This window comes from Gordonia paraffinivorans NBRC 108238 (genome assembly GCF_000344155.1).
GTDB classification, from domain to species: Bacteria; Actinomycetota; Actinomycetes; order Mycobacteriales; family Mycobacteriaceae; genus Gordonia; species Gordonia paraffinivorans.
The window spans coordinates 1-57,671 of the sequence record NZ_BAOQ01000006.1 but is presented as its reverse complement, the minus strand read 5'-3'; the positions used below and the strand labels follow the sequence as shown (position 1 = coordinate 57,671).

The window sequence follows — 57,671 nt, the reverse complement described above, 5'->3', positions numbered from 1 at the left end:
TCGCGACGTCGTCGCGTCCGAGGGCCCGGAGTGCGAAAGCCGCTGCGGTGGCGGCGATCCCGCCGCCGCAGTAGGTGACCGGGCGGACCGAGGCGTCGAGCGCGCCGGCCGCGGCGAACAGTTCCCGGAGCTCGTCGAGGGACCGCAGCTGCCCGTTCTCGTCGACGAGTTCGGGAAAAGGGACGTTGACGCTGCTCGGGATGTGGCCCGCCGCGTAGGACTCGCGGTCGAGCGCGTTGATCAACAGCACCGAGTCGTCGCGGGTCGCCGCGACGACCTCGTCGGTCGACACGACGCGCTCCGGACGCCGGTGGGGTGTGAAGGTCGTTGCGGGATAGGTGGACTCACCGGTCTCCGTGGGCAGCCCGGCGCGGGTCCAGGCCGCGTACCCGCCGTCGAGCACGAGGACGTCGTCGAAGCCCTCGAGGCCGAACTGCCACCACAGGCGCGTCGCCCAGATCCCGTTGACGGTGTCGTACACGACGACCGTCGAATCATTGCCGATGCCGGCCGCGCCGACGGTCTCGGCGAACTTCTCCGATGTGGCGGCGGCGAACGGCGCCTCGCCCTCCGGATCGGTGAGCCCGGTGATCTGGTCGATGAACACCGCACCCGGGATGTGGCCCTGGCGGTAGGTCTCGAGGCCGGACTCGACGTGGGCGCCGTCGGCGTCGAAGCTCAGGTGGACCGTGGCATCGACGATCCTGAGGTTCGGCTCGTCGAGACGACCGGCGAGGTCGGAGGCGGAGATCAGCGGGATGGAGGTCATGCCTTCACGGTAGTCAGCGGCTCGGTGTGGAAGTCGGACAGGTCCAGGCGGCGGGTCCGGGACCAGTAGTCGACGATCCGCCAAGGGAGCACCGCGACCACTCGGCCGTCGGCGTTTCGATACCAGTTGGTCATCGCCGGATGCGTCCAGACCATCCGCGCGTGCTGGGCGTCGACGGCCTCGTTGTACGCGTCGGTGACGTCCCGGCGCACCTCCAGCGCGCCGAGACGGTGGTCGATCATCTGCCGGATCGCGTCGCAGACATAGCGGACCTGGTATTCGAGGATGCTGATGAAGCTGCCGCCGTGGCCGAGTGCGGTGTTGGGGCCGGTGAGGATGAACAGGTTGGGGAAGTCCGGGGCGGTGATCCCGAGGTAGGCGTAGGCGTCGTGGTCGCCCCAGGCCTCGACCGTCGTCTTCCCGCTGCGTCCCACGACGTCCATCGGGTAGAGGTAGCGGTCGCTGTGGAACCCCGTGGCGAAGACGATGATGTCGAATTCGTGTGCGGTGCCGTCGGAGTCGATGAGGCCGGTGGGCGTGACCTCCCGGACCCCGCGCGGGACCAGCGAGACGTTCGGGCGGCGCAACATGCGAAACCACCCGTTGTCCAACAGCATCCGCTTCCCGAAGGGCGGGTAGTCGGGGGTCGACAGTTCGATGAGGTCTTCGCGGTCGCCGAGCTCCGAGCGCATGTAGCGCAGGTAGAACTCCCGGTGGCCGTGGTTGACGGCGTTGATCGACGCGGTGGGCTCGGGCCAGTCGGGATCGATCTGCAGGGTCGGGTGCACCTTGTCGTTGAAGATCCACGACAGCCGCGCGCGGTACCACTCGCGGTAGCCGGGCACGTTGTTCATCAGCCAGTGCACCCGGTCGCCGACGGGGGCGAAGTAGTCGTCGTTGGGGGCGATCCAGTGGGGCGAGCGCTGGAAGACCGTCAGCGAGCCGACCTCGTCGGCGATGGCCGGCCCGATCTGCATGGCGCTGGCCCCCGACCCGACGATGGCCACGCGCTTGCCGGTGAGCGCCCCGGGTTCGTCGAGGTGCTCCGGCCACGCGGCCGAGTGGAAGAGCGGACCGGTGAACGTGTCCATGCCGCGCAGGTCGGGGAGCTTGGGGCGGTTGAGGATTCCGACGGCGCTGATGAGGATGCGGGAGGTCAGGGTGTGCTCACGGCCGTCGCGGTCGCGGACGTGCACATTCCAGTGCTGGGTCGCGGGATCGTAGGCGGCCGAGACCACCTCGGTCCCGAAGCGGATGCGGTCGCGCACCCGGTGGTGGTCGGCGAAGGCCTGTAGGTAGCCCTGGACCTCGTCGCGCTTGCCGAAGTGCGTCGACCAGTCATGGTCGAAGGACGAGACCGAGTAGAGATAGCTGGGGGTGTCGACTCCGGCGCCGGGGTAGTGGTTCTCATACCAGGAGCCCCCGACCTCGTCGTTCTTCTCCAGCACGGTGTGCTCGATCCCCGCCTCGGCGAGCTGGGTGGAGATGAGCATGCCGGCGACGCCTGCGCCGATGACCAGCGCGGTGATGGCGGTCGAGAGCTCGTCCGGAACGCGCTGCAGGTGCTTCTCGCGCAGGTCGCCGCGGACGATCTCGGCCATCATCGGACCGAACTCGGCGGGAACGTCCTCACCGGCGGTGAAGTTCATCAGCGTCGCGACGAGCTCGTCGTCGACGGGCCGACGCGGGGGAGCGCCCCGGTCGTACCAGTCCTCGAGCGCGTCGACGACCGCGCGCCGGATCTCGTCCTGGACGTCGGCCGGCAGTCCGCCGGTGGCGTTGTCGTCCATCCCGCGGCTCCGGGTGGGTCGGTAGCGGTCGATCAGCCAGCGTCGGTCGCCGGTCATCTCCACCAGCACGGCCAGCAGCGTCGGGATATTGCCGGCGGCCACCGCGGTCGCGATCTCGTCGGTGCTGGGTCGGTTGGCCGTGTCCAGGGGAACGGAAGTCATGGTTGGAACTAACCACTGTTAGTCCGCTGGCGTCAAGGCCTGGATTACCTCGCGAAGATCGGTTGACTCCCGAGTGCCCGTATGTAAGTGTGGCCTGAGTCATACTAACAGCGGTTAGTGATCTTGGAGGAGAGATGGAACTCAGCGAGGCAATGCGCACGACGGGCACGTGCCGCTACTTCAGCGACAAGCCGGTCGAGGACGAGGTCTTCTACCGAGCTTTCGACGATGCGCGCTTCGGCCCGCAGGGCGGCAACCGCCAGCCCGTCCGATGGGTCGTGGTGCGCGACGACACGAAAAAGAAGCAACTCGCCGACCTCTACCTGCCGTACTGGGAGGCCTACTACGGCGCCGTCGTCGAGGGGTCGAAGAAGGTTGGGGCGATCCCGAAGACGGTCGAGAGCGCGAACTACTTCGCCCACCACCTCGCCGAGGTGCCGGCACTCGTCGTCGTCTGTGCCGAGATGGAGGGACTCCATCCCACCGACCACGAGCTCGGCCGGCTCAGCGTCGTGGGCGGGGCGTCGATCTACCCGAGCGTGCAGAACCTGACCCTCGCTCTCCGCCAGCAGGGCGTGGCCACCGCGCTCACGACGCTGCTGTGCGCCTCGGAGAACGAGGTCAGACAGTTGCTGGGGATCCCGGACGAGTACATCACTGCGGCCCACATCGCGGTCGGGTACCCGCGGGACGGCTTCCCGCGCAAGCTCAGCCGCAGCCCGGTGGAGGAGATCGCCTTCCTCGACAGTTTCGACAACCGGATGTTCGCATGAGCGCCTCCGCCGTGACCGGGGGCCGGGCCCTCACCGGCATCCAGACCTCACCGCTGGGACGCGCGACCATCGGTGACCAGCTGCGCCGCCTGTCCCGCTCGCAGGGCTCCAAGCCCGCGATCATCGCCTACGACGCCGATGGCGGTCGGGTGCCGACGACGTACGCGGAGCTCGATTCGATGGCGAACCGCGTCGCCCACGTCCTGCTCGACCTCGGGGTCGGGCGCGGGGACCGCGTGGCGGTGATGAGCCGCAACCGGGTCGAGACCGTCGCGACCTACTACGGCGCGCTCAAGGTCGGCGCCGCCTACTCCGGCGTGAGTCCGATGTTCCGGGAGCGCGAGATCGCCCAGCAGCTCGGCCATCTCGAGCCCGCCGTGCTCGTCGTCGAGCGCGATCTCGCGCCGCTCGCGGTTCCTGTCGCCGACGCGTTGGGGATCTCGGTGCTGGTGGTCGGGGAGCCGGGGACCGGTGCGTGGAACTCGTTCGACACTCTCGTCGGGCGCGCCGACGACGCCGAACCCGACTGCGAGGTCGACGAACACGACTTGGCGATGGTCGTCTACACCAGCGGGACCGAGGCCACGCCCAAAGGTGTGCAGATCGCTCATCGCAACTACCTGATCTCCACCGCCCCCGCCTACACGTGGGGCCTGCGCTGCCAGAACGACGACGTGTGGCTCTATGTGATGCCGTTTCACACGATCGCCGGCATCGGGTCGCTGACCTCGCTGACGCTCCTCGGCGCGACGCTGGTGCTGCCCGCCGCCGTCGACCCGGCGACGTCGCTGCGCATGATCCGCGACGAGAAGATCACGGTCCTCGCCCAGACCCCCACCTTCTTCATCGCGCTGGCCAACCATCCTGATTTCGGCCCGGACACCGTCGGCACGGTCCGCCGCTGCCTCACCTACGGCGGCCAGGTGTCGCCGCATGCGGTCGACGCCTGGGCGGCCGCCACCCCGGAATCGGTGTGGGGCACCTACTGGGGCCAGTCCGAGCTCACCCAGCTCGGCTCGGCCGGTTGGTTCAAACGACTCGAGGACGTCCCCGACCAGGACCCCACCTGGATCGGAAAGCCGGTCGGCCACCTCGAGGTGAAGGTCGTCGATGCCAACGGCGACGAGGCCGAGGAAGGTGAACTGCTCTGCCGCACACCGTCGGTGATGCTCGGCTACTTCAAGGACCCGGAGCGCACGGCGCAGGTCCTCGAGGGCGGCTGGGTGCACACCGGCGACATCGTGCGCATCGACGCCGACGGCAACATGTTCTTCCGCGACCGTCGCAAGGACATGATCAAGACCGGCGGGTTCAACGTGGCGTCGCAGGAGGTCGAGCGTGTGCTGCAGGCCCACCCCGACGTCGAGCGCGCCGCGGTCGTGGGCCTGCCGGACCCGTACTGGTCGGAGGTCGTCACGGGTTTCGTCGTGCTGCGCGACGGCGCGACGGCGACCGCCGAGGGACTCCGCGATCATTGCCGTGATGAACTTGCCTCGTACAAGGTGCCCAAGTCGGTCCACATCGTCGACGAACTGCCGACCGACGCCCAGGGCAAACTGCTCAAACGCGAGCTGAGGAGAGCCTATGGAACCGGTCAGGGCTGACGAGGTGACCGAGCCCGGGGTCGGGAAACCGACTGCGACGCATGAGCGTCCACGGACGCGTCGGGACGAGATCGTCGAGGCCGCCGCGCGATATTTCGCCGAGCATGGCTACGCCAACGCCGGCATGCGCGACATCGCCGAGGCTGTCGGCATGCGGGGCGCGAGTCTCTACAACCACTTCCACTCGAAGGAGGAGATCCTCTACGCAATCGCCCTGCGTATGACGCAGGACCCGCAGGAGGATCTGCTGCTGCTCGACGGGGACGGCGGTCCGGCGCAGCGCCTCACGGCCCTCGTCGAGGCGCATGTCCGACGCCTGGCCCGTCACCGGGTCGAACACCTCGTGGCCCTGCGCGAACTCAACGCGCTCACGCCCGAGCATCGCCGCGTGGTCACCGACTACCGCAAGTACTACCAGCGGCGTATCCGCGACGTCATCGAGGCGGGCACGCGTCTCGGGGTCTTCACCACCCGCGATCCGTACCGGTCCGCGGTCGCCGTGCTGGACCTGATGAACGGCATCAGTTGGTGGCTGCGCGACGACCACGACGTCGACCAGTTGGTGGCCGACTACGTCGATTTCACGATCCGGGGTGTCCTGCACCACGATCCCGGCTCATGAGCGGTCCACTGACCGGCGTGCGGGTCGTGGAGATGCCCGGGCTCGGACCCACGCCGCACGCGGCGATGCTGCTGGCAGATCTCGGCGCCGACGTTACGCGCATCCGGCGCCCCGGCGCGGAGCCGTCCGGCCCGGACGGGATCGCCGGTGCCGATGCGGCGCTGTACCGGTCGCGTCGCAGCGTCGAGGCCGACCTGAAGGACCCCGAGGACGTGTCCCGGGTCCGTGAACTCATCACCCGGGCCGACATCGTCATCGAGGGCTTCCGGCCCGGGGTCATGGAGCGCCTCGGTCTCGGACCCGAGATCTGCGACGTTGCACCGCGACTCATCTACGCGCGGATGACCGGATGGGGCCAAGAGGGGGATCGGGCGCGGACCGCCGGGCACGACATCAACTATCTGGCGGTCACCGGCGTCCTCGAGGCGATGGGGCCGATCGGCTCGCCGCCGGTGCCGCCGCTGTCCCTCGTGGGCGACTTCGGCGGGGGATCGATGCTGCTCGTGGTCGGGGTGCTCGCGGCGTTACACGACCGAGAGCGCACCGGGCGAGGTCAGGTCGTCGACGCGGCCATGGTCGACGGGGTCGGTCTGCTCGCGCAACTGCAGTGGTCGTGGAAGGCCGCCGGGCGCTGGGTGTCTCGCGAGCGAGGCAACCTGCTCGACGGCACGGCGCCCTTCTACCGCACCTATCGCTGTGCGGATGGTCGGTTCGTCGCCGTCGGGGCGCTCGAGGAGACGTTCTGGCGCAACCTGATCGGGGTGTTGGGCCTCGCCGACCTGCCCGACCGCTGGGATCGAGCGCACTGGCCGGTCATCGGCGAGGCGCTCTCGGCGCGGTTTGCCGGCCGGACGCGCGACGACTGGGTCACCGCGTTCGACGGTGTCGACGCCTGTCTCACACCGGTTCTCGACCTCGACGAGGCGGTCGCCGATCACGACGCCGTCAGACGAGGAAGCCACGTCGAGGTCGACGGAATGGTCCAGGCGGCGCCGGCTCCCCGCTTCTCCAGGACGCCGCTGCCCGTTCCGGCGCCGGCGTCCGCCGTCGACCTCACGGAGGTCCTTTCCGAGTGGTCGGCCGGGAGCGTCGACGCCGTCTCGTAGTCGATACCGGGCAGAACCTCGGCGAGACCGGCGTGTGGGGCCGACTCAGCCGAGATCGCGTCGGCTCAGCCCGACAAATCCGGCCGCGAGGGCGATGACGGCGCACAGCGTGACCACGATGATGCCGCCCGGTGTCACGGCGTCGAGGGGTGCCTGCGGCAGATGCCGGAACGGTGAGGCGAGGAGCATCCGGTCCGGGAGCCGGAAGGACTCGCCGAGGACCTCGGTGACGACACAGTACGCGACGTACGTCCACGCGAGTGCGGCGGCGAGGCGGGGGAGCAGGCCCATCCCCGCGACCGCGACCCCGACCATCAGCCAGATCCCCGGCAGGTACACCGTCGACGCGGCCACCAGCCGCGGGATCAGGCCGGGGTCGTCGGATGCGAGAGCGTGGGCGAGCCCTTCGCCGGCTGCGCCGATCAGCATCACGACGGTGGCGCCGCCGACGGCCATCGCGACGTGACCGGCGAACCAGGCGAGCCGGTCCGTCCTCGCCGCGACGACGAGTTCGACGCGGTCGGAGGTCTCCTCGCGCCGCGCCCGCAGGGCACCGTTCACCCCGTGCGCCGCCGCCAGCAGCGCGGTGATCGTGAGGGTCAGCGCGAGATAGGAGTTGACCGCGTCGGCGGCACCACCGGGCAGGAACGCGGCGATGTCGGGGTTCTCGGCGACGAACTCGACGACCGCGTCGGCGAACGATCCGTATGCGGCGGCCAACACGAGCACGCCGACGGTCCACGCCAGGATCGAACCTCGGTGCAGCCGCCAGGCCAGGCCGGTCGTGGACCGTAGGAACCGTGAGGCACCGGCCCGCCCCGGACGGTCTCCGAGCAGGCCCGCACCGAAGTCGCGGTGCTCGGAGACGAACCCGGCCGCCACGACCGTGACGGCCGTCGCGACGAGCGGGAGGACCAGCGGCCACCAACGGTCACCGGCGTAGGGGAGTGTCCGCTGCGCCCAACCGATGGGCGAGATCCACGACGCCACACCGTTTCCGACGTCCCCGACCGCCCGCAGCAGGTACGCCAGGCCGAGCGCGGCGGTGGTCGCGCCGTAGACGCTGCGCGGGTTGTCGAAGACCTGTGCGGCGAGTGCGGTGAACGCGGCGAAGACGCAACCGACGCCGGCGAGGGCGACGCCGGTCAACACCGAGCCGCCGACGGGGAGCCCGGTGGCGATCGCGGTGACCGCCACCGCCACGGCCACGGCGAGATTCGCGACGCCGGCGAGTGCCAGTGCGGTCGCGACCGGGGCGGCACGCCCGACGCGGGCAGATCGGATGAGTTCGGTTCGGCCGGTCTCCTCGTCGGTGCGGGTGAGTCGGCCCACCAGCAACATCGACATGAGCGCCACGACGACAGCGGCGTACCCGAAGACCTCGAAGACGATCTCGCCGCCGATGTTCTCGAGCAGTTCGACGGGCCCGGCGAATGCCAGTACCGCGGGGTTGGCGCCGATCGTCTCCCTCAGCGCGGCGAGTTCTTCCGGTGTGTCGTAGAAGCTCTGGCTGGCGACGGACTGGACCCCGATGAGTGCCGCGGTGCCACCGACCCAGCAGATCAGTGCCACGAGCTCACGTCTGAGGTGGAACCGGAGGAGGGTTCGGAATCCGATGACGTCGACCGACCTGATCCCGGACATCCGCGCGCCTCAGATCTCGTAGTGCCGGAGGAAGATGTCCTCGAGCGTCGGCGGCGTGCTGGTGAGGTCGCGGACGCCGAGGCGGGCGAGTTCACCGACCACCGCGTCGAGCGCGGCCGAGTCGACCGAACACCGGACGCGGTTGCTGTCGGTGACCAGATCGTGCACGCCGTCGATCGTGCCGAGAGATGAGGCGTCGCCGTCCGTTTCGGCGACGATCTCCAGCCGACCCAGATGGCGTAGCTCCGACAATGATCCGCTGTCGACGGTCCGGCCCGCTCGGATGAGGGTCACCCGGTCGCACAGTGCCTCGACCTGCGCGAGGATGTGGCTCGACAGCAGGACGGTGCGGCCGCGTCGGCGTTCCTCGTCGATGCAGCGCTGGAACTCGGCCTCCTTCAACGGATCCAGACCCGATGTCGGCTCGTCGAGGAGGAGGAGTTCGGCATCGGAGGCCAGCGCCGCGATCAGCGCGACCTTCTGCCGGTTGCCCTTCGAGTACGCCCGTGACTTCTTCCTGGGATCGAGTTCGAAGCGCTCGATCAGTTCGTCCCGGCGGCGCCGATCCGACTCGCCACGAAGACTGCACATGAGATCGATGACCTCGCCGCCGGTGACCCGGGGCCAGAGCTTCACCTCGCCCGGGACATAGGCGATCCGGCCGTGCAGGGTGATGTTGTCGCGCCAGGGATCATGCCCCAGGACGCGGACCACGCCCGAATCGGCGCGCAACAGCCCGAGCAGGACACGGATCGCGGTGGTCTTGCCCGAGCCGTTCGGCCCGAGGAATCCGTGAACCTCGCCCTCCTCGACGACCAGGTCCAGCTCGTCGAGCGCCCGGAACCGGCCGAAGGTCTTGACCAGGCCGGAGATCGAGATCGCCGTCATGGACCCAGCCTAGGACGCACGAATGCCCCGGTCGCGAGGGCGAAAGTCACTCCTCGCGACCGGGGCACCGGTCGGGGTCGGTGGTCGCTAGCCGAAGAGGCCGCCGAGCGAGCCGCCGCCGACGTCGCCGCCGCCGTTGTCGCCGCCGCCGTTGTCGCCGCCGTCTTCTTCTGCGCAGCCGGTGACGGTCATGTGGTGCCACTGGCGGTCACCGATCCACTCGGGGCCGCCGTCGCCGAGGTTCCCGGCCGGGCCGAGGACCATGCGGTAGCTGATCTTGTGGGTCGCCGCGTCCGGGTTCGGCAGCGGCGGGTTGTAGTTGTCGGTGAGGTTCTTCAGATCCTTGACGTAGGTCGCCGTCTTACCGGGCGTGCGGTCCTTCACCATCCAGATGTTCCCAGGCTCGTTCTGGCCCATCGTCGGGATGTCGTCGGGCCAGGCCGGGGAGTCGGCGATGGTGTTCCCTGCGATCCGGCCGTAGGGGAAGGGAGCTGCCGACGTCGTACGCAGCTCACTCTGGGTGTCGTCGATGATGTAGTCGACGGTGTAGCTGGTGATGTTGGTCTCGTTGTACAGCGTGAACTTGACCTTGCAGTCTCCCAGGTCCTCGGCCCAGAACTGGACCGGTCCGGTGCGCTGTCCCTCATCGGCGGCTTGAGCGACGCCGGGCGCCACCGAGAGCCCCATGCCGGCGGCGGCGAGAGCCGCGAGACCGGCCATGACTGTTTTCTTGTTCCCCATGTATCACTCCGTTGGTTTCTCCCCGACCCCGCAGGCGACGCTAGGTAACGGTCAATTGACCAATTTGTGATCCGCGCTACATGGCATCGAGTTGTCGTTACTGACACGTACTTTCCGCGTATCAAACGATCGACTTGAACAACTGTTCCACTGCGCATCGCCTCTACCTGCGGTTTTGCGGCAGAGATGCCGTTCTTCGCGTTGGGAGCAAAGGCGGCAAAACAGACACCTGCTCGCTCTTGGTTGTCGTGGAGATGATTTTTCGGCGTGGCTGGCGCGGTGTCCGGGGGGTGTCGGGTCCCAAGGCGCGCCGGCCCTGGAGACGTTGGCCCAAAGAGGCGGACCGATCGGTCGCGGACACGAAAAAGCCCCGGCCGTCGGCCGGGGCTTTTTCATTGGTGTGGTGCGCGATACAAGGATTGAACTTGTGACCTCTTCCGTGTCAGGGAAGCGCTCTCCCACTGAGCTAATCGCGCGGGTCTCCTTGGAAGTGAACGCGTCTCGCGGGTCTCACCGAGCGGATGACGGGATTCGAACCCGCGACCCTCACCTTGGCAAGGTGATGCGCTACCAGCTGCGCTACATCCGCATGTCTGCGAGCGATCTTGTGGACCGTCTGCTCGCAGTGCGAAGAGAAACATACGCGACGGGTCCCGGTTTTCACAATTCCGCTGGTGGGACGGTCGTAGCGGACTGGGTGAGCTGCCCGCCGCCGGCTTTCGCGCACGATGCTTTCGTGGCGCTCGGGGGAGTGTGGGGTGTACGGAATCGGGAGTGTCCGTTCTCGGGGCCGGCCCTGTCGGCGCGAGTGCTGGGTGAGGGGCCCGTGAAGGCGGGGCGAAGACAAGGGCGGGGCGCAGACAAGGTCGGGCGAACAGACAAGGCTGGGGTCGTAGACGCAGTAAAGCCCCGAGGACGCAGTAAAGCCCCGAGGACACAGAAAAGCCCCGAGCCGAAGACCCGGGGCTGACTGATCGAACAGTGGTGCGCGATACTGGGATTGAACCAGTGACCTCTTCCGTGTCAGGGAAGCGCTCTCCCACTGAGCTAATCGCGCGAGACCTTGTGAAATTATGGTGTGGAGGTGGCGACGGGAATCGAACCCGTGTACACGGCTTTGCAGGCCGTTGCCTCACCACTCGGCCACACCACCAGATGCGAGTCGACTCGCGCCGAGCGGATGACGGGATTCGAACCCGCGACCCTCACCTTGGCAAGGTGATGCGCTACCAGCTGCGCTACATCCGCATGCCCACGAGCGATCTTGTGGATCGTGCTGCTCGCGGTGCGAAGAGAAACTTACGCGATGCCTTCCGAACTTTACAAATCGGCAGGTCAAGCGGGGTGTCGCGAAACAAATTCCCAGGTTGTGATTCCTCCGAGGGTCCGAAACCGGCGGCTGTGACGTGGCGCACGTGGGCGATTTGGGAACTCGGGGCAAGGCGTGTAATCTTCTGGCTCGTGCACGACGCGCCCACCGCGAGTCGGCGCGACGAACACGGTCCCGTGGCTCAGTGGAAGAGCGTCCCGTTCACACCGGGGAGGTCGCTGGTTCGATCCCAGCCGGGACCACCATCACAAGCACGAAACCCCGTCGGTGACGCCGGCGGGGTTTTTGCATGTGGCGGCTTCTCACCCGGACGACCCCGTTCCCCTCGCGTAGCCTGAGCGTCAACCGATCAGATGACCGATTCCGGGGTGGGGGACATGGCGACATCTCCGACGGACACCTCACGAGCGGGCGATACGAGGTCGTCGCGCTCCCGGTGGCATCGCGTTCGTGTGCACGCGCGTCATCGCCGATACGTCGTGCGGTCGAGCCCCCGGTGGTATCCCGTCTATCGCGTCGCGGTCGCCGTCGTCGGCACGGTCGTCCTCGCCTGCGGCATCGTCGCCATCCCATATCCGGGTCCCGGGTGGCTGATCGTCTTCCTCGGACTCGGCATCCTCGCCTCCGAGTTCGCCTGGGCGCACGGGCTGCTCACCTTCGTGCGGCGACAGTACGACCGGTGGATGGACTGGATCTCCCGGCAGCACTGGTCGGTGCAGTCGATCTTCTGGATCGGGACGTGCGCGGTGGTCCTGGTGACGCTGTGGTTGCTGAACGCGATCTACACGGTTGCCGGCTGGGTCGACCTCGACCATCTCGGGTGGCTCGCGAGTCCGATCTTCTCCTGATCCGGAGGGGTTCCGTCGGTCGTCGGGCCGCGCGGATACCATCGGAGACGCAACCGTCCGATCCGGACGCGCTCTCGCGTGTCCGAACCCCACTCAAGGAGCGCCCCCGTGCCCGACGACGTCCAGGTGACCAGCCCAGCCACGATCCGTGTGCCGGCTGGGACGACCGCGGGCACCGCAATGCGAGAGCACGACCTGCCCAACAAGGGTCCCGAGGCGATCGTCGTCGTGCGCGACCCCGAGGGCAACCTGCGTGACCTGTCGTGGGCTCCCACCGAGGACACCGACGTCGAGCCGGTCGCGGCGAACACCGAGGACGGCCGCAGCGTCATCCGGCACTCGTGCGCCCACGTCCTCGCGCAGGCGGTGCAGGATCTGTTCCCCGAGGCCAAGCTCGGCATCGGCCCGCCGATCAAAGACGGCTTCTACTACGACTTCCAGGTCGCCGAACCCTTCACGCCCGAGGACCTCAAGGCCCTCGAGAAGAAGATGAAGCAGATCATCAAGTCGGGGCAGCGCTTCTCACGCCGTGTCTACGAGTCCAAGGACGAGGCGCGCGCCGAACTGGCGGGCGAGCCGTTCAAGCTCGAGCTGATCGACGACAAGGGCGCCGCCGACGACGCGGAGGTCATGGAGGTCGGCGGCGCGGAGCTGTCGGTCTACGACAACCTCAACCCGCGTACCGGCGAGCGCATCTGGTGCGACCTGTGCCGCGGCCCGCACGTGCCGACGACCAAGTACATCGCGGCGTTCAAGCTGACCCGGTCGTCGGCCGCCTACTGGCGCGGTGATCAGGACAACGCCGACCTGCAGCGTGTCTACGGCACCGCGTGGGAGTCCTCGGAGGCCCTCGACACCTATCTCGAGATGCTCGCGGAGGCGGAAAAGCGCGACCATCGCAAGCTCGGGTCCGAGCTCGACCTGTTCAGCTTCCCGGACGAGCTCGGTTCGGGCCTGCCGGTGTTCCATCCCAAGGGCGGGATCATCCGCAAGGAGATGGAGGACTACTCGCGGGCGCGGCACGTGGCGGCGGGCTACGAGTTCGTGAACACCCCGCACATCACCAAGGGCCACCTGTACGAGGTGTCGGGACACCTCGACTGGTATCGCGACGGCATGTTCCCGCCCATGCACGTCGACGCCGAGTACGACGAGAACGGCGAGGTGCGCAAGCCCGGCCAGGACTACTACCTGAAGCCGATGAACTGCCCGATGCACAACCTGATCTTCCGGTCGCGCGGCCGGTCGTACCGGGAGCTGCCGCTGCGCATGTTCGAGTTCGGCTCGGTGTACCGGTACGAGAAGTCCGGCGTGGTGCACGGCCTCACCCGCGTGCGCGGCATGACCCAGGACGACGCGCACATCTACTGCACCCGGGAGCAGATGCGGGACGAGCTGACCTCGATCCTCAACTTCGTGCTCGGTCTGCTCAAGGATTACGGCCTCGACGACTTCTACCTCGAGCTGTCGACGAAGGACCCCAAGAAGTTCGTCGGTTCCGACGAGGTCTGGGGAGAGGCGACCGCCACGCTCGCCGAGGTCGCTCAGGCCTCCGGTCTCGACCTCGTGCCCGATCCGGGCGGCGCCGCGTTCTACGGCCCCAAGATCTCGGTGCAGGCCAAGGACGCGCTCGGCCGCACCTGGCAGATGTCGACGATTCAGCTCGACTTCAACCTGCCGGAACGCTTCGAGCTCGAGTACACCGCGCCGGACGGCACCAAGCAGCGTCCGGTGATGATCCACCGCGCGCTGTTCGGGTCGATAGAGCGGTTCTTCGGCGTCCTCACCGAGCACTACGCCGGTGCCTTCCCGGCCTGGCTGTCGCCGGTCCAGGTGGTGGGCATCCCGGTCGCCGAGGCCTTCGCCGATCATCTGCAGGGCGTCGTCGACGCGTTGCGGGCCGCGGGCATCCGCGCCGAGGTCGACCACTCCGACGACCGCATGCAGAAGAAGATCCGCAACCACACCACCGGGAAGGTGCCGTTCATGCTCCTCGCCGGTGAGCGCGACGTCGAGGCGCACGCGGTGAGCTTCCGTTTCCGCGACGGCACCCAGGTCAACGGGGTGCCGGTCGGTCAGGCGATCGCGGCGATCACCGAGTGGGTCGGCAGCCGCCGCAACGAGTCGCCGACCGCCGAGCTCATCGAGTCGAGGCTGTCCGCGGGGGTCGTCGATGGCTGAGTCGTCGGGCGAGATCCGCGACCAGGGCGTGGGTGTGGGCGATCGGCTCGAGCGGCTGTGGAGCCCACACCGCATGACCTACATCGCCGACACCAAGCCGGCCGACAAGAGCGGTCACCCGTTCCTCGACATCCCCCGGATGTCCGACGAGGACGGTCTGATCGTGGCGCGCGGGGAGCACGTGTACGCGGTGCTCAACCTGTACCCGTACAACCCGGGCCACACGATGATCGTGCCCTATCGCCAGGTCGCCGACCTCGAGGATCTCACCCCTGAGGAGGCCTCCGAGCTGATGGCGTTCACGCAGAAGATGATCCGCACCATCAAGGCGGTGTCGAACCCGAACGCCTTCAACGTGGGTCTCAACCTCGGCTATGCCGCGGGAGGTTCGCTCTCGGAGCATCTGCACCAGCACATCGTCCCGCGCTGGATGGGTGACGCGAACTTCATCACCATCGTCGGCGAGACCAAGGTGATGCCGCAGCTGTTGCGCGACACGCGCGCGTTGCTCGCCGAGGCGTGGCAGCGCCTCGATGACTGACGGGGAAGGAGCTCACCCATGCTGAGCATTCTGGGACGGGCGTCGGTCTCCAAGGTCACGCTGCCGATGGGACGCGCCCTGATCCGGACCGGGCTCACCCCCGACATCATGACCGTCATCGGGACGCTGGCGACCGTCGCGGCCGCGCTGACGCTGTTCCCGATGGGGTACCTGTTCTGGGGCACCCTGGTCATCTGGCTGTTCGTCATGTTCGACATGCTCGACGGCGCCATGGCCCGGGCCCGTGGCGGCGGCACGCGGTTCGGGGCCGTGCTGGACGCCACGTGCGACCGCATCGCCGACGGCGCGATCTTCGCCGGCCTGCTGTGGTGGTGCACGGTGACCGAGCCGCACCACATCCTGCTGGTCGCGACCCTGATCTGCCTGGTGACCTCGCAGGTCATCTCGTACGCGAAGGCGCGGGCGGAGGCCAGCGGGCTGTACGGCGACGGCGGACTCATCGAACGACCCGACCGGTTGATCATCGTGCTGGTCGGCACCGGATTCACCGGCCTGGGCGTCTGGTGGGCCGTCCATGTCGCCATGTGGCTGCTGGCGGTCGGCAGCGTGATCACCGTCGGCCAGCGGATGTGGTCGATCTCGCGCTCGCCCGGCGCCCGCGACCTGATCCCGCTCAAGACCGAGCCCGAACCCGACACCGACACGCCCGACGCCGGATGATCGACCTGTCCGCTCTCACCGCAGATCTTGGGTACCGCGCCGGATGGGCGGCGGTACGCCACGCGCCCGAACGCGTGGCGCGGACGGTCTTCGACCGCGCCGGCGAGTTCGCCGGCCGTCGCGACGGCGGTCCGGAGCAGCTGCGGCGCAACCTGTCCCGCGTGCTGGGCGTCGAGCCCGCCGAGGTCCCCGACGACCTGGTCGCAGACGCGATGCGGTCCTATGCGCGCTACTGGTGCGAGGCGTTCCGCCTGCCCGCGCAGGATCGGGCCACCGCGTCGTCGAGGGTCCATGTGCCGGATGAGGACCGGGCACGCCTGGACGCCGGCCTCGCCAAGGGCAAGGGGGTGATCCTGGCGTTGCCGCACACCGGCAACTGGGACATGGCCGGGGTGTGGCTGGTGCACCACTACGGCCGGTTCGCGACCGTCGCCGAACGACTCAGGCCGGAGTCGCTGTTCAACCAGTTCGTCGCCTACCGGGAGACGCTCGGCTTCGAGATCTTCCCGCTCAGCGGTGGCGAGCAGCCGCCGTTCGCCGCTCTCGCCGAGCGCCTGCGCGCGGGCGGGATCGTGTGCCTGCTCGGCGAGCGCGACATCAACCGGCACGGTGTGCCGGTCGAGTTCTTCGGCGAACGCACCCGCATGCCGGCCGGCTCGGCTCGCCTCGCGATCGAGACCGGGGCAGCATTGTTCGCGGTCCACCACTGGTTCGACGAGGCACCGTATTCGGCGATGTGCTGCGGCGAGGAGATCGACACCGCCGGCGGCGTCGAGGCGACCACGCAGAAACTCGCCGACGCGTTCGCGGAGAACATCGCCGCCCACCCGGCCGACTGGCACATGCTGCAGCCGCTGTGGGAGGCGGACTGGACCGACCGGCAGAAGGCACGGATGAACGACACTGGGGGAGCGGCATGAGGATCGGCATGATCTGCCCGTATTCGTTCGACGTCCCGGGCGGCGTGCAGGCGCACGTCACCGAACTCGCCGACGTCTTCATCGACCGCGGTCACGAGGTCAGCGTCCTGGCGCCGGCGTCGCGCGGCACGGCGCTGCCGGAGTACGTCGTGCGCGCCGGACCGGCGCTGGCCATCCCGTACAACGGCTCGGTCTCGCGCGTGAACTTCAGCCCGAAGGGTTATCTGCGACTTCGGCGCTGGATCGCCGAGAACGGCTTCGACGTGCTGCACGTCCACGAGCCCAACTCTCCGTCGATCTCCATGCTCTCGCTGATGGTGGCATCCGGGCCGATCGTCACCACCTTCCACACCTCGACGTCGAAGTCCTTGTGGCTCAGCGCTTTCCAGGGGATCCTGCGTCCCTACCACGAACGCATCGCGGGCAAGATCGCGGTGAGCGAGCTAGCCCGTCGCTGGCAGATGGAGTCGCTGGGGTCGGATGCGGTGGAGATCCCCAACGGGATCAACGTGGCGAGCTTCGCCAATGCCAAACCGCTCGAGGGCTATCCGCACCCGGGCAAGACCGTGCTGTTCCTGGGCCGGTTCGACGAGCCGCGCAAGGGCATCGACATCCTCATGCGCGCACTGCCGTCGGTCGTCGAGCGATTCCCCGACATCCGGGTCCTCGTCGTCGGCGGAGGCAACCAGGCGGCACTGCGCCGGCGCGCCGGGACCCTGGCCGATCATCTGGTGTTCCTCGGGCAGGTCGACGACGCGACCAAGGCGCGCGCGCTCGCCTCGGCCGACGTCTATTGCGCACCCAACCTGGGCGGCGAGAGCTTCGGCATCGTCCTCGTCGAGGCCATGGCGGCCGGTGCCGCGGTCATCGCCAGCTCGCTCAACGCCTTCCGGCGTGTGCTCGACGACGGCCGGGCCGGACGGCTGGTGGAGACCGGATCCCCCGAACAGCTCGCCCGGGGGATCATCGAGCTCCTCTCCGACGACGAGGCGCGCGAGCAGCTCGTCGCCCGCGGACGCATCCGGGCCGACAAGTACGACTGGTCCCGGGTCGCCGACCAGATCCTGCGCGTTTACGACACGGTGACCGTCGGCGCCGGCCCGGTGGTGGTGTCGGACTGATGGCCGCCTGGATCGTCCTGGCGGTCGTCGCCGTCCTCGCGCTCGCCGGCTGGGCGTATCACACCGCCAACCGCCTCGACCGGCTCAACGTCCGCGTCGACCTCGCCCGCAAGTCCCTGGAGTCGAGCCTCGACCGCCGGGCCGTCGTGGTGCGAGCCATCGCCGCCGAGATGGACGCGGCGGCGACCACCGACGACGAGAAGGCGGCCGTGCGCGACCTGGCGGCGCTCGCCGATCGCGCCGAGCGCGCCGCGCCGGAGACCCGGGAGGACGCGGAGAACGCGCTGTCGGTGGGGTTGGCGCGCACCGGCGCGCACCAGCGGTCGCAGGCGCTGGTCGTCGAGCTCGCCGACGCGGAGACGCGGGTGATGATGGCGCGCCGCTTCTACAACGACGCGGTGCGCGACACCCGTGCGCTCGGGGAACGCCGCCTGGTCCGATGGCTGCGGTTGGGCGGCCGCGCGCCGCTGCCGACGTATTTCGAGATCATCGAACGAGTCACACCCGAACGGCAGAAGTGACGCGGTCGGGGTGATCCCTGCCACCGGGGAGAAACCGGTGCTCACCTAGACTGATCGCACAACCGTCGCGGAACCTGCGTCACCGCCCGCGGCGCGGTGAGATCGACCTGACATCTGACACCAGATCGCGATGAGAGCGGTCGTGGACACGAGGAGAAATCAGTGAGTCAAGACGGCGCGACCGTTCCCGAGGTCGGCCAGGGCACCGCCCGTGTCAAGCGGGGCATGGCCGAGATGCTCAAGGGCGGCGTGATCATGGACGTGGTCACCCCCGAGCAGGCGAAGATCGCCGAGGATGCCGGCGCGGTGGCCGTGATGGCTCTCGAGCGGGTGCCCGCCGACATCCGCGCCCAGGGCGGCGTCTCGCGGATGAGCGACCCGGACATGATCGACGGCATCATCGACGCCGTCTCGATCCCGGTGATGGCCAAGGCCCGCATCGGCCACTTCGTCGAGGCGCAGATCCTGCAGAGCCTCGGCGTCGACTACATCGACGAGTCGGAGGTGCTGACCCCGGCCGACTACGCCAATCACATCGACAAGTGGGCGTTCACCGTGCCGTTCGTCTGCGGTGCGACCAACCTGGGCGAGGCGCTGCGTCGCATCACCGAGGGCGCGGCGATGATCCGTTCGAAGGGCGAGGCCGGCACCGGTGACGTGTCCAACGCGACCACGCACATGCGCAAGATCCGCGACGAGATCCGTCGGCTGACCTCGCTTCCGAAGGACGAGCTGTACGTCGCGGCGAAGGAGCTGCAGGCGCCCTACGAGCTCGTCGCCGAGGTCGCCGAGGCGGGCAAGCTCCCGGTCACGCTGTTCACCGCCGGCGGCATCGCCACCCCGGCCGACGCCGCGATGATGATGCAGCTCGGCGCCGAGGGCGTGTTCGTCGGATCGGGCATCTTCAAGTCCGGCAACCCCGCCCAGCGCGCAGCCGCCATCGTGCAGGCCACCACCTTCTACGACGACCCGGACGTGCTGGCCAAGGTGTCGCGCGGCCTCGGCGAGGCGATGGTCGGCATCAACGTCGACGAGATCCCGCAGCCGCACCGACTGGCCGAGCGCGGCTGGTGATCTTTCCGTCGGAGACGCCCCCGGCCGACACGCCTGCGACCGAACACTCGGCAGGACTCGCGATCCGGGGGCTCTTCGACGGTAGTATCTGCTGATCATGGATGCGGCGACCATCGTTCGAGACGCCTCGGTCTCGGGCACACACATCGTGGGTGAACTGCGGCTCGAGTGGTCGGCGGCCTGCAATGTCGGACGGGTGCGCGAGACCAACGAGGACGCGGCGCTCGTCCTGCCGGGCATCTATCTCATCGCCGACGGCATGGGCGGACACGACAGCGGCGAACTGGCCAGCGAGGCGGCGCTGCTCACCCTCTCGCAGGCGACGAGCGCGGGCGAGCTGGACGCGACGAAGCTGCAGCTCGACGACCTCCTCGTCGCCGCGCAACGACGGATCGGCGAGATCGACACCGAGACCGACCGTCGTGCGGGTACCACGACCACCGGCGCCGTCCTCGTCATGCACGACGACAACCCGCACTGGCTGGTGCTCAACATCGGCGACTCGCGGACCTATCGGTTCCAGAACGGCACCCTGCAGCAGCTCACCACTGATCACTCGCAGGTCCAGGAGTTCATCGACGCCGGATTCCTGACACCCGAGCAGGCGCGCACCGACCCTCGGCGCAACGTGATCACCCGCGCGCTCGGCGCCGGGATGATCGATCCGGTTCCCGACTTCTTCAACACCCCGGCCTTCCCCGGCGACGTGTTGCTGCTGTGCACCGACGGACTCACCGGCGAACTGCCCGACGAGGAGATCGGCGACATCCTCGCGAGCTCCTCGTCTTCGGAGGAAGCGGTCGAACGCCTCGTCGACGCCGCGCTCGCCCTGGGCGCCCACGACAACGTCACCGTCATCGTGGTGGCCGTGCACGAGTCGGTGCCGACGCTGACGATGCCTGCCGTAGACGCTTCCGCGGAGGCGTCGACCGACGCCGCGGACGCCGCCGGCGCAAACCCGGGCGCGGAGAGCGCCGGTTGATCGGACGGACCCGATGAATCCTGGTCAGGACAGCCCGGTGTCGCCTGCTGCGCCGGTTCCCGGCCCCGGCGCCGCCGCTTCCGGGACCGACGACTCCGCGACATACGTCGAATACTGCGGGGAGCGGACCGAACTCGATCCCGGGCGTCGTTTCTTCATCGGCCGGGAAGCCGACCTGTCGATCGACGACAACCCGTACCTGCATCGCCGATTCCTGGTGGTGCACAACGAGAACGGGCTGTGGTGGCTGACCAACCTGGGCACCCACCTGTCGGCGAGCGTCTCGGCCGGCGACGTCGGTTTCACGGCGACGCTCGGTCCGGGTGCGCGCATGCCGCTCGTCTTCGGCGAGACGACGATCGTGTTCACCGCCGGACCGACCACCTATGAGCTGAGCGTCTTCGCCCGGGCGCCGCAGGTGAAGTCGGTGACTCGGCCGGAGTTCTCCGGCGGCCACACCACGCAGGGCGTGCCGACCCTGACCGAGAGCCAGAAGCTGCTCATCGTCGTGCTCGCCGAGGAGATCCTGCGTCGCGAGGGGACCGGGGCCAGTGCGATCCCGTCCTCGGCGCAGGCCGCCCGGCGGCTGGGCTGGTCGCTGACGAAGTTCAACCGCAAGCTCGACAACGTCTGCGACAAGCTCGACCAGCTCGGTGTGAGCGGGATGCGCGGCGGGGGAGGCAAGCTCGCGTCCAACCGCCGCACGAAGCTCGTCGAGTACGCGATCGCCTCGCGCATCGTCACGCGTGCGGACCTGCCGCTGATCGACGCCGAGGCGGCGCGCAACGCCGCCGGCTGATCCGGCTCGGCCCTCCACCCGGCCCCGCCGGCCGGTAGTGGTGGTCCCCTAGGGGGCGCATCCGGGTCTCACTCACACGTGCAAGGCTGTGACCTGCGAAAACAGCATGGGGAGTTCTCCCCATCGGGTGGGGAGTTCTCCCCATCGACGCCGGGCGCGCACGCCCATAATCTTCAACTCATCGCCGGAACGTCCCGGCCAGAAACCATCCGGTTCGAATGAGTGAAGAGGACACACCATGACTGCGATCGCCCACCCGGCCCAGCACCTGCGTGACGCTCGTCGAGACGCCGAGGCGCTCAAGCGCCGCCAGGAGGCCCTCGCGCGCCTCGCGGCCCGCCGGATGCCGCTGCCGGGCCGGCACATCCCGCATCAGGCCGCCCAGCCGGGGCTCGGCCATCGCGCCGGTCATCCGCACCTGCACCGCGTGCCCGCCGCGCCGGCCCGTCCCGCCGTCTCCGACGACGGCTCGCAGGCCGCGAGCGGCCGCGCGAAGCCGAACCTCACCGCTCGCGAGATCGAGGTGCTGCGCACCTGGATGCTCGTCGACTCCAAGCCCGCGGTCGCCCAGGAGCTCTACATCTCGCTGGGCACCGTGAACACCCATCTCACCCGCATCCGCGCCAAGTACGCCGAGATCGGCCGTCCCGCACCGACCAAGGCGTCGCTCGTCGCCCGTGCCATCCAGGACGGCATCATGTCGCTCGACGAGCTCTGACCCGGATTCGCCCCTCACCACGGCGATCGCCGTCACGTGGGCGATACTGGTCGGCGTGGCAGCCATCGAGGACATACTCCAGGTCGAGCAGATCGAGACCGACATCTACCGGGGTGGCGCGTTCCCGAGTCACCTCCAGCGCACCTTCGGCGGCCAGGTCGCCGGCCAGTCGCTGATGTCGGCGACCCGGACCGTGGACCCCGAGTTCCACGTCCACTCGCTGCACGGGTACTTCCTGCGCCCCGGCGACCCGGACATCCCGGCGGTCTTCCTCGTCGACCGCATCCGCGACGGGCGGTCCTTCGTCACCCGCCGGGTCACCGGCATCCAGCGGGGCGAGGCCATCTTCACGATGTCGGCCTCGTTCCACGTCCGCACCGACACCGGCATCGAACACCAGGACCGCATGCCGCCGGTCCCCGAACCCACCGAGCTGAACGACCGGCTCGACGAGATGGGCGAGGAGGAGCGTGCGGTGTTCAAGGAGTGGAGCAACTTCGACCTGCGCGTGGTGCCGCGCGAGAAGATGGTGACGTCTCCGTATTTCGCTGCGCAGCAACGGGTTTGGTTCCGATACCGGCACCGGCTGCCGGACGACACGGTGTTCCACGTCGGCACCCTCGCCTACATGAGCGACATGACGCTGCTCGGCTCGTCGCGGGTTCCGCACCCCGATTCCAACCCGCAGGTCGCCTCGCTCGACCACGCCATGTGGTTCATGCGCCCGTTCCGGGCCGACGACTGGCTGCTCTACGACCAGACCTCGCCGTCGGCCGCCGGCGGCCGTGCGCTCACCCAGGGCCGGATCTTCGACCGCTCCGGCCGCATGGTGGCCGCGGTGACGCAGGAGGGCCTCGCCCGCACCGGACGAGAGATGCCCGCAGACCAGCACGCGCGGACCGACCAGTGAGCGCCGCGACACGACCCCGGATCGGGGTTCTCGCACTTCAGGGCGACGTCCGCGAGCACGTCCACGCCCTGCAGGCGGCCGGGGCCGAGGCGGTGCCGGTACGCAGGCAGGCGGAGCTGGACGAGGTGGACGCGATCGTCATCCCCGGCGGCGAGTCGACGACGATGAGCAAGCTGCTCGGCATCTTCGACCTCCACGACCCGCTCGTCGCGCGTCTGCGCGACGGGATGCCGGCCTACGGCTCGTGTGCCGGCATGATCATGCTGGCCTCGACGATCCTCGACACCCGCCCCGACGCACGGCATCTCGACGCCCTCGACATCACGGTGCGCCGCAACGCATTCGGCCGTCAGGTGGAGAGCTTCGAGACCGACCTCGACTTCGCCGGGATCACCGACCGGCCCGGCGCGCAGCGCATGCGCGCGGTGTTCATCCGGGCCCCCTGGGTCGAATCGGTCTCGCCGGATGTGGAGGTCCTCGCGCGTGTGCCCGAGGGACCTGCGCAGGGACGGATCGTCGCGGTGCGGCAGGGTAAGGTGCTCGCCACGTCCTTCCACCCGGAGGTGACGGGGGACCGCCGAGTACACGAATATTTCGTGGAGATGGTGCGTCGGTAAGATCGTGCCGAACCAGCGATAGAGCAGACGCCCGCGGCATCGAGCCGCGTACCTGCGCCGGAAAGGATGCGACGGACACATGAGCGGCCACTCCAAATGGGCCACCACCAAGCACAAGAAGGCGGTCATCGACGCCAAGCGTGGCAAGATGTTCGCCAAGCTGATCAAGAACATCGAGGTGGCGGCACGTACCGGCGGCGGAGACCCGGCCGGCAACCCGACGCTCTTCGACGCCATCCAGAAGGCGAAGAAGTCCTCGGTTCCCAACGACAACATCGAACGCGCGCGCAAGCGCGGTGCCGGTGAGGAAGCCGGCGGCGCCGACTGGCAGACCATCATGTACGAGGGCTACGGCCCCAATGGCGTGGCGATCCTCATCGAGTGCCTCACCGACAACCGCAACCGCGCGGCCGGCGAGGTCCGCACCGCGATGTCCCGCAACGGCGGCAGCATGGCCGACCCGGGCTCGGTGTCGTACCTGTTCGCCCGCAAGGGCGTCGTCACCCTGGAGAAGAACGGGCAGACCGAGGACGACATCCTCATGGCCGTGCTCGACGCCGGGGCCGAGGAGGTCACCGATCTCGGTGAGTCCTTCGAGATCGTCAGCGAGCCCGGAGACCTGGTCGCGGTGCGCACCGCGCTGCAGGAGGCGGGCATCGACTACGACTCCGCCGAAGCCAGCTTCCGCCCGTCGGTCGAGGTCGCGGTCGACGCCGACGGCGCGCGCAAGGTGTTCAAACTGATCGACGCCCTCGAGGACTGCGACGACGTGCAGAACGTCTACAGCAACGTCGACGTCAGCGACGAGGTCCTCGCCGAGCTCGAGAACGACTGAGCGTTGCCCGGGGCGTGTTGGTCCCCGGGGTTGTCGGACCCTCCCGATAGAATCTCGAACAACTGTTCGCAAGAGGTTCGCTCGGGAGGGTTCTGTGCGCGTCATGGGCGTCGATCCGGGGCTCACCCGGTGCGGTATCGCGCTGGTGGAGTCCGGACGCGGGAGATCGGTGACCGCGCTCGACGTCGACGTGGTGCGCACCCCCAGCGACATGGAGCTCGCCGAGCGACTGATGAGGGTCTACACCCAGGCGTGTCACTGGCTCGACGTGCATCAGCCGGACGCGGTCGCCATCGAACGGGTCTTCGCCCAGAACCAGGTCTCCACGGCGATGGGCACCGCCCAGGCCGGCGGGGTCATCGCGCTCGCCGCCGGGCAGCGCGACGTGCCGGTCCGGTTCCACACGCCGTCGGAGGTCAAGGCCGCCGTCACCGGCAGCGGTCGCGCCGACAAGGCCCAGGTGACCATGATGGTCACCCGCATCCTCGGGATGCAGACCAAGCCCAAGCCGGCCGACGCCGCCGACGCGCTGGCGATCGCGATCTGTCACTGCTGGCGCGGGCCGATGATGGAGCGGATGGCGGAGGCGCAGAAGAAGGCCGAGGCGGCCGCCGCCCGACACCGGCAGCGGATCGCCGAGGCACGAGAGGGGAGTCGCGCATGATCGCGTCAGTCCGTGGCCCGGTCGTGGAGATCGCACTCGATCACGCCGTGATCGAGTGTGCGGGAGTCGGATACCGCGTCCTCGCGACCCCGGTGACGCTGTCGCGGCTGCGCAGGGGAGAAGAGGCGACGCTGCTGACCTCGATGATCGTCCGCGAGGACTCGATGACCCTGTACGGGTTCACCGAGCCCGACGCACGTGCGCTGTTCGCTCTGCTGCAGACGGTCACCGGCGTCGGACCGCGACTCGCGATGGCGACCCTTGCCGTCCTGGAGCCCGACGCGCTGCGCCGTGCGCTCGCCGAGTCCGACACCAAGGCGCTCACCTCGGTGCCCGGGATCGGCAAGCGCGTCGCCGAGCGCCTGTGCGTCGAGCTGCGCGACAAGGTGGACCGCCCGGCCGGGGAACCCGCGGCGGGCGGCGCGGTGGCCGGCGGAGGAGTGCGCGACCAGGTGGCCGAGGCCCTCGTCGGTCTGGGTTTCACCGCCGCACACGCCGAGAAGGCGGTCGCCGCCGTCCTGGCCGACACCCCCGACGCCGACGCGTCCACCGCGCTGCGGCGCTCGTTGACGCTGCTCGGTAAGGCCTCGTGATGACCGACGACCCGGACCGCGCCACCGATTTCGCCGAACGGGAGGTCTCGGCGACGCCGGTCCGCTCCGACGGCGACCTCGACGCCGGGTTGCGGCCCCGGTCGCTGGCGGACTTCATCGGCCAGCCGCGCGTCTGCGAACAGCTCGAACTCGTGCTGCACGGCGCCCGCAAGCGCGGCGGCACCCCCGACCACATCCTGCTGTCGGGACCACCCGGACTCGGCAAGACCTCGCTCGCGATGATCATCGCATCGGAGATGGGCGCGGCGATCCGCGTCACCTCGGGTCCGGCGCTCGAACGCGCCGGCGACCTCGCCGCGATGCTGTCGAACCTCGTCGAGGGCGACGTCCTGTTCATCGACGAGATCCACCGCATCGCCCGGCCGGCCGAGGAGATGCTGTACCTGGCGATGGAGGATTTCCGTGTGGACGTCGTCGTCGGCAAGGGGCCCGGGGCCACCTCGATCCCGCTCGACGTCGCGCCGTTCACCCTGGTCGGGGCCACCACCCGCTCCGGATCGCTGACCGGCCCCCTGCGCGACCGGTTCGGCTTCACCGCGCACATGGAGTTCTACGAGCCCGGCGAACTCGTGTGGGTGCTCAAGCGCTCGGCCGGCATCCTCGGCATCGCGCTGCGGCCCGACGCCGCGGAGGAGATCGCCCGACGCTCCCGCGGGACGCCGCGCATCGCCAACCGGCTCCTGCGGCGCGTCCGCGACTATGCCGAGGTTCGCGGCGACGGCACGGTCACCGTCGACATCGCCCGCGCCGCGCTCAAGGTCTACGACGTCGACGAACTCGGCTTCGACCGACTCGACCGCGCCGTCCTCGACGCCCTCATCCGGGGATTCGGCGGGGGACCGGTCGGGGTCTCCACCCTGGCCGTCGCGGTCGGTGAGGAGCCCGCGACCGTCGAGGAGGTGTGCGAGCCGTTCCTCGTGCGCGCCGGCATGATCGCCCGGACGCCGCGCGGACGCGTCGCCACCGCGGCCGCCTGGCACCACCTCGGGCTCACGCCGCCGGCCGGTGCGATGAATGCGAGCTTCGGCGCCCGCCCCCGGGAGATCCCGACGGGCTCGCTGTTCGACGACCTCTGACCCCGGCTGTCCGATCCCGGACGCCGCCGGGGAACCCCGGCACCGGGACCCGGCGTGAGGTAGCACACCACCTGCAGGGATGACGCGGGCGGAGGACGTGGCACACTGTGTGGAGCACGGCTGAGCCACGAAGATCCCTCACGTCCACTGACGCGGGGTGATGGCTCACGCGGTACACCCACGAAATACAAAGGACTGACTCTCACCCATGGACGCTCTGCTCTTCCCTCTCCTGCTGGCACTGCTCGCCGGCTTCATGTTCTTGTCGATGCGGAAGCAGAAGAAGCGTGTCGCCGAAATGCAGGAGATGCAGAGCTCGGTGTCCACGGGTACCCGTATCCAGCTGACCTCCGGCCTGTTCGGCACCGTCATCGACGCCACCTCCTCGGACTACGTCGACGTCGAGATCGCCACCGGCGTGGTGACCCGCTGGAACCGCCTCGCGATCATGCGCATCGTGCCGACCGACGAGGCCGCGGCCACCTACCCGGGGCACACCGCCCCCGAGGACGAGTTCGAGGGCTACTCGGACGACTCGGTGAGCCTGGACAAGCCGTCCTCCGACGAGGGTCGCGACACCGACAAGTGATCATCCGGGTGCCGCGTCGTCGTGACGCGGCGCCCGACACGACCTCCGACGCGATTGTCTGCTCTGAGGTGGCCCGTGTGCGCTCGCGCGCGTACGGGCCGCCCGCGTCGGTCGGGGGTCTTGCGGCCGGATCCACCTCGGCCGGTTGACGTTCCCAGAAGGAGACCAGAACAGCTGTGACAACTCCTCGCTCGACCGGGAAGGCGGCCAGTCCCGCCCGGAAACGGTCGCGACCGAGTCGTGAGATCCCGCCGTGGCGCCCGCTGGTGGCGTTCCTCGCGCTGCTCGCCGTCGTCTACGGACTCGTGTACTTCACCGGCCCCAAGACCCTGGAGCCCAAGCTCGGCATCGACCTGCAGGGCGGCACCCGGGTCACCCTGACCGCCCGCACCGAGGACGGCAAGGAGCCCACCCGCTCCCAGCTCGACCAGGCGAAGCAGATCATCGAGCAACGTGTCAACGGTCTCGGTGTCGCGGGATCCGAGGTGGTCGTCACCGGCAACAACCTGGTCATCACGGTCCCCGGTCAGGACGGCGCGCAGGCCAAGTCGCTCGGCCAGACCGCACGCCTGTACGTGCGCCCGGTCATCGGGGCGGTGCCGGCGACCCCGCAGCCGCCGAAGCCGGAGGAGCCCGAGGACGACAAGAGCACCGACGGCACGCCCACCGAAGAGGCGGCGGCCGCGATCGCCGAGCAGCGCAAGCTGCGCCAGGCCCCCGGCGACGCCTCCCAGCAGCAGTTGGAGGCGCTGCAGCAGTACATGTCGAAGATCGACTGCTCGCCGACCGCCAACGACCCGCTCCTCGGCAACGACAAGCCCGACGAGTACCTGGTGGCCTGCTCCACCGACGGCAAGGAGGTCTACCTCCTCGGCCCGCAGATCATCGACGGCCGCGACATCAAGGACGCCGCCGCCGGCACCGACCCGCAGACCGGCGAATGGGTCGTCACCCTCGAGTTCAAGGGCAAGGCCGCGAGCTTCTGGCCGAAGTACACCGCGCAGGAAGCGCCCAACCGGACGCAGACCGCGTTCACGCTGGACTCGCGCGTCGTCTCCGCGCCCGCCATCAACGAGCCGATCCCGGGCGGCCAGACCCGCATCAGCGGCAGCAGCGCCGACCCGTTCACCGAGGCGTCGTCGAACGAGCTGGCCAACGTCCTGAAATACGGTTCGCTGCCGTTGTCGTTCAACGCCTCCGACGCCGAGACGGTGTCGGCGACCCTCGGCCTGTCGTCGTTGCGAGCGGGCCTGATCGCAGGCGCGATCGGCCTGATCGCGGTGTTCCTCTACGCCCTGGCCTACTACCGCATGCTCGGCATCCTGACGATCCTGTCGCTGGTGCTGTCCGGCGCGATGGTCTACGGCATCATCGTGCTGCTCGGGCGCTGGATCGGGTTCACCCTCGACCTCGCCGGCATCGCCGGTCTGATCATCGGTATCGGCATGACCGCAGACTCGTTCGTCGTCTACTTCGAGCGCATCAAGGACGAGATACGCGAGGGACGCAGTTTCCGGTCGGCGGTGCCCCGCGGTTGGGCGAGCGCCCGTCGGACCATTTGGTCGGGTAACGCCGTCAGCTTCATCGCCGCCGCGGTGATCTACATCCTTGCCATCGGCGAGGTGCGCGGCTTCGCATTCACCCTGGGACTCACCACGATCCTCGACGTCATGGTCGTGTTCCTGGTGACGCACCCGCTGGTGGTGCTCGCCAGCCGGTCGTCGTTCATGTCCAAGCCGAGTGTCAACGGTCTCGGCGCGGTCGCCGAGGTGGCGCGCGAACGCAAGGTCGCGGCCCGCCGGCAGGCGGCGGCCAAGGCCGGCGCGACGGCGGCCGGCGCGACGTCGTCGAACCCGGACACCGACACCAGCGAGAAGGGGTCTGCGCGATGACCACACCGGACAACCAGAACCCGGACACCGCCGACACCGCGGTCCTCGACGACGCCACGCCGTCGCAAGGAACCGACGCCGACTTCGTCGCCGACACCAAGCGGTCGTTCTTCTCCCGGCTCTACACGGGTACGGGTGCCTTCGAGATCGTCGGCAAGCGGAAGATGTGGTACATCGTCACCGGCGTGCTCCTGCTGATCTGCGTCGCGTCGATCGCGATCCGCGGGTTCACCTTCGGTATCGACTTCGAGGGCGGCACCCAGATGTCGGTGCCCGTGGTCTCCTCGGAGATCACCGCCGACTCGGTGGAGACCGTCGTGACCGACGCGCTCGGCAAGGAGCCGGAATCGGTCCAGACCGCCGGCGCCGGCAGCAGCGCCACCGTCCAGGTGCGCACCGAGACCCTCGACCTCCAGCAGGCCGAGGCGGTGACCCGGGCGCTCGCCGCCGAATTCGGCCCGGAACTCTCCGCCGCCGAGGTCAGCATCTCCGACGTGAGCTCCACCTGGGGCCGCGAGATCACCGAGAAGATGGTGATCGCGCTGATCGTGTTCCTGGTGATCGTCTTCGTCTACATCGCGGTGCGCTTCGACCGCGAGATGTCGGTGGCGGCCCTGGTGTCGCTGTTCTTCGACATCGTCGCGACCGCCGGCGTCTACTCGCTCGTCGGCTGGGAGGTCACCCCGGCGACGGTCATCGGCCTGCTCACCATCCTCGGTTTCTCGATCTACGACACGGTCGTCGTCTTCGACAAGGTCGCCGAGAACACCCGCTCGGTCCTGCAGACCACGCGCCGGACCTACGCCGAACAGGCCAACCTGGCCATCAACCAGACCCTCATGCGCTCGATCAACACCACCGTCATCTCGGTGCTGCCGATCATCGCCCTGATGGTCGTGGCGGTGTGGCTGCTCGGTGTCGGCACGCTCAAGGACCTCGGTCTGATCCAGCTCGTCGGCGTCGTGGTCGGCACCTACTCGTCGGTGTTCCTCGCCGCGCCGTTGCTGGTGACGCTCAAAGAGCGTCGCGAGGACGTCAAGCGGCACACCACCCGGGTCGTCAACCGTCGCGCCGGCATCGAGACGTCGGAGCGGGATCGTCCGGTGCGGCATCGTCGCCCGGCGCGCGCCGCGGTGGCCGACACGGACGACACGGAAGCGAAGGTCCCGACGGGCAAACGCCGGCGGAACCGCTAGTCTCACGACGTGTTCGTGAGGCAGCGGGGTGTCATCAGGGTCCTGAGCCTGTTCGTCGGGGTCGTCGCGGGTGCCGGTGTGCTCACCGCCTGCGGCGACGGCGGGCCGCCGACCATCGACTACGTCGTCGACGCGCGGATCTCGGGCTACAACGCCAACACGGTGGACGGCAACGCCGACGGCGTGCTCATGGCGACCACCCGGTTGCTGCCCGGATTCAGCCTGCTCGGGCCGCAGGGCCAGGTGATCCCGGACCGCGACGTCGGCACCGTCACCCAGGTGCCCGACCGGGTGCCGACGCTGCGGTACGAGTTCACACCGGAGGCGAAGTTCTCCGACGGCGTCGCGCTCGACTGTGACGACCTGTTGCTTGCCTGGGCCGCGATGAGCGGCCGGTTCCCGGGATTCACCCCGGCGACGACCGCCGGTTACCGCGACATCGAGGCCGTCGAGTGCGCGCCCGGCGACAAGACCGCGACGGTGCGATTCGCGTCCGGCCGCTTCTACCAGGACTGGCTGTCGCTGTTCGGCGCCGGGACGCTGCTGCCCGCCCATGTCGTCGCCCGCGAGGCCGGGCTCGCCGACGTCGTCGACTCGATCCGCGGCATGGACCGTGCCGCGATCGCCCGCATCGCCACCGCCTGGAACACCGGCTTCGCCCTGACCTTCGGCCCGGTGGACCACGATCGTTTCCCCTCGTCCGGGCCCTACCGGATCGATCGCTACTCGCGATCGGGTGGGCTGGTGCTGGTGCCCAACGATCAGTGGTGGGGTGATCGTCCGGCCACCTCCCGGATCGTGATCTGGGGTCGCGGCACCGACGCCACCCGCCGCCTGCCGGACGGGAAGTTCGACGTCGTCGACGTGACCGCCGGGATCGTCGACGGCGAGATCGCCGGCTCGTCCGGCGCCGACGGTCCGTCGTCGCCGTCCCGGGCGGTCGGGGTCGAGCAGATCGTGCTCGCCGCTCGCGGCGTCTTCGGAGACGCCCGGATGCGTCAGGCCTTCGCTTCGTGCGTGCCCCGGCCGGATCTCACCCGCGACTTCTCCAACGGCGCCCAGATGTGGAACCTGCGCGTGCTGGTCCCGGCCGACAACCTCGCCGATCCGATGAACGGCGAGTTCGGGCGCAATTACCGCAAGCCGAATCCCGAACGTGCGCGGACGCTGCTGCGCGAGGCGACGGGGCAGGGCGGCGAGGGTGCGTTGCGCCCGCGGACGGTCCGACTCGGGTACCTCGCGCCGACCGAGCGCTGGAAGCAGATGACCGCGGCGATCGCGGAGTCGTGCCGCGACGCGGGCTTCGTGGTCGAGGACGTCGCCAACCCGGACATGGAGGCCGACGCGCTCGGCAAGCACGTCGACGCGATGATCATCGCCGGCGGGGCGTCGTTCGCGGCCGCCGGTGCTGCCGATCCCACCCGTGACGCCTACGCGCTGCGCGGCGGCGATCCGCTCGACCTGTCGGGCATCCGCGACCCGCAGATCAGCCGTGGGGTCGACCAGTACGCGGTGACCGCATCCGAACCCGAACGGCTCCGGTTGGCCCGCTCCATCGAGAACGCCGCGTGGTCGGCGATGCCGTCGATCCCCCTGTTCGCATCTCCCCGGGTGCGGCAGTGGAAGGATCGGATCGGTGGCGTCGTGCCGGGTCTGGCGCGCAGCGGCACCGGGTGGAACATCGATCGTTGGACGATCAAAGAATGACGGGTCGTCGGACGACCGTGGAGCGAGGGAGTAGACGATGGCCGAGGTGACAGGCGACCGCACCGCCGAGGCGGTGGTACGGGCGCAGGAGGCGATCGCCCGGCACGCGCGTCTCGTCGACGATTTCCCCAGTCCCGGAATCGCTTTCAAGGACCTGACTCCCGTCCTCGCCGATGCGGAGGGGTTGTCGGCGATCGTCACCGCACTGACGCACGGCTGCACCGACATCGACCTCGTGGCCGGCATCGACGCGCGCGGCTTCCTGCTCGGCGGGGCCGTGGCGCGCGAACTCGGGGTGGGGGTGCTCGCGGTGCGCAAGGGCGGCAAGCTGCCGCCGCCGGTGCACTCCATCACCTACGACCTCGAGTACGGCACGGCGACGCTGGAGATCCCGGCCGACGACGGTCTCGGCCTCTCCGGGATGCGGGTTCTGCTCGTCGACGACGTGCTGGCCACCGGCGGCACCGCGGTCGCCGCGGCCGACCTGCTGAACCGGACCGGCGCCAGCGTGGTGGGTGTCGCGGTGATCATGGAGCTCTCCGGCCTCCGCGGACGCGAGACCATCGCCCGCGGCCTCGGTGCCGGTGTCCCGGTGCACTCGGTCGCACTCGACGCCTGACCCGGTGCAACCCGTCGAGCTGTGACGGGTGAGGAACTAGACTCGAATCGACCCACCCGTGGGCCGCTGAAACGTCCACTGTCGAGAGGGGGACCGGTCATGGCCGATGAATCCGGAACCGCCCAGCGCGCGTCGACTCCTGCCGGTGAGTCGGCCGTGACTCCCGCTCGCGGCGTGAACGGCCAGGAATCGTCCTCGTCGTCGCCCGTCTCGGCGTCCACTTCGGCGTCCCGGCGCGTCCGGGCCCGGCTGGCCCGTCGCATGACCGCGACGCGCAGCCAGGTGCGTCCGGTGCTCGAGCCGCTGGTCACGCTCCACCGCGAGATCTACCCGAAGGCCGACGTCGCCACGCTGCAGCGCGCCTACGACGTCGCCGAGGAGCGGCACGCCGGGCAGAAGCGCAAGTCCGGGGATCCGTACATCACCCATCCGCTGGCGGTGGCGACGATCCTGGCCGACCTCGGCATGGACACCACGACCCTGGTCGCGGCGCTGCTGCACGACACGGTCGAGGACACCGGTTACTCGCTGGAGGAGCTCGAGAAGGACTTCGGCCCGGAGGTGGCGCACCTCGTCGACGGCGTGACCAAGCTGGACAAGGTCGCGCTGGGCAGCGCGGCCGAGGCCGAGACCATCCGCAAGATGATCATCGCGATGGCGCGCGATCCGCGGGTGCTCGTCATCAAGGTCGCCGACCGTCTGCACAACATGCGCACGATGCGGTTCCTGCCGCCGGAGAAGCAGGCGCGCAAGGCCCGCGAGACGCTGGAAGTCATTGCGCCGCTTGCGCATCGGCTGGGTATGGCGACGGTCAAGTGGGAGCTCGAGGATCTGTCGTTCGCGATCCTGCACCCCAAGCGGTACGAGGAGATCGTGCGGCTGGTGGCCGACCGCGCGCCGTCGCGCGACACCTATCTGGCGCGGGTGCGGGCCGACATCAACAACGCGTTGTCGGCGGCGCGGATCAACGCGACGGTCGAGGGGCGGCCCAAGCACTACTGGTCGATCTACCAGAAGATGATCGTCAAGGGCCGTGACTTCGACGACATCCACGATCTCGTCGGCGTCCGCATCCTGTGCGAGGAGGACCGCGACTGCTACGCCGCGGTCGGCGTCGTCCACTCCCTGTGGCAGCCGATGGCCGGCCGGTTCAAGGACTACATCGCCCAGCCGCGCTACGGCGTCTACCAGTCGCTGCACACCACGGTCATCGGGCCGGAGGGCAAGCCGCTCGAGGTGCAGATCCGCACCCACGAGATGCACCGGACCGCCGAGTTCGGCATCGCCGCGCACTGGCGCTACAAGGAGAGTGGCTACCGCAACAAGTCGGGCAGGAAGACCGACACCGCCGAGATCGACGACATGGCCTGGATGCGCCAGTTGCTCGACTGGCAGCGTGAGGCCGCCGACCCGGGCGAGTTCCTGGAGTCGCTGCGCTACGACCTCGCGGTCCGCGAGATCTTCGTGTTCACCCCGAAGGGCGACGTCGTCACGCTGCCCGCGGGGTCGACGCCGGTCGACTTCGCCTATGCCGTGCACACCGAGGTCGGTCATCGCTGCATCGGCGCCCGTGTCAACGGCCGGCTCGTCGCACTCGAACGCAAGCTGGAGAACGGCGAGGTGGTGGAGGTCTTCACCTCCAAGGCGCCGACCGCCGGGCCGAGCAAGGACTGGCAGAACTTCGTCGTGTCCCCGCGCGCGAAGGCCAAGATCCGGCAGTGGTTCGCCAAGGAGCGCCGCGAAGAGGCCCTCGAGGCGGGCAAGGACGCGATCGCCAAGGAGGTCCGTCGCGGCGGGCTCCCGCTGCAGCGTCTGCTGTCCGCCGAGTCGATGGCGGCCATCGCCAAGGAGCTCCGCTACAACGATGTCACCGCGCTGTACACCGCGGTGGGGGAGAACCACGTCTCCGCGCGGCACGTCGTCAACCGTCTCGTCGCGTCGCTGGGCGGCATCGAGGACGCCGAGGAGGCGCTCGCCGAGCGGTCCACGCCGTCGACGATGCCGAGCCGTCCGCGTCAGGGCGGCGACGTCGGCGTGGTCGTCGAGGGCGCCGACAACGTGGTCATCAAGCTGGCCAAGTGCTGCACCCCGGTGCCCGGCGACGACATCATGGGCTTCGTCACCCGCGGCGGCAGTATCAGCGTCCACCGCACCGACTGCACCAACGCCGAGTCGTTGCGCCAGCAGTCCGAGCGGATCGTGCCGGTGTCGTGGGCGCCGTCGCCGGAGTCGATGTTCCTCGTCGCGATCCAGGTGGAGGCCCTCGACCGGCACCGCCTGCTGTCCGATGTGACGAAGGTGCTCGCCGACGAGCGCGTGAACATCCTGTCCGCATCGGTGACCACCAGCCGCGACCGGGTGGCCATCAGCAAGTTCACCTTCGAGATGGGCGACCCGAAGCATCTCGGTCACGTGCTCAACGTGGTCCGCAACGTCGAGGGCGTGTACGACGTCTATCGCGTGACGTCGGCGGCCTGAGCAAGCGCGCCCGGGTCCTCGGGAAAGCGCGCGTCTGACGTGAATCGATGACCCAGCCGCCGCCCCCGCCCCCTCCGCCTGGGTGGCACCCGGATCCGGACGACCCGACCCTGCTTCGTTGGTGGGACGGGCACCAGTGGACAGACGAGTGGCAGCTCGCCAACATGCCACCGAAGAGGAATTCGGGCATCGCCAAGCCGTTGCTGATCGTCGGTGGCGTTGTCGTGGTCGTGTTGGCCGTCGTTGTCGCCGTTGCGTTTGCGGTGGCGTCGACGACCGGGACAGACCGCCATGAGACGGCGTCTCCCTCGACGCCGAGCGTCACGTCCGACCCCGCGGCTCGCGCGGAGGCATCGCGTCGGGCCGAAGCCGAACGAATTCGCCTCACCGACAAGTCGTCGTACAAGGCCGTGACCTCGCGGGAATGGCAGCTTGTCGCAAAGAACCCCGATGCGCACATCGGGGAGCTGTATGTCATCTACGGGCGTGTGGCCCAGGCCGACACTGCGACGGGGTCGTATCAGATGCGCGTGTACACCGATGGTCAACAGGTCGAGACGTACGACTTCGACATCAACACCATCGTGCGGGCAGGAGAGGCATCGTTCTCCGATGTCGTGGAGGACGACCTGGTTGCTCTCTGGGTGAAGGTCACCGGGTCGGAGACGTACGAGACCACCATGGGTGGTGAAGTCACGGCCCCGGCGGTCGAGGCCAACATCATCGAGGTGTACGGAAGCAGCGGTTAGCTGTTTCTGTTCCGTGCCGAAAGCAGATATCCCGTTGCCCGTTGTCCGTCAACCGGAACAAAGAGCAACGGGATCTGTTGCGTCGGTTCGACCTTCGCTCAGTCGACGGTCGCGGTCTCGATCGTCACGTCGACCTTGGGCTTGCCGTCGCCGGGCTGGCTGCCGGCCGGCCCGGGGTTGATGCCGCCGTCGTAGATCTTGTCCAGCACCGGCAGGCCGGCCTCGTCGACGTGGCCGACGATGGAGTAGTCCGGTCCCAGTTCGCTGTCCTGGATGACGATGAACAGCTGGCTCGACCCGGTGTTCGGGTTCTGGCCGCCCTGGCTGCTGTTGGCGATGGCCACGGTGCCGCGCGGGTAGATCACCGGTTGCGACCCGGTCATCGGGTCGGGCTGGCCCACCTTCTTCAGGTCGGTCGGCGGCTCGTCGGGGCTGGTCCAGCCCGGGCCGCTCATGCCGGTGCCGGTCGGGTCGCCGCACTGCAGGATCTTCAGCTTGTCGGCAGTGGTCATGCGGTGGCAGGTGGTGCCGTCGTAGAACTTGTTCTCGATCAGCGAGGTGACCGCGGCGACGTTGCACGGCGCCGAGTCGCGTTCGAGCGTGACCGGCAGGACGCCCTGCGTGGTGGTGAAGGTCGCCTGCTCGGTGCCCTCCTTGAGGACGCGCTCATCGGGCTTGGGGGACTGTCGCTCGTCCTTGGCGGCGGCCTTCAGCTCGTCGAGTTCCTTCTGGTACTGCGGGCGCTGATCGGCCGGGACGGTATCGGGCACCTTGTCGGGGAGCTGTTCGAACCGGCTCGGAGAATCCTCGAAGGCGCAGGTCGTCCAGCGGGCGGCCTCGCGGTCGTCGGCGACCTTCTTCCAGACGATCGCGGTCACGCCCGCCACGACCGCGACCACGACGGCGGTCGACACCGACGCGATGACGATCTTGCGCTTCCGCCGCGCGAGGCGCTCGGCCTCGAGGCGTTCTTCGAGCTTGCGCTTGGCCGCCTCGCGGCGCTCCTCATTGGTGGTCACGCGGGTGGATCCTCCTGAATCCCGGCACACAGTGCCGTCTGGCTGCGCGGCACCCCCCGGTGCCGACATCTGCGCGGATGACACTTACTCGAGAGGCAAGTCTGCCAGTTGTACCTGAGACGATGCTGCAGCGGGTGGTGGGGGCGGCGTGTGGTGTCCGACGACCGGCGCGGGCCGCCCGGTGCACCGCCTGTCGGGGGTCGTCGGTCACTAGGCCACAATGGAGGGGACCCGCGACCCACAGGAGAGCCATGCTGATCACCGGATTCCCCGCCGGCATGTTCCAGACGAACTGCTATGTGGTGGCCGGCGGGCCCGGCTCCGACGCGGTGGTCATCGACCCCGGCCAGGACGCCGCGCCCACGGTGCGCGAGCTGCTGGCCGAGCACGATCTCACGCCCGTCGCCGTCCTGCTGACCCACGGCCACCTCGACCACACCTGGAACGCGACCCGGCTGTGCGACGAGTACTCCATCCCGGCCTACATCCACGCCGCCGATCGCCCCATGCTGGCCGACCCGACCGTCGGCATCGGCCGCGCGCTGGGCGCGATGATCGGCGACGAGAAGTTCCGGGAGCCGGAGAAGGTCGTCGAGTTCTCCGACGGCGAGCCCGTCGAATTGGCCGGTCTGCGCTTCTCGGTGGACCTCGCGCCGGGTCACACCCAGGGGTCGGTGCTGCTCGGCATCGAGGTGACCGTGCCGGGCGAGGCCGGGCAGGCGCCGCAGACGGTGCCGGTGTGCTTCTCGGGCGACGTGCTCTTCGCCGGGTCCATCGGCCGGACCGACCTGCCCGGCGGCAACCATCAGCAGCTGCTCGACTCCATCGCGTCGAAGCTGCTGCCGCTGCCGGACGAGACCGTCGTGCTGCCCGGACACGGGCCGCAGACCACCATCGCGCAGGAGCGCGCGACCAACCCGTTCCTGGTCGACCTGCGGGCGCCGGGGACCGACACCACCATCGCGACTGACCGACCGAAGGGACGACACGGACTGTGAGCGGCGCATTTCAGGCCCCCCGGGGCATTCCCGACTACTTCCCGCCGAACTCGGCGGATTTCCGGAAGGTGCGGGACACGCTCACCGACGCCGCCCGTCGTGCCGGCTACGGACACATCGAGCTGCCGATCTTCGAGGACACGGCGCTCTTCGCCCGCGGCGTCGGCGAGTCGACCGACGTCGTCAGCAAGGAGATGTACACCTTCGCCGACCGCGGCGACCGCTCGGTGACGCTGCGTCCGGAGGGAACCGCCGGCGTGGTGCGCGCGGTCATCCAGCATGGCCTCGACCGCGGCCAGCTGCCGGTGAAGGTCTGCTATGCCGGCCCGTTCTTCCGGTACGAGAAGCCGCAGACCGGCCGTTACCGCCAGCTGCAGCAGGTGGGTGTCGAGGCGATCGGCGTCGACGACCCCGCGCTCGACGCGGAGGTCGTGGCCGTCGCCGACGAGGGCTACAAGCGCCTCGGCCTGTCGGGCTACCGCCTCGAGATCACCTCTCTCGGCGACGACAAGAGCCGTCCCCGCTACCGGGAGGCGTTGCAGGAGTTCCTGTTCAAGCTCGACCTCGACGAGCCGACCCGCAAGCGCGCGGAGATCAACCCGCTGCGCGTGCTCGACGACAAGCGCCCGGAGATCCGCGAGGCGACCGCCGACGCGCCGCTGCTCCTAGACTACCTGTCCGACGAGGCCAAAGAGCACTTCGACCAGGTGCTGGCCCACCTCGACCGGCTCGGCGTCGCCTACGAGATCAACCCGCGCCTGGTCCGCGGCCTCGACTACTACACCAAGACCACCTTCGAGTTCGTCCACGACGGCCTCGGTGCCCAGTCGGGCATCGGCGGCGGCGGTCGCTACGACGGCCTCATGCGCCAGCTCGGCGCCAAGCAGGACCTGTCCGGCATCGGCTTCGGCATCGGCGTCGACCGCACGATGCTCGCCCTGGAGGCCGAGGGCGTCGCGGACACCCAGGCCGCCCGCGTCCAGGTCTTCGGCGTGCCGCTCGGCTCCGACGCCAAGGCCGAGCTCGTCTCGGTCGCCGGTGCGCTGCGCGCCGCCGGTGTCAGCGTCGACCTCGCCTACGGCGACCGCGGCCTCAAGGGCGCGATGAAGGCGGCCGACCGCTCGGGTGCGCGTCTGGCACTGGTGCTCGGCGAGAACGAGCTCGCGCAGCGTCAGGTCGAGGTCAAGGACCTCGACAACGGCGAGCAGCACACGGTCGCACTCGACGACGTGGTGGCCGAGGTCGCGCGCCTGCTGAACTGATCGACCGGAAAGCGCCCCCGGAAGGCGCCCGCCAGCGGTCCGCCGGCGACATGACGTCGTCCGCGCGCCGCCGGCGGGTTCTTCTCGGGGGCGCTTCTGGGTTGGCCGGCTCGGCTCAGTTGGTCATCTCGGCGGCGAGCACATCCAGCGTGACCCCGCCCAATGCCAGTGCGCGCGTGTGGAAGTCCTTGAGCGTCCACTCCGGGTGGGCGCGCAGCGCGGCGTGGCGCGTGTCCTCCCACACCCGCTGGCCCAGCGCATACGACGGGGCCTGACCGGGCCAACCGAGGTAGCGGTCGAGTTCGAACCGAAGGACCGCGTGGTCCATGGCGACCGACGCGGTGAGGAACCCCCAGGCCTTGTCGGCGTCCCAGATGCCGCCGCCGAGCGACTCCGGGGCGGGCAGCCGGCAGTGCACGCCGATGTCGACGACCACGCGCGCCGCACGAAGGCGCTGGGAGTCGAGCATGCCCATCCGCTCGCCGGGGTCGTCGAGCCAGCCGAGCTCGTCCATGAGCCGCTCGGCGTAGAGCGCCCAGCCCTCGCCGTGCCCGGAGGTGAACGACGCCAGCTTGCGCCAGGCGTTGAGGTCGGGATCGACGATGGCCGAACCGAGCTGCAGGTGATGGCCGGGGACGCCCTCGTGGTAGACGGTCGTCTTCTCCTGCCAGGTGTGGAACACGGTCTGGTCGTCGGGGACCGCCCACCACATGCGGCCCGGCCGGGACAGGTCGGCGCTGGGTTGCGTGTAGTAGATGATCCCGGTCGAGGACGGCGCGAGCCGGCATTCCAGGCGCGACAGCCGTTCCGGGATGTCGAAGTGCCGCCCGGCGAGCCCGGCGACCGCGGCGTCGGAGGTCTCCTGCATCCACGCGACGAACTCGTGCCGGTCGAAGATCTGGTACTGCGGTTGGCGATCGAGCCACCTGAGGGTCTCGTCGACGCCGCGTCCCGGCAGCAGCTGCTCGGCGATCTCGTGTTGCTCGGCGACGATCTGCTCGAGCCGGGTCATCGCCCAGGCGTAGGCGTCCTCCGGGTCGGCGTCGGCGCCCAGATAGGCCGGGAGGTGCAGCAGGTACCGGTCGCGGCCGACCGCATCGTCGTCGGCGGCGCCCGGCAGCACCTCGTTCTGCAGATAGTTGGCGAAGGTGCCGAACGCGGTGTGGATCGCGTCGAGCGCGGTGTGCAGGGTGCCCGCCAGGGCCGGGTCGGCCTCGATCGGCCCGGTGTTCGCGGCGATGGCGTCGGCGGCGGCCTCGGCCTGGCGCGCCACGGCCACGACCTGGCGCCGGGCCGGCGGGGGACCGTGACGCAGTCGGTGGGCGAGCCCGTCGACCGCGCGGGTCAGCGCCCCGGGGATCGCGGTCAGGCGGGCGAGGAAGACCTCGCGCTGCTCCCGGGTGTCGGTCGGCATGAGGTCGAAGACGTCCCGGATCGCCTGCAGCGGCGAGGCGATGACGTTGCACACCCCGATGTGCTCGCCGGCGTCGGCGAGCGCGAGCTCACGACGCAGCGTCGACGACATCGTCGCGACCGTCACGCGGTCGATGTCGTCGGCGACGGGTGCCTCGGCGAGGGCGGCCAGGGTCTCGGCCGCCACCGCCGCGCGTTCGGCGCAGGCCTGCGCCGAGTAGTCGGTCAGTGCGTCGTCGTGGTCGCCGTGTCCGATCTCGGTGGCGAACACCGGATCGAGCTCGCACAGCCGGTCGAGGTGGGCCTCGGCGATCGCATCCACCCGGGTGGGTTCGCGGGTGTGATCGGCGGATGTGCGTGCGGAGGTGGGGGTCATGGGGTCACGTCGCCGTCGGGGTCTCAGGTGGCCGTGTCGGTCACAGATCGTTGGTGGCGAAGGTGTCGCACTTCTTCGGGTCGCCGGACTGGTAACCGATGGAGAACCACTTCGCGCGCTGTGTCGCCGAGCCGTGGGTCCAGCTCTCCGGGTTCGACCGCGAGCCCTGGATGGTGTCGTCGCCGATCGCCTGCGCGGTCTGGATGACCGACGAGATCTGCTGCTGGGTGATCGGCTGCAGGAGCGCGTCGGGGCCGTCGTCGGCCTTGTTGGCCCACACACCGGCGAGGCAGTCGGCCTGCAGTTCGACACGGACCGATCCCGAGGTGGGACCCTGCGAGCCGAGTCGCTGGCCCCTGGCCAGCGCGCCGGTCAGGTTCTGCACGGCGTGCCCGTACTCGTGGGCGACGACGTACTCCTGGGCGAGGGGGCCGTCGCTGCCGCCCATGCGTCGCAGCTGGGTGAAGAACGACGGGTCGAAGTAGGCGGTGTGGTCGGCGGGGCAGTAGAACGGGCCGGTCGCCGAGCTCGCCGCGCCGCACGCGGTGTTGACCGAGTCGGCGAAGATCACCGTCTTCGGCGCCTCGTATCCGGGCATCAGGTCCGACCACACCTGGTCGAGGCTGACCGTGGTCGCCTTGATCCGGCAGATGGTGTTCTCGTTGGCCATCTCCCAGGTGCAGGCGTCGAGCTGCTGCTGGATCTCCGACGCCGCCGAGGAGGTGCCCTGCTGGGGTGCCGCTTGCGAGCCGAGGAGGTCGCCGGGGTTCACGCCGAACAACAGGGCGACGATGGTGATGAGCAGACCGGCGCCACCGCCGAGGGCTATCCGCCCGCCGCCCCCGCCACCACCGCCGGAGACGTTGCCGGTGTCGATCGATCCGCTGCCTTGGAATGTCACGCGGTCATTCTGGCACGCCGCCTGCCCCGGACAGGCACATCTTCGGGTGGCCGGGTGACGGGCGGGTCGGCCGATACGGCACGATGGATATCTGGCCTGCGTTTCCGCACGGCCGTCGTCAAGCCGTTCGTTGGGAAGGACTCTCAGTGCTCCGCACGCATTCCGCAGGTTCGCTGCGTCGCGCCGACGCGTCGCAGACCGTCACCGTCGCCGGTTGGGTCGCGCGCCGACGCGACCACGGCGGTGTGGTGTTCATCGACCTGCGCGACTCCACCGGCCTGGTCCAGGTGGTCTTCCGCGACGAGTCGGTCGCCGCGGCCGCACACCGCCTGCGTGCCGAGTACTGCGTCGCGGTCACCGGTGTCGTCGAGGTGCGTCCCGAGGGCAGCGAGAACCCGAACCTCGCCTCCGGCGAGATCGAGATCAACGCCGTCGAGCTCGAGGTGCTCAACGAGTCGGCGCCGCTGCCGTTCCAGCTCGACGAGTCGCCCGGCGAGGAGGCGCGTCTGCGCCACCGCTACCTCGACCTGCGCCGCGAGCGCCCGGCCGCGGCGCTGCGCCTGCGCTCGAAGGCCAACGCCGCCGCGCGTGGCGTGCTCGCCGCCCACGACTTCGTCGAGATCGAGACCCCGACGCTGACCCGGTCGACCCCCGAGGGCGCCCGCGACTTCCTGGTGCCCGCCCGCCTGCAGCCGGGCACCTTCTACGCCCTGCCGCAGAGCCCGCAGCTGTTCAAGCAGCTGCTCATGGTCGCCGGCATGGAGCGCTACTACCAGATCGCGCGCTGCTACCGCGACGAGGACTTCCGCGCCGACCGTCAGCCGGAATTCACCCAGCTCGACATCGAGATGAGCTTCGTCGATCAGGACGACGTCATCGCGCTCGCCGAGGAGATCCTGGTCGCGCTGTGGAAGCTGATCGGCGTGGAGATCTCCACCCCGATCCCGCGCATGACCTACGCCGACGCGATGCGCCTCTACGGCACCGACAAGCCGGACCTCCGCTTCGGCCTCGAGCTCGTCGAGTGCACCGAGTACTTCGCGAACACGCCGTTCCGCGTCTTCCAGGCGCCATATGTCGGTGCGGTCGTCATGCCCGGCGGCGCCTCGCAGCCGCGTCGTCAGCTCGACGCCTGGCAGGAGTGGGCCAAGCAGCGCGGCGCCCGCGGACTGGCCTACGTGCTCGTCGGCGAGGACGGCACCCTGTCCGGTCCCGTCGCCAAGAACCTGTCCGAGGAGGAGCGCGCAGGTCTCGCCGCGCACGTCGGCGCCAACCCCGGTGACTGCGTCTTCTTCGCTGCCGGCGAGGTCAAGTCGTCGCGTGCCCTGCTCGGCGCCGCCCGCGGCGAGATCGCCTCGCGCCTCGGCCTCATCCCCGGCGCCGGGAGCGAAGCGAGCGGGCCGTCCACCTCTGCCGACGACTGGGCGTTCGTGTGGGTCGTGGACGCCCCGATGTTCGAGCCGGCCGCCGAGGCGACCGCCTCCGGCGACGTCGCGCTCGGCCACTCGGCCTGGACCGCCGTGCACCATGCGTTCACCTCGCCCAAGCCCGAGTCGCTCGACGCGCTCGAGTCCGATCCCGGTGCGGCGCTGGCCTACGCCTACGACATCGTCTGCAACGGCAACGAGATCGGCGGCGGCTCGATCCGTATCCATCGCCGCGACGTGCAGGAGCGCGTCTTCGAGATCATGGGCATCAGCCACGACGAGGCGCAGGAGAAGTTCGGCTTCCTCCTCGACGCCTTCGCCTACGGCGCCCCGCCGCACGGCGGCATCGCCTTCGGCTGGGACCGCATCACCGCGCTGCTCGCCGGCGAGTCCTCGATCCGCGAGGTCATCGCGTTCCCGAAGTCCGGCGGCGGCGTCGACCCGCTGACCGATGCGCCCGCGCCGATCACCCCGGAGCAGCGCAAGGAGTCGGGAATCGACGCCAAGCCGGTTCCGCGCGGCGGCGCCGACAAGGCCGAGGCGAAAGAGCAGGGCGAGGCCGCCGAGAACGCGGCCGAGTAACCCTCACCGATCGACGACGAGCGGTGGCCGGACGTGAGTTCGGCCACCGCTTCCTTTCGTGCCGAGGTGATCGGCGCGCAGTCATCGTCCACCTGTGATGAGATTCGCTACATGGCAGCGCGAGCGGGAATCCCGGAGGTGGGTCGATGACGATCAAGGTGGCCCTCGAACACCGGACGAGCTATTCCTTCGATCGCCCGACGAAGATCTACCCGCACGTCGTCCGGCTCCGGCCGGCCCCGCACTCGCGCACCCCGATCGAGGCCTACTCGCTGCACGTCGAACCGGGGGGAGCACTTCCTCAACTGGCAGCAGGACGCGTTCAGCAGCTACCTGGCCCGCCTGGTGTTCCCGGAACCGTCGACGTCGCTGTCGATCACCGTCGGCCTCATCGCCGACCTCACGGCGATCAACCCCTTCGACTTCTTCGTCGAGGACTGGGCCGAGCACTACGGCTTCGAGTACCCCGACGACCTGCGCCGCGACCTCGAGGTCTACCTCCGGCCGGTCGGGGTCACCGAGGGTGAATTCGCCGGTGCGCCGGTGCATCCCGAGGTCGCAGAGTTTGCCGCGAGGCACAAGCCGATCCGCAGGACGCGCGTCATCGACTTCCTGGTGGCGATCAACCAGGCGGTCTGCGACGCCGTCGGGTACACGGTCCGTCTCGAGGCCGGGGTGCAGACGCCGGAGCACACGCTCGAGTCGGCGATGGGATCGTGCCGCGACTCCGCGTGGCTGCTCGTCGCGCTCCTGCGCGAACTCGGCCTCGCCGCGCGGTTCGTCTCCGGCTACCTGGTCCAGCTGACCTCCGACGTGAAGCCGATCGACGGCCCGTCGGGTCCCGACGCCGACTTCACCGACCTGCACGCCTGGGCCGAGGTCTACCTCCCCGGCGCGGGCTGGGTCGGCCTCGATCCGACGTCGGGCCTGTTCGCCGGCGAGGGACACATCCCGCTCGCGGCGACCCCGCACCCCAGCGGCGCCGCCCCGATCACCGGCGCGACCGGCCCGTGTCACGCCACCCTGGACTTCTCCAACACCGTCACACGCTTCCACGAGGACCCGCGCGTCACGCTGCCGTACACCCCGGAACAGTGGGACCGCGTCAACGCGCTCGGCGCGATGGTCGACGAGCGGATGAGGCGCAACGACGTGCGCCTCACCATGGGCGGCGAGCCCACCTTCGTGTCCGTCGACGACCAGACCGCCCCCGAGTGGACCACCGCCGCCGACGGCCCGCACAAGCGCCTGCTCGCCTCGCGGCTCGCCGAACGGCTCAAGGACGACTACGCGCCGCAGGGCCTCGTCCAGCGCAGCCAGGGCAAGTGGTATCCGGGAGAGCCGTTGCCGCGCTGGCAGATCGAGATCGTGTGGCGCAAGGACGGCGAACCCGTCTGGCGCGATCCGTCGCTGCTCGCCGACCCGTGGCCGACACAGGAGGCGGCCGCCGCCGCGATCGAGACCGAGACCTACGGCTCCGATCCCGCGACACTGGACGCCGCGCCCGCCCGGAAACTGCTGTCCGCCTTCGCCGAGACCCTCGGACTCCCGGGCGAGCAGGTGATGCCGGCCTACGAGGACCCGCTGGTCCGGATGCGCGAACTCGCGGGACTGCCGCCCGGCGACCCGGGCTCCGACCCCACGCTGCCCGCCGCCCGGAAGCTGGCCCAGGCGGAGTTCGACGTCGACCTCGAGGCCCTCGAGGAGGGCGACGAGGAGGAGCTGGCACCGGAGTCCGACTCGGTGGAACGCCGACGGAAACTGCTCGCCCGGCTCGACGCCGCGGTCACCGACCCGTGCGCCTACGTGCTGCCGCTCAACCGCTCAGAGGACGGCACCGCCTGGCAGTCCGCGGTGTGGACGCTGCGCCGCGGCCGCATCGTCCTGACCCCCGGCACCTCGCCGGCCGGTCTGCGCCTACCCCTGAACTCGTTGTCGTGGGGTCCGGCGCCGACGCTGTACGAGGCCGATCCGTCGGCCTCCTACGGCGCCCCTGCCCGCCGACCCGGCCGAGGCGCTCGGCCTCACGGTGAAGGCCGTCGACCCGGCGCAGTTCCTGCCGCGCACCGCGCTGGTCGCGGAGGTCCGCAACGGGGTGACCCACGTGTTCCTGCCGCCGACGTCGACCGGCGAGGAGTTCCTCGCCCTCGTCGGGCTGGTGGAGAGGGCCGCGGCCGCCTCGTCGACCCCGGTCGTGGTCGAAGGCTATGGCCCGCCGTCGGATCCGCGCCTCGCCTCGCTGTCGGTGACCCCCGACCCCGGCGTCATCGAGGTCAACGTCCAGCCCACGGCGAGCTTCGCCGAGCAGTCCGAGCTCCTCGAGTCGCTCTACGAGCACGCCCGGCACGTGCGGCTGGGCACCGAGACCTTCGACCTCGACGGCAGCCACGGCGGCAACCACATCACGCTCGGCGGCACCACGCCCGCGGACTCGCCCCTGCTGCGCCGGCCCGACCTGCTGGTGTCGATGCTCACCTACTGGCAGCGGCACCCGTCGCTGTCCTACCTGTTCTCGGGCAAGTTCATCGGCACCACTTCGCAGGCCCCGCGCGTCGACGAGGGGCGCGAGTCGGCGCTCTACGAGCTCGAGATCGCCTTCGCCGAGATCGACCGTCTCGCCGCCGCGGCCGTCGACCCGCGCGGCACCGGCCCGAAGGGCGCCCACAGCGCCGACGAACCCGAGGCGAATGCGCCGACTCCCTGGGTCACCGACCGCGCCCTGCGGCACCTGCTGACCGACATCACCGGCAACACCCACCGGGCCGAGTTCTGCATCGACAAGCTCTACAGCCCGGACTCGGTGCGGGGCCGACTGGGCCTGCTCGAGCTGCGCGCCTTCGAGATGCCGCCGCACCACCGGATGGCGATGGTGCAGTCGCTGCTCGTGCGCTGTCTGGTGTCGTGGTTCTGGGAGAAGCCCTATCGGGCCCGGCTCATCCGCCACGGCGCCGACCTGCACGGCAAGCATCTGTTGCCCCACTACGTGATCCAGGACATCGCCCTGGTCGCCGAGGAGCTGCGCGAGGCGGGTTACCCGTTCGAGACCGCCTGGCTCGACCCGTTCACCGAATTCCGCTTCCCGCGCCTGGGCACCGTGCAGATCCGCGACCAGGAGATCGAGTTGCGCGGCGCGATCGAGCCGTGGAACACGCTGGGGGGAGGAGTCGACCGCGACCGGCACGGCGCGTTACGTCGACTCGTCCGTCGAGCGCGTCCAGGTCCGTGTCCTCGGGGGCGAGGACGATCGATACCTTCTGACCTGCAACGGCTTCCCGGTTCCGCTGCGATCCACCGGGCGCACCGGTGAGCGCGTCGCCGGCATCCGATTCCGGGCGTGGCAGCCGCCGAGCGCGCTGCACCCGAGCATCAGCATCGACACGCCGCTGACGTTCGACCTCGTCGACACCGTCAACGGCCGGTCCGTGGGCGGCGCGACCTACCACGTCGTGCACCCGGGCGGCCGGGCCTACGACCGCCCGCCGGTGAACGCGGTGGAGGCCGAATCGCGGCGCAACGGCCGGTTCGAGGCGTCCGGCCACACCAGCGGCACCGTCGACGTCGGTCTCCTCCGAGAACGCCAGGTGCGCCAGGCGATCGACTTCGGGATCCCCGGGATCCTCGACCTGCGGCGGGCACGTACAGTTCTCCGGTGACCTCTTCGCCGGGCAACGCGTCCGCGGTGTTCGAAGCATCCGCGGTGTTCGATCGTTACCGCGACGAGGGCTACGCGCTCTTCGACCTCGCCGCCTTCGACGGCGCCGACCTGACCGGCACCGATCTCGCGGGCGGCTCCCACTTCGATGAACTGCTCGACCCCTCGGGCAAGGTCCGTCCTGCGTGGGAAGAGCTGGTCCGCAGCTACGAGCAGCGCGGCGAGACCCGCCTGCGGGAGGTCGCCGATCGGCTGGCGGCGGCGGTCCGCGACGACGGCGTCGTCTACAACGAGTTCGACGGACAGAACACGCGCACCCGCGACTGGGCCGTCGATGCCGTGCCCCTCATCGTCGACGGGGTCGAGTGGGCGGAGCTGGAGAAGGCGATCACGCAGCGGTCGATGCTGCTTGACCTGCTGCTGCGCGACCTCTACCGCGACCAGAAGACGATCGCCTCCGGGCTCGTCCCGCCCGAGATGGTGTTCGGGCACCCCGGTTACATCCGCAAGGCGGCCCGCCTCGAGGTCGCCGGACCCCACGCGCTGTTCCTGCACGCGGTCGACGTCTCGCGCACCTCCGACGGCAGCTTCGTCGTGTTCCGCGACCGCACGCAGGCGCCGTCGGGCATCGGCTACTCGATCGTCGGGCGCCGCCTGATGTCGAAGACCTTCCCGCAGCTGTTCCAGGCGTGCGCGCCGCGTCCGATGACCGGTTTCGCCGGGACGATGCGGCTGGCGCTGGCCGAGTACGCCCCGCCCGGCGTCGACGACCCGACCGTCGCGGTCTACAGCCCGGGCAGCATCTCCGAGACCGCCTTCGACCAGGCGTACCTGGCGTCGGTGCTCGGTTTCCCGCTCGTCGAGGGCGCCGACCTCACCGTCCGCGACGGCGCGGTGTACATGCGGTCGCTCGGGCGCTACAAGCGCGTCGACGTGCTGTTGCGTCGCGTCGACGCCGCGTTCAGCGACCCGCTGGACCTGCGCACCGACTCCCAGCTCGGCGTCGCCGGCCTGGTCGAGGCCATCTCGCGCGGCAACGTCACCGTGGTGAACACCCTGGGCTCCGGCGTGCTCGAGAACCCGGCCCTGCACACGGTGCTCGAACGGCTCGCGCCGGTGCTGCTCGACGAGGAGCTCGCCCTCGGTTCGGTCGCCACGTACTGGGCGGGAGACGAGAAGGAGCGCGGCCTGATCCGCGGCCGGCTCGGCGCGCTGGTGGTCACCAACACCCGCACCGACGAGGAGTTCATCGGCCCGCTGCTCGACCGCCGCGCCCGCGAGGAACTGTCGGCCCGGATCGAGGCGGAGACCTGGCAGTGGGTCGGGCGCGAACTCGACGCCTACTCGGTCGCCCCGTCCATGACGTCCGGCCTGCGCGACACGCCCGGTGCCGCGCTGCGTGCCGCACCGGTGGCCGTCCGCGCCTTCAGCGTGGCCCAGGGACCGACCTACTCGGTGATGCCCGGCGGCCTCGGCGCGGTCCTCGCCGACGGCGTGGAGGGCGCGGCCCACCGCGTCGTCGCGGCGAAGGACGTCTGGGTCACCAGCAGCGTCCTCGGCGGGCACGTGTCCCGGCGTTCGGAGACCCGCACCGAGCCGGCCCCCGAGGTCGTGCCCGTCACCGCCGGGCGCCCGGTCCCGCTCGGTTATTCGGAGGTCGCGGCCGCGGCGAGCCCGCGTGTCCTGGCAGACCTGTTCTGGCTGGGGCGCTACGCCGAGCGCACCGAGCAGGTCACCCGCCTGGCCAAGGTCGCACGTCAGCGCTACCAGGACTTCCAGTACCGGCCGTGGATGAGCGGCACCGCGGCGGTGCCGCTGTTGCTGCACGCTGTCGCGACGATCACCGCCACCGACCGGTACCTGCAGACCTCCGCCCTCCTGGGACCGGATTCCGCGGGCGACGCCGGACGGCAGGCGTCGCCCGAGCAGGTCAACGAGGCGATCGCCAAGATCGCCGACCTGACCGTCGCCCGCACCGTCCCGGGGACCGTCGCCCACGCGGTCGACCGACTCGTCGGCGCGGCCCGCGCGGTGCGCGACCTGATGTCGACCAGCACCTGGATGGTCCTCGCGCCGGTGGAGCGGGTCGTCGCGCACACCTCGCGTCTGGTGGCGCGCTCGCGGGCCGAATCCGAGGCGTCCGGGAACGCCGACGCCGCGCTCGACCTCGGCCCGGACCTGGCCCGTGCGCACGAGGAGATCCTGCACGGGGTCCTCGCGCTGACCGGGCTGCAGGAGGAGTCGATGGTCCACGACGCGGGCTGGATGTTCATGGACCTCGGCCGGCGTGTGGAACGCGCGATCACCCTCGCCGACTTCACCGGCGCCATGTTCGCGGTGTCGCGCGACGACGACGTCGAACAGGCCCTGCTCGAGTCGTTCCTCACGGCCAACGAGTCGGCGGTCACCTACCGTCGGCGCAACCGCGGCCTCTACCGGTTCGAGAACGTGGCCGAACTCCTGCTGTTCGACCCGACCAACCCTCGCTCGATGATCTTCCAGCTGGAGAAGATGCACGAAGACCTCACGTCCGTTCCCGAGCCGCTGCGGTCGACCGGCGCCGAGCGGATGGTCCAGGAGATGATCGGCGACCTGCGCCGCAGCTCGCCGACCGATGTCGCCGGCACCGACGACGCCGGACGCCGGACCGAGCTCGAGGAGCTCACCGTCGGCCTGCGCAACCGGTCGCGCGACCTGTCGGACCTGTTGATGCGCACCCGCTTCGCGGTGCCGCGGCAGGCCCGGCCGATCTGGGCGGGAGGCGAGTCGTGACCTCGCGCGTCTACCGGGTCATGCACCGCACCCGCTACACGTACAACGACGACGTCTCCTCGTCGTACGGTCGCTGCTACCTGACCCCGCGAGAACTGCCCGGTCAGCGGGTGCACTCGGCGGTCGTCGAGATCGAACCGGAGCCCGACGACCGCTCGACCGGCGTGGACGTCTACGGCAACCAGGACAGCTACTTCCACGTCCGGACCGCGCACCGGGAGCTCACGGTGACCGCGCACTCGGTCGTCGAGGTCGACCCCGTCGACCAGGGGCTGGTGCTCGGCCCGGCGGCCCGGACGCCGTGGGAGTCGGCGCGGCCGGCGGCGGTGGGCACCCGCGAGGCCCGCTTGGCGGCCGAGTTCGTGCTCGACCTCGACCCGCCGGAGATCACGCCCGCGGTGCGCGAGTACGCAGCGCAGGTGTTCACGCCGGGTCGCCCGCTCGTCGAGGCGGTCACCGACCTGACCACCCGGATCTACACCGACTTCACCTATCGCTCGGGCGCCACCGCGATCTCCACGCGGGTCGACACCGTGATGCGGCGGCGCGAGGGCGTCTGTCAGGACTTCGCCCGCGTCGCGATCGCGTGCCTGCGCTCGCTGGGGCTCGCCGCCCGGTACGAGTCGGGGTACCTGGCCACCGACCCGCCCCCGGGGCAGGAGAAGGTCTTCGGCGCCGACGCCAGTCACGCGTGGGCGGCGGTCTGGCTGCCCGACGACCGCTGGCTGGCCTTCGACCCGACCAACGACAAGCTCGTCGACGAGCGGCACGTCACGCTGGCCTGGGGCCGCGACTACGACGACGTGCCCCCGCTGCGCGGGGTGATCTACACCGACTCGACGAAGAGCCAGATCGACGTCTCCGTCGACGTCAGCCCGATCGAGGATCCCGCCGACGGGCTCGGCGACCGCGCCGACTCACCCGAATCCGGCGCCGCGCGTTGACCGCCCGGCCGGTCCTGCCGCGGACCGCGGCGCCCCGGGCGGTGGCGGTCTGTGCGGTCGCGTCCGGGGCGGTTGCGCCCAGACCGCACCCAACCCGGCACGATTTGTCGGCCGTACCCGGAAATCCCTGCGAACCAGCGGTTTCGCAGCTGCGCCCCGGTCCTGCACGATCCGCAACGTCGTACAGGAGGATGAACAGTGGTGTTGCGGTCACGTTGCAACGGGTACCGTGGGATGCGACATGACGGTCATTACTGAAAGCCGCATCATCAGCGTGGTGCGGGCGGCGGAGTCCCTGCTCTCACAGCGAGCAGGCTCATCGGTCGTTCTCGACGATCCCGAGGATCTCGGCGGAAGCGGCCGGACGACGGTGGTGCGGGTGAGGGTCGCGCAGAATCCCCTCAGCCTGGACCGGTCGCTGGTCATCAAGGCCCTCCCCGAGCACGAGGATCCCAAGGCGTTCCACCGCGAGATCGCGTCGTACAAGTACGCCACCGCGCTGCCCAACGAGTCGCGGCCGGGTCCGCAGCTCATCGCTTCCGACCCCGACCTCCGCATCATGGTCCTGTCCGACCTCGGACACGGCCGGTCGATGCCGGAGATCCTCGACACCGGGGACCCGGTGGAGACCTCCCGCGCGGTCAGCGCGTGGGGGCAGGCGTTGGGTCGCATGCACGCCGCGACCGTCGGCGGCGAGGTCGATTTCCTGGCACTGGTCCGGCGCGGACCGTCCGGCACCGAGGGCCGCGACATCCTGCGTGACGAGGCACGCCGCTCGGTCGAATCCCTCCCCGGGCACGCCGCCGCGCTCGGCGTCGAGGTGCCGCCGCGGGTCGTCGAGGCCCTCGAGACCGCCGCGACCCTCTTCGACGAGGGGGAGCACCGGGCGTTCAGCCCGTCGGACGTCGGTCCCGAGAACATCATGCTCAACGACGAGGGCGTGCAGTTCATGGACTACGAGTGGGGCGGCTTCCGCGACGCCACCCTCGACATCGCCTACGCGGTGGTCACCATGACCGCCCAACTCCCGCCGCGTCTGGCCTCGCACGCCACCGACCTCGAGGTGTCGATGGTCGACGCGTGGCGCTCGGAGGTCAACCCCATCTGGCCGACGCTCGCGCACGAGCGGGAGATGCAGCGCAAGGTGCTCGTCGCCCGCCTGCTGTGGGTCTGGCTGTCCACGGCGTGGATGCTGCCCGGCGGCGCCGACCTGATCGACCCGGACCCGTCCGAGGTCGATGCGAGCGTCGAGATGGCCCCCTTCGATCCCGGGCTGGAGAACTCGGCCGGGGCCCCGGAGCCCGGCACGACCGGCTTCACCCACGACTGGGCCCTGCACACCAACGACCCGCGCGTGCTGGTCGGCCGCTGGACGGATCTCGCGGCCGCCGCGAGCCGGGCCGGCGAGGACGAGGTCTCCGCGTTCGCCTCGGCGACCGGCGCCGCCCTGCAACGCATCTGGCTGGCCTGACGCGCCCGTGGAAGGACTGTTCGACCCGCCGGAGACGCCCGGGCCCGCCACGGGTGCCGAGGGCCTGATCGCGCCGCCGCCGACGGCGCCGCTCGCGGTCCGCATGCGCCCGCAGACACTCGACGAGATCGTCGGGCAGCAGCACCTCCTCGGCGAGGGGTCGCCGCTGCGCCGCCTGATCAACGGGCAGGGTGCGGCGTCGGTGCTGCTCTACGGCCCGCCCGGCACCGGCAAGACCACCATGGCATCGCTCATCGCGCGGGCGACCGGCGGCCGCTTCGAGGCGCTGTCGGCCCTGTCGGCCGGCGTGAAGGAGGTCCGCGCCGTCATCGACGTGGCCCGTCGCCGTCTGATCGGCGACGGCAAGGGCCCGGGACAGCAGACCGTATTGTTCATCGACGAGGTCCATCGCTTCTCCAAGACCCAGCAGGACGCGCTGCTCGACGCGGTGGAGAACCGCATCGTGCTGCTGGTGGCCGCGACGACGGAGAACCCGTCGTTCTCGGTGGTCGCCCCACTGCTGTCGCGGTCGCTGGTGCTGCAGCTGCGCTCGCTCACCGATGACGACATCCGCGAGGTGCTCAAGCGGGCCGTCGCCGATCCGCGCGGACTCGACGGGCGGGTGCAGGTGACCGAGGCCGCCTACGACCATCTGGTGGCGGTCGCCGGCGGCGACGCGCGCCGGGCGCTCACCGCGCTGGAGGCCAGCGCCGACTCGACCGAGATCGTCGACCTCGCCGACGTCGAGACCGCCATCGACCGGGCCGCGGTGCGCTACGACCGCGACGGCGACCAGCACTACGACGTCACCAGCGCGTTCATCAAGTCGATCCGCGGCAGCGACGTCGACGCCGCGGTCCACTACCTCGCGCGCATGATCGCGGCGGGGGAGGATCCGCGGTTCATCGCGCGGCGGCTGATGATCCATGCAAGCGAGGACATCGGCATGGCCGATCCGACCGCCCTGCAGACCGCGGTCGCCGCCGCGCACGTGGTCAACATGGTCGGGATGCCCGAGGCCAGGCTCGCGCTGACGCAGGCCACGATCCACCTGGCCACCGCGCCGAAGTCGGCCGGGGTGGTCAAGGCGATCGGCGCCGCGCTCGCCGACGTCGAGGCGGGCAAGGCGCGGGCGGTGCCGCCGCATCTGCGCGACAGCCACTACGCGGGGGCCAAGAAGCTCGGCAACGGCGTGGCCTACCGCTACCCGCACGACCATCCCGACGGCGTCGTCGCCCAGCAGTACCCGCCGGACGAGCTCGTCGGCGTCGACTACTACGAGCCCACCGATCACGGCCTCGAGCGCGAGATCGGGTCGCGGGTGGCGCGCCTGCGATCCATCGTGCGCGGCGCCGTGACCCGGCGCCGGAGTCGCTGAACCGCGCCGCCGGCCACGCCGGGGACGTCCCGGCACGGTTCCGGTGAGGCGCCGACGGTACTCTGGGTTGTCGCGTACAACCAACGGCGAGGACGAAACCAACAGTGCAAACGCATGAAATCCGGAAGCGTTTTCTGGACCACTTCATCAAGGCCGGCCACACCGAGGTGCCCAGCGCCTCGCTGCTGCTCGACGATCCCAACCTGCTCTTCGTCAACGCCGGCATGGTGCCGTTCAAGCCGTACTTCCTCGGCGAGCAGACGCCGCCGTTCACCCGCGCGACCAGCGTCCAGAAGTGCGTGCGCACCCTCGACATCGACGAGGTCGGCATCACCACCCGCCACAACACCTTCTTCCAGATGGCGGGCAACTTCTCGTTCGGCGACTACTTCAAGCGCGAGGCCATCAACTTCGCCTGGACCCTGCTGACCAACAGCCTCGAGGACGGCGGCTACGGCATCGATCCCGAGAAGCTGTGGCCGACGGTCTATCTCGACGACGACGAGGCCGAGGCGATCTGGCGGGACGAGATCGGCGTGCCGGCCGAGCGCATCCAGCGCCGCGGCATGAAGGACAACTACTGGTCGATGGGCGTGCCCGGCCCGTGCGGCCCGTGCTCGGAGATCTTCTACGACCGCGGCCCCGAGTACGGCGTCGAGGGCGGCCCGGAGGCCGACGAGGACCGCTACATCGAGATCTGGAATCTCGTGTTCATGCAGAACGTCCGCGGACCGGGCGGCGCGAAGGACGGCTACGAGATCCTCGGCCCGCTGCCGAAGAAGAACATCGACACCGGCATGGGCGTCGAACGTGTCGCCTGCATCCTGCAGGGCGTCGACAACGTCTACGAGACCGACCTGCTCAAGCCGATCATCGACCTGGCCGCCGAACTGACCGGCCGCCGTTACGGCGCCGGCTCGCACGCCGACGACGTCCGTTTCCGCGTCATCGCCGACCACGCCCGCACCTCGGCGATGCTCATCGGCGACGGCGTGCTGCCCGGCAACGACGGCCGCGGCTACGTCCTGCGCCGGCTGCTGCGCCGGGTCGTGCGGTCCATGCGACTGCTCGGCGCCGGGAGCGAAGCGAGCGGGCCGGATCGGATCGGCGCCGGGAGCGAAGCGAGCGGGCCGGATCGGATCGGCGCCGGCGACAACCAGCCGACCATGGGCGCGATCATCGGCAAGGTCATCGACCTGATGGCGCCGTCCTACCCCGAGCTCGACGCCGAGCGCGCGCACATCGTCGACGTCGCGGTCGGGGAGGAGAGCTCCTTCGCCAAGACCCTCGCGGCCGGTTCCAAGTTGTTCGCCGACGCCGCCGCGGCCACCAAGAAGTCGTCGCGCAAGACCATCTCGGGCAGCGACGCCTTCACGCTGCACGACACCTACGGCTTCCCGATCGACCTGACCCTCGAGATGGCCGCCGAGGCCGGGCTCGAGGTCGACCAGGAGGGCTTCAGCGCCCTCATGGCCGAGCAGAAGCAGCGGGCCAAGGCCGACGCCAATGCGCGCAAGACCGGCCACGCCGACCTGAGCGTCTACCGCGAGTTCCTCGATCGCGGTCCCACCGAGTTCACCGGCTTCGAGGAGCTCGTGTCCGAGGCCAAGGTGCTCGGACTCGTCGCCGACGGCAACCGAATCCCCGCCGCAGCGGCCGGCCAGGAGCTCACCGTGGTCCTCGACCGCACCCCGCTCTACGCCGAATCGGGCGGCCAGATGGCCGACGTGGGCACCATCACCACCAGTTCCGGTGTGCGCCTTGCCGTCACCGACGTGCAGAAGGTCGGCAAGTCGGTCTGGCTGCACAAGGTCCGCGTCGAGGAAGGCGAGATCGAGGAGGGCGACGAGGTCCTCGCCGCCGTCGACACCGCCTGGCGTCACGGCGCCACCCAGGGCCACTCGGGCACCCACATGGTGCACGCCGCCCTGCGCGAGGTGCTCGGCCCGAACGCCACGCAGGCCGGCTCGCTGAATCGGCCCGGTTACCTGCGCTTCGACTTCCACGCCAACGGCCCGCTGACCGAGTCGCAGCGTCGCGAGATCGAGGAGATCTCCAACGCCGCGGTCGAGGCGAACTACCAGGTCAACACCTTCGAGACCGGGCTGGCCGAGGCCAAGGCGATGGGTGCGCTGGCGCTGTTCGGCGAAAACTACGGCGACGTCGTGCGCGTCGTCGAGATCGGCGGCCCCTTCTCGATGGAGCTGTGTGGCGGCACGCACGTCGCGTCGTCGGCGCAGATCGGTCCGATCACGGTCATCGGCGAGTCGTCGGTCGGCTCGGGCGTCCGCCGCGTCGAGGCCTACGTGGGCATGGACTCGTTCCGCTTCCTGTCCAAGGAGCGGGCGCTGCTCGCCGCCCTGTCGTCGTCGCTGAGGGTGCCCTCCGAGGAGGTGCCCGGCCGCGTCGAGCAGCTCGTCACCAAGCTCCGCGAGGCCGAGAAGGAACTGGCCCGGGTGCGCGCCGAGCAGGCGCAGGCCGCGGTGTCGGGTCTGCTCGACAACGCCACGACGGTCGGCTCGACGCTGGTCGTCGAGGGACGCGTGCCGGGTCTGGACGCCAACGGATTGCGCTCGATCGCGACCGACCTGCGCGGCAAGATCGCCGACCGGCAGGCCGTCATCGCGCTGTTCTCGCCCAGCGGCGAGGGCGCGGATGCCAAGGTGCCCTTCGTGATCGCCACCACCGCCGGCGCCCGCGACGCCGGCATCAAGGCCGGCGACCTGGTCAAGGAGGTCGCCCCGATCGTCGGCGGACGCGGCGGCGGCAAGCCCGACCTGGCGCAGGGCGCCGGCACCGATCCGGGCGGCATCGACGCCGCGCTGCGACGCATCCGCGAGTTCGTCGGCTGATGCCCCCGGAGGCCCACGGGCACGACCAGCGTCCGCGCCTGCCGCGCGGCCGTCGGCTCGGCATCGACGTCGGCAGCGTGCGGATCGGGGTCGCGGTGTGCGATCCCGATGGAATCCTCGCCACCCCGGTGGAGACGGTGCGCCGAACCCCTTCGGGGACGGCCGATCTCGAGCGGATCGCCGAACTCGTCGACGAGTACGAGGCGATCGGCGTGGTCGTCGGCCTGCCGAAGACCCTCAAGAACACCGCCGGCGTCGCCGCCGAGACCGCCCGCGGGTTCGGGGAGCGGTTGGCCGAACGCATCGCTCCCGTCGAGGTGCACTGGCAGGACGAGCGTTTCACCACCGTGACCGCACAACAGGCGCTGCACGCCAGCGGACGGTCGGTGAAGTCCTCGCGCGGCGTCATCGACCAGGCGGCGGCGGTCGCTATTCTTCAGGGATGGCTGGATGCGCGACGGTGAGTCCGACGACCCCTCGACCGAGTCTGGAGGAGAGCCTGCGGTGACCGACGAACGGCGTCGCACACGACATCGTGACCAGGGACGCCGTGCCGAGGGCATGGACCCCGAGCGTCTGCGGTACTTCACCCAACCCGCCGAGGGGACCCCGCACACTCGGCACCGCCGGCGGCGTTCGGCGCAGGCGCCGGGGACGACCGGCCCGATTCCCGGTCTCACGCCGGCGACCCCGCCCGGACAGCGCGCGACCCCGGTTCGCATCCCTCCGGGCGGCCAGATCCCGCAGCAGCCGCGGACGCGGCCGGTCCCGCCGGCGGCTGACGGGCAGACCGAGGCGCGGACGACTCCCCGGGCGTCGCGCCCGGCCGAGCCGCAGCCGCCGCAGCCGGCCGAGCCGCATGC

The 57,671-nt window shown here is 69.9% G+C and carries 44 protein-coding genes, 6 tRNA genes and 3 pseudogenes (1 of these 53 running past the window's edge); 40 read left to right on the top strand and 13 right to left on the bottom strand.

The genetic code is table 11. The annotated features are described in order from the left end of the window. Together GP2_RS03720 and GP2_RS03715 are read right to left on the bottom strand one after the other, a co-directional pair. Nucleotides 1-769, bottom strand: the 5' portion of a protein-coding gene (locus GP2_RS03720; protein ID WP_006899130.1) for a sulfurtransferase. 74 nt of this gene lie to the left of the window's left edge; only the first 769 of its 843 coding nucleotides appear in the window; it begins with the start codon at nucleotides 767-769; its stop codon lies off the left edge, out of view. Next, nucleotides 766-2,721, bottom strand: coding sequence for a flavin-containing monooxygenase (locus GP2_RS03715; RefSeq protein WP_006899129.1), 1,956 nt, complete (start codon nucleotides 2,719-2,721; stop codon nucleotides 766-768). The genes GP2_RS03720 and GP2_RS03715 overlap by 4 nt, the downstream gene beginning before the upstream one ends. A 134-nt stretch (nucleotides 2,722-2,855) precedes the next feature. Between GP2_RS03715 and GP2_RS03710 the strand changes: the two genes are divergently transcribed. Genes GP2_RS03710 through GP2_RS03695 form a run of 4 tightly spaced genes read left to right on the top strand, consistent with a single transcriptional unit; the run spans nucleotide 2,856 to nucleotide 6,826 of the window. Further along, nucleotides 2,856-3,494, top strand: a complete 639-nt coding sequence (locus GP2_RS03710) for a nitroreductase family protein (RefSeq protein ID WP_006899128.1) — start codon at nucleotides 2,856-2,858, stop codon at nucleotides 3,492-3,494. Next, the gene (locus tag GP2_RS03705) at nucleotides 3,491-5,098 is read left to right on the top strand and encodes a class I adenylate-forming enzyme family protein (RefSeq protein WP_006899127.1); all 1,608 of its coding nucleotides are present in this window, start codon (nucleotides 3,491-3,493) and stop codon (nucleotides 5,096-5,098) included. The genes GP2_RS03710 and GP2_RS03705 overlap by 4 nt, the downstream gene beginning before the upstream one ends. Further along, on the top strand, nucleotides 5,079-5,720 hold the full coding sequence (locus GP2_RS03700; RefSeq protein WP_006899126.1) for a TetR/AcrR family transcriptional regulator: 642 nt from the start codon (nucleotides 5,079-5,081) through the stop codon (nucleotides 5,718-5,720). Before GP2_RS03705 ends, GP2_RS03700 begins: the two co-directional genes overlap by 20 nt. Further along, nucleotides 5,717-6,826 (top strand): CaiB/BaiF CoA transferase family protein, encoded by a 1,110-nt coding sequence (locus GP2_RS03695; RefSeq protein WP_006899125.1) that lies wholly within the window; start codon nucleotides 5,717-5,719, stop codon nucleotides 6,824-6,826. The genes GP2_RS03700 and GP2_RS03695 overlap by 4 nt, the downstream gene beginning before the upstream one ends. Before the next feature lie 45 nt (nucleotides 6,827-6,871). Here the strand turns inward: GP2_RS03695 and GP2_RS03690 are convergent, their stop codons facing one another. The 8 genes from GP2_RS03690 to GP2_RS03655 all read right to left on the bottom strand — a co-directional run bounded on the left by GP2_RS03690 (nucleotide 6,872) and on the right by GP2_RS03655 (nucleotide 11,347). Then, nucleotides 6,872-8,470, bottom strand: coding sequence for an ABC transporter permease (locus GP2_RS03690; RefSeq protein ID WP_006899124.1), 1,599 nt, complete (start codon nucleotides 8,468-8,470; stop codon nucleotides 6,872-6,874). Between the two features lie 9 nt (nucleotides 8,471-8,479). Beyond that, complete coding sequence (locus GP2_RS03685) at nucleotides 8,480-9,358, bottom strand: ABC transporter ATP-binding protein (protein ID WP_006899123.1); 879 nt, start codon at nucleotides 9,356-9,358, stop codon at nucleotides 8,480-8,482. A gap of 87 nt (nucleotides 9,359-9,445) precedes the next feature. Beyond that, nucleotides 9,446-10,099: a hypothetical protein gene (locus GP2_RS03680; protein WP_006899122.1), complete on the bottom strand. Its 654-nt coding sequence runs from the start codon at nucleotides 10,097-10,099 to the stop codon at nucleotides 9,446-9,448. A 401-nt stretch (nucleotides 10,100-10,500) separates the two neighbouring features. After that, nucleotides 10,501-10,575 (bottom strand) — tRNA-Val (locus GP2_RS03675). A gap of 40 nt (nucleotides 10,576-10,615) precedes the next feature. After that, nucleotides 10,616-10,688 (bottom strand) — tRNA-Gly (locus GP2_RS03670). A gap of 393 nt (nucleotides 10,689-11,081) precedes the next feature. Then, nucleotides 11,082-11,156: transfer RNA gene (locus GP2_RS03665), tRNA-Val, on the bottom strand. Between the two features lie 22 nt (nucleotides 11,157-11,178). Continuing rightward, a tRNA-Cys gene (locus GP2_RS03660) sits at nucleotides 11,179-11,252 on the bottom strand. A gap of 22 nt (nucleotides 11,253-11,274) precedes the next feature. Then, nucleotides 11,275-11,347, bottom strand: a tRNA-Gly gene (locus GP2_RS03655). A gap of 252 nt (nucleotides 11,348-11,599) precedes the next feature. Between GP2_RS03655 and GP2_RS03650 the strand changes: the two genes are divergently transcribed. The 25 genes and pseudogenes from GP2_RS03650 to GP2_RS03530 all read left to right on the top strand — a co-directional run bounded on the left by GP2_RS03650 (nucleotide 11,600) and on the right by GP2_RS03530 (nucleotide 35,761). After that, nucleotides 11,600-11,674 (top strand) — tRNA-Val (locus GP2_RS03650). Nucleotides 11,675-11,806: 132 nt separating this feature from the next. Further along, the gene (locus tag GP2_RS03645; protein WP_051997158.1) at nucleotides 11,807-12,277 is read left to right on the top strand and encodes a TIGR02611 family protein; all 471 of its coding nucleotides are present in this window, start codon (nucleotides 11,807-11,809) and stop codon (nucleotides 12,275-12,277) included. Nucleotides 12,278-12,385: 108 nt separating this feature from the next. Then, a complete protein-coding gene (gene thrS / locus GP2_RS03640) occupies nucleotides 12,386-14,458 on the top strand; it encodes a threonine--tRNA ligase (RefSeq protein ID WP_006899120.1) in 2,073 nt (690 codons plus the stop codon). Next, complete coding sequence (locus GP2_RS03635; RefSeq protein WP_006899119.1) at nucleotides 14,451-14,999, top strand: ATP adenylyltransferase; 549 nt, start codon at nucleotides 14,451-14,453, stop codon at nucleotides 14,997-14,999. Before thrS ends, GP2_RS03635 begins: the two co-directional genes overlap by 8 nt. A gap of 18 nt (nucleotides 15,000-15,017) precedes the next feature. Then, nucleotides 15,018-15,680, top strand: coding sequence for a phosphatidylinositol phosphate synthase (pgsA, locus tag GP2_RS03630; protein ID WP_006899118.1), 663 nt, complete (start codon nucleotides 15,018-15,020; stop codon nucleotides 15,678-15,680). After that, nucleotides 15,677-16,600, top strand: a complete 924-nt coding sequence (locus tag GP2_RS03625; protein ID WP_006899117.1) for a phosphatidylinositol mannoside acyltransferase — start codon at nucleotides 15,677-15,679, stop codon at nucleotides 16,598-16,600. Before pgsA ends, GP2_RS03625 begins: the two co-directional genes overlap by 4 nt. Continuing rightward, the gene (locus tag GP2_RS03620) at nucleotides 16,597-17,721 is read left to right on the top strand and encodes a glycosyltransferase family 4 protein (protein ID WP_040526337.1); all 1,125 of its coding nucleotides are present in this window, start codon (nucleotides 16,597-16,599) and stop codon (nucleotides 17,719-17,721) included. Before GP2_RS03625 ends, GP2_RS03620 begins: the two co-directional genes overlap by 4 nt. Before the next feature lie 302 nt (nucleotides 17,722-18,023). Then, nucleotides 18,024-18,116, top strand: a pseudogene (locus GP2_RS22445) (NUDIX hydrolase); the annotation flags it as partial. A 288-nt stretch (nucleotides 18,117-18,404) separates the two neighbouring features. Next, entirely contained in the window at nucleotides 18,405-19,316 is a 912-nt protein-coding gene (pdxS, locus tag GP2_RS03610; RefSeq protein WP_006899114.1) for a pyridoxal 5'-phosphate synthase lyase subunit PdxS, read from the top strand. A 97-nt stretch (nucleotides 19,317-19,413) separates the two neighbouring features. Continuing rightward, complete coding sequence (locus tag GP2_RS03605; RefSeq protein WP_006899113.1) at nucleotides 19,414-20,298, top strand: PP2C family protein-serine/threonine phosphatase; 885 nt, start codon at nucleotides 19,414-19,416, stop codon at nucleotides 20,296-20,298. 13 nt (nucleotides 20,299-20,311) lie between these two features. Then, nucleotides 20,312-21,097, top strand: a complete 786-nt coding sequence (locus GP2_RS03600) for an FHA domain-containing protein (RefSeq protein WP_006899112.1) — start codon at nucleotides 20,312-20,314, stop codon at nucleotides 21,095-21,097. 238 nt (nucleotides 21,098-21,335) lie between these two features. Beyond that, nucleotides 21,336-21,815, top strand: a complete 480-nt coding sequence (locus GP2_RS03595) for a helix-turn-helix transcriptional regulator (protein WP_006899111.1) — start codon at nucleotides 21,336-21,338, stop codon at nucleotides 21,813-21,815. 55 nt (nucleotides 21,816-21,870) lie between these two features. Continuing rightward, nucleotides 21,871-22,725, top strand: a complete 855-nt coding sequence (locus GP2_RS03590) for an acyl-CoA thioesterase (protein ID WP_006899110.1) — start codon at nucleotides 21,871-21,873, stop codon at nucleotides 22,723-22,725. Next, nucleotides 22,722-23,342 (top strand): pyridoxal 5'-phosphate synthase glutaminase subunit PdxT, encoded by a 621-nt coding sequence (gene pdxT / locus GP2_RS03585; RefSeq protein ID WP_006899109.1) that lies wholly within the window; start codon nucleotides 22,722-22,724, stop codon nucleotides 23,340-23,342. Before GP2_RS03590 ends, pdxT begins: the two co-directional genes overlap by 4 nt. A gap of 79 nt (nucleotides 23,343-23,421) precedes the next feature. Then, a complete protein-coding gene (locus GP2_RS03580) occupies nucleotides 23,422-24,177 on the top strand; it encodes a YebC/PmpR family DNA-binding transcriptional regulator (protein WP_006899108.1) in 756 nt (251 codons plus the stop codon). A 94-nt stretch (nucleotides 24,178-24,271) separates the two neighbouring features. Then, nucleotides 24,272-24,841, top strand: a complete 570-nt coding sequence (ruvC, locus tag GP2_RS03575; protein ID WP_006899107.1) for a crossover junction endodeoxyribonuclease RuvC — start codon at nucleotides 24,272-24,274, stop codon at nucleotides 24,839-24,841. After that, nucleotides 24,838-25,434: a Holliday junction branch migration protein RuvA gene (gene ruvA / locus GP2_RS03570; protein WP_006899106.1), complete on the top strand. Its 597-nt coding sequence runs from the start codon at nucleotides 24,838-24,840 to the stop codon at nucleotides 25,432-25,434. The genes ruvC and ruvA overlap by 4 nt, the downstream gene beginning before the upstream one ends. Beyond that, nucleotides 25,434-26,531 (top strand): Holliday junction branch migration DNA helicase RuvB, encoded by a 1,098-nt coding sequence (gene ruvB, locus GP2_RS03565; protein ID WP_006899105.1) that lies wholly within the window; start codon nucleotides 25,434-25,436, stop codon nucleotides 26,529-26,531. The genes ruvA and ruvB overlap by 1 nt, the downstream gene beginning before the upstream one ends. A gap of 208 nt (nucleotides 26,532-26,739) precedes the next feature. Then, nucleotides 26,740-27,120 carry a preprotein translocase subunit YajC gene (yajC, locus tag GP2_RS03560; RefSeq protein ID WP_006899104.1) on the top strand — a complete coding sequence of 127 codons (381 nt, stop codon included), beginning with the start codon at nucleotides 26,740-26,742 and terminating at the stop codon, nucleotides 27,118-27,120. Nucleotides 27,121-27,296: 176 nt separating this feature from the next. Then, nucleotides 27,297-29,012, top strand: a complete 1,716-nt coding sequence (secD, locus tag GP2_RS03555) for a protein translocase subunit SecD (protein ID WP_006899103.1) — start codon at nucleotides 27,297-27,299, stop codon at nucleotides 29,010-29,012. Next, a complete protein-coding gene (gene secF, locus GP2_RS03550) occupies nucleotides 29,009-30,208 on the top strand; it encodes a protein translocase subunit SecF (protein ID WP_006899102.1) in 1,200 nt (399 codons plus the stop codon). The genes secD and secF overlap by 4 nt, the downstream gene beginning before the upstream one ends. A gap of 9 nt (nucleotides 30,209-30,217) precedes the next feature. Next, a complete protein-coding gene (locus GP2_RS03545; RefSeq protein ID WP_006899101.1) occupies nucleotides 30,218-31,915 on the top strand; it encodes an ABC transporter substrate-binding protein in 1,698 nt (565 codons plus the stop codon). Nucleotides 31,916-31,952: 37 nt separating this feature from the next. Continuing rightward, nucleotides 31,953-32,534: an adenine phosphoribosyltransferase gene (locus tag GP2_RS03540; RefSeq protein WP_006899100.1), complete on the top strand. Its 582-nt coding sequence runs from the start codon at nucleotides 31,953-31,955 to the stop codon at nucleotides 32,532-32,534. Nucleotides 32,535-32,633: 99 nt separating this feature from the next. Next, nucleotides 32,634-35,012 (top strand): RelA/SpoT family protein, encoded by a 2,379-nt coding sequence (locus GP2_RS03535; protein WP_006899099.1) that lies wholly within the window; start codon nucleotides 32,634-32,636, stop codon nucleotides 35,010-35,012. A 47-nt stretch (nucleotides 35,013-35,059) separates the two neighbouring features. Next, nucleotides 35,060-35,761 (top strand): DUF2510 domain-containing protein, encoded by a 702-nt coding sequence (locus tag GP2_RS03530; protein WP_006899098.1) that lies wholly within the window; start codon nucleotides 35,060-35,062, stop codon nucleotides 35,759-35,761. 98 nt (nucleotides 35,762-35,859) lie between these two features. Here the strand turns inward: GP2_RS03530 and GP2_RS03525 are convergent, their stop codons facing one another. Further along, nucleotides 35,860-36,780 (bottom strand): peptidylprolyl isomerase, encoded by a 921-nt coding sequence (locus GP2_RS03525; protein WP_006899097.1) that lies wholly within the window; start codon nucleotides 36,778-36,780, stop codon nucleotides 35,860-35,862. Nucleotides 36,781-37,031: 251 nt separating this feature from the next. On the opposite strand from GP2_RS03525, the gene GP2_RS03520 reads away from it, so the two are divergent. Continuing rightward, nucleotides 37,032-37,778 carry an MBL fold metallo-hydrolase gene (locus GP2_RS03520; protein ID WP_006899096.1) on the top strand — a complete coding sequence of 249 codons (747 nt, stop codon included), beginning with the start codon at nucleotides 37,032-37,034 and terminating at the stop codon, nucleotides 37,776-37,778. Beyond that, nucleotides 37,775-39,040 (top strand): histidine--tRNA ligase, encoded by a 1,266-nt coding sequence (hisS, locus tag GP2_RS03515; protein ID WP_006899094.1) that lies wholly within the window; start codon nucleotides 37,775-37,777, stop codon nucleotides 39,038-39,040. The genes GP2_RS03520 and hisS overlap by 4 nt, the downstream gene beginning before the upstream one ends. A 115-nt stretch (nucleotides 39,041-39,155) precedes the next feature. Here the strand turns inward: hisS and GP2_RS03510 are convergent, their stop codons facing one another. Both GP2_RS03510 and ypfJ read right to left on the bottom strand, forming a co-directional pair. Beyond that, nucleotides 39,156-40,829 (bottom strand): DUF885 domain-containing protein, encoded by a 1,674-nt coding sequence (locus tag GP2_RS03510; protein ID WP_006899093.1) that lies wholly within the window; start codon nucleotides 40,827-40,829, stop codon nucleotides 39,156-39,158. Nucleotides 40,830-40,869: 40 nt separating this feature from the next. Continuing rightward, a complete protein-coding gene (ypfJ, locus tag GP2_RS03505; protein ID WP_006899092.1) occupies nucleotides 40,870-41,730 on the bottom strand; it encodes a KPN_02809 family neutral zinc metallopeptidase in 861 nt (286 codons plus the stop codon). Between the two features lie 146 nt (nucleotides 41,731-41,876). On the opposite strand from ypfJ, the gene aspS reads away from it, so the two are divergent. From aspS to GP2_RS03460, 9 genes and pseudogenes are all read left to right on the top strand, one after another. Then, nucleotides 41,877-43,739, top strand: coding sequence for an aspartate--tRNA ligase (gene aspS, locus GP2_RS03500; protein ID WP_006899091.1), 1,863 nt, complete (start codon nucleotides 41,877-41,879; stop codon nucleotides 43,737-43,739). 146 nt (nucleotides 43,740-43,885) lie between these two features. Beyond that, nucleotides 43,886-47,392 (top strand): annotated as a pseudogene (locus GP2_RS03495) (transglutaminase family protein). Then, complete coding sequence (locus GP2_RS03490) at nucleotides 47,389-50,163, top strand: circularly permuted type 2 ATP-grasp protein (protein ID WP_006899087.1); 2,775 nt, start codon at nucleotides 47,389-47,391, stop codon at nucleotides 50,161-50,163. Before GP2_RS03495 ends, GP2_RS03490 begins: the two are co-directional and overlap by 4 nt. Further along, nucleotides 50,160-51,107: a transglutaminase family protein gene (locus GP2_RS03485; RefSeq protein ID WP_006899086.1), complete on the top strand. Its 948-nt coding sequence runs from the start codon at nucleotides 50,160-50,162 to the stop codon at nucleotides 51,105-51,107. The genes GP2_RS03490 and GP2_RS03485 overlap by 4 nt, the downstream gene beginning before the upstream one ends. Before the next feature lie 241 nt (nucleotides 51,108-51,348). Beyond that, nucleotides 51,349-52,578, top strand: coding sequence for a hypothetical protein (locus tag GP2_RS03480; protein ID WP_006899085.1), 1,230 nt, complete (start codon nucleotides 51,349-51,351; stop codon nucleotides 52,576-52,578). A 7-nt stretch (nucleotides 52,579-52,585) separates the two neighbouring features. Next, nucleotides 52,586-53,956, top strand: a complete 1,371-nt coding sequence (locus GP2_RS03475; RefSeq protein ID WP_006899084.1) for a replication-associated recombination protein A — start codon at nucleotides 52,586-52,588, stop codon at nucleotides 53,954-53,956. A 104-nt stretch (nucleotides 53,957-54,060) separates the two neighbouring features. Next, on the top strand, nucleotides 54,061-56,808 hold the full coding sequence (gene alaS, locus GP2_RS03470) for an alanine--tRNA ligase (protein WP_006899083.1): 2,748 nt from the start codon (nucleotides 54,061-54,063) through the stop codon (nucleotides 56,806-56,808). Then, nucleotides 56,808-57,272, top strand: a complete 465-nt coding sequence (gene ruvX / locus GP2_RS03465; protein WP_006899082.1) for a Holliday junction resolvase RuvX — start codon at nucleotides 56,808-56,810, stop codon at nucleotides 57,270-57,272. The genes alaS and ruvX overlap by 1 nt, the downstream gene beginning before the upstream one ends. 40 nt (nucleotides 57,273-57,312) lie before the next feature. Continuing rightward, nucleotides 57,313-57,671 (top strand): annotated as a pseudogene (locus GP2_RS03460) (endolytic transglycosylase MltG); the annotation flags it as partial.

What these genes read in the sequence shown, in the direction of transcription:
- GP2_RS03715 (WP_006899129.1), bottom strand. Translation starts at nt 2,721, where the DNA reads ATGACTTCCGTTCCCCTGGACACGGCCAACCGACCCAGCACCGACGAG.
- GP2_RS03710 (WP_006899128.1), top strand. Translation starts at nt 2,856, where the DNA reads ATGGAACTCAGCGAGGCAATGCGCACGACGGGCACGTGCCGCTACTTC.
- GP2_RS03705 (WP_006899127.1), top strand. Translation starts at nt 3,491, where the DNA reads ATGAGCGCCTCCGCCGTGACCGGGGGCCGGGCCCTCACCGGCATCCAG.
- GP2_RS03700 (WP_006899126.1), top strand. Translation starts at nt 5,079, where the DNA reads ATGGAACCGGTCAGGGCTGACGAGGTGACCGAGCCCGGGGTCGGGAAA.
- GP2_RS03695 (WP_006899125.1), top strand. Translation starts at nt 5,717, where the DNA reads ATGAGCGGTCCACTGACCGGCGTGCGGGTCGTGGAGATGCCCGGGCTC.
- GP2_RS03690 (WP_006899124.1), bottom strand. Translation starts at nt 8,470, where the DNA reads ATGTCCGGGATCAGGTCGGTCGACGTCATCGGATTCCGAACCCTCCTC.
- GP2_RS03685 (WP_006899123.1), bottom strand. Translation starts at nt 9,358, where the DNA reads ATGACGGCGATCTCGATCTCCGGCCTGGTCAAGACCTTCGGCCGGTTC.
- GP2_RS03680 (WP_006899122.1), bottom strand. Translation starts at nt 10,099, where the DNA reads ATGGGGAACAAGAAAACAGTCATGGCCGGTCTCGCGGCTCTCGCCGCC.
- GP2_RS03645 (WP_051997158.1), top strand. Translation starts at nt 11,807, where the DNA reads ATGGCGACATCTCCGACGGACACCTCACGAGCGGGCGATACGAGGTCG.
- GP2_RS03635 (WP_006899119.1), top strand. Translation starts at nt 14,451, where the DNA reads ATGGCTGAGTCGTCGGGCGAGATCCGCGACCAGGGCGTGGGTGTGGGC.
- pgsA (WP_006899118.1), top strand. Translation starts at nt 15,018, where the DNA reads ATGCTGAGCATTCTGGGACGGGCGTCGGTCTCCAAGGTCACGCTGCCG.
- GP2_RS03625 (WP_006899117.1), top strand. Translation starts at nt 15,677, where the DNA reads ATGATCGACCTGTCCGCTCTCACCGCAGATCTTGGGTACCGCGCCGGA.
- GP2_RS03620 (WP_040526337.1), top strand. Translation starts at nt 16,597, where the DNA reads ATGAGGATCGGCATGATCTGCCCGTATTCGTTCGACGTCCCGGGCGGC.
- GP2_RS03605 (WP_006899113.1), top strand. Translation starts at nt 19,414, where the DNA reads ATGGATGCGGCGACCATCGTTCGAGACGCCTCGGTCTCGGGCACACAC.
- GP2_RS03600 (WP_006899112.1), top strand. Translation starts at nt 20,312, where the DNA reads ATGAATCCTGGTCAGGACAGCCCGGTGTCGCCTGCTGCGCCGGTTCCC.
- GP2_RS03595 (WP_006899111.1), top strand. Translation starts at nt 21,336, where the DNA reads ATGACTGCGATCGCCCACCCGGCCCAGCACCTGCGTGACGCTCGTCGA.
- GP2_RS03580 (WP_006899108.1), top strand. Translation starts at nt 23,422, where the DNA reads ATGAGCGGCCACTCCAAATGGGCCACCACCAAGCACAAGAAGGCGGTC.
- ruvA (WP_006899106.1), top strand. Translation starts at nt 24,838, where the DNA reads ATGATCGCGTCAGTCCGTGGCCCGGTCGTGGAGATCGCACTCGATCAC.
- ruvB (WP_006899105.1), top strand. Translation starts at nt 25,434, where the DNA reads ATGACCGACGACCCGGACCGCGCCACCGATTTCGCCGAACGGGAGGTC.
- yajC (WP_006899104.1), top strand. Translation starts at nt 26,740, where the DNA reads ATGGACGCTCTGCTCTTCCCTCTCCTGCTGGCACTGCTCGCCGGCTTC.
- secF (WP_006899102.1), top strand. Translation starts at nt 29,009, where the DNA reads ATGACCACACCGGACAACCAGAACCCGGACACCGCCGACACCGCGGTC.
- GP2_RS03540 (WP_006899100.1), top strand. Translation starts at nt 31,953, where the DNA reads ATGGCCGAGGTGACAGGCGACCGCACCGCCGAGGCGGTGGTACGGGCG.
- GP2_RS03535 (WP_006899099.1), top strand. Translation starts at nt 32,634, where the DNA reads ATGGCCGATGAATCCGGAACCGCCCAGCGCGCGTCGACTCCTGCCGGT.
- GP2_RS03530 (WP_006899098.1), top strand. Translation starts at nt 35,060, where the DNA reads ATGACCCAGCCGCCGCCCCCGCCCCCTCCGCCTGGGTGGCACCCGGAT.
- GP2_RS03520 (WP_006899096.1), top strand. Translation starts at nt 37,032, where the DNA reads ATGCTGATCACCGGATTCCCCGCCGGCATGTTCCAGACGAACTGCTAT.
- GP2_RS03510 (WP_006899093.1), bottom strand. Translation starts at nt 40,829, where the DNA reads ATGACCCCCACCTCCGCACGCACATCCGCCGATCACACCCGCGAACCC.
- GP2_RS03480 (WP_006899085.1), top strand. Translation starts at nt 51,349, where the DNA reads ATGACGGTCATTACTGAAAGCCGCATCATCAGCGTGGTGCGGGCGGCG.
- ruvX (WP_006899082.1), top strand. Translation starts at nt 56,808, where the DNA reads ATGCCCCCGGAGGCCCACGGGCACGACCAGCGTCCGCGCCTGCCGCGC.